We start from the raw sequence: 57,671 nt of genomic DNA on the forward strand, positions 1-57,671 counted from the left end.
GCAAGAATAGAATAGCCAGTAAGCATAGCCGCCGAGGCGATAACCTGCCCCAGTGTTGTTTGTGGCGTTATATCACCGTAGCCCACGGTGGTAATGGTAACAATCGTCCAGTAGATGCTTCTAGGAATACTGGTAAACCCATGCTCCGGCCCCTCTACCACAAACATTAAGGCACCAAATACGGTTGATAGTACAAGCACGGTTATAAAGAATACGAAGATTTTACGCCTTGCCATTGCCATAGAGCGAATTAGCACGTTTGCCTCAGACAAATAACGCACCAGCTTTAGTATGCGAAATACACGCAACACACGCAGCAACCGAACAATAAGTAAGAAGTTCGCACCGGGAATAAACAAACTTAAATAACTAGGCAGCACCGAGATTAAATCGATAATGCCGTAAAAACTGGTGAGATAACGGCGAATATTAGGCGTGCAGTAAATACGAACAAGGTACTCAAGAGTGAAAATTACCGTAAACATCCACTCCAAACCGAATAACAACCATTTAAACTGACTTCTTATCGCCTCTACTGAATCGAGCATTAGCACCAGCACGCTTAGCAAAATCATATAGATAAGCACTAAATCAAACCCTTTACCTGCGGGTGTATCTGTGCCAAAAATCACTTCGTAAAGGTATTCACGATTAATTAGCTTTTTAAAGCCTGTAAGTGTATTTGGGCTGTTCTCAGGTGATTTATCCGACATTCAGGGTCCTTACACTCGTTCGCACTATTGTTATGGTGGTATTGGCATTAAAATGACCGCCGCAGTATATCAATTCAAACACCAACACGCTTGGAGCAACTATGGCATCTAACAGCAAACTCGTCTATTCCACCGACAGCGGCAGAATAAAAGAGGATAAGCCACAGCAAGCAGCGCCGACAGGGGACGGCATTGTAAGAATTAAACGCGAAACCAAAGGCCGCAAGGGCAAGGGCGTAACCCTTGTAGAAGGCTTAATGCTGCCAGAAGCCGAGCTGAAAGCCCTCTCTAAAAAACTTAAACAGCTATGTGGCACAGGCGGCACACTAAAAAACTTTACTGTGGAAATCCAGGGTGACCACCGCGAAAAACTACAGACCTATTTAAAAGAGCAAGGCTTTACAGTGAAATTAGCAGGAGGCTAATGAAGCCGTCAAAAAATGGCCCATTTGTTGCAATTTCTATTACATCAGAAAAAACCAACCCAATTTAGCCAATTTTTTGACCTTTAGAGGCTTCATCTATGGACGCTAGTTACCTTTGGACACTGCTCGATACCGCCATAAAGCTAGCTTTAGGCGCATCTATCGCAATATCCTGCGTTTACGTCAATAAAAAACTGCGAGACAAGTCAACCAAGCGCAACCCCATTCAACACCGCGTCAATTTACTGGAGGATATCTCCTCGAGTGTGGGGCATGTAAACCATAGTTTCGCCAAATATTCGTCACTGGTTATCGAATCAACCCGTTTTGGCAAACGCTGGCCCCCCGCCCGCAAACAAGAGCTTGACCGTATTAACGCTGAGCTTGTTAAGGAGTTTGAAAAACTATCCGACGCCGAAGCCAAATTACTCATGCTTGGAGAAAAGAGTATGGAGCGCACCCTGCGCCTTTACGCTGCGCGTATCGCACTCTTTCGCAAGCAGGTATACATTGGCAGACAAGACATTAGCGAACAGGAAATTGCAGATTTAAAATCTGGCATTATGCAGCTGCGCGAGCAGTTTTATGAGCTGCTTAGCAAACGCTACGACAAGCTACTTGCCGCTTAATTCGACGCGTCGCGTAGAGTGAACACAAAAAAACCTACTCTTTAGTAGGTTTTTTTGTAATTTTTGCAAATGGATAACATCACTAATACACAGAACACATTCTCATGCATCAGCTTGGGAAATCCGCCGCGAACTTTTCAACCCACTCTTTTGCAGCTTCTTCGCTGGTTAAATCGCGGTTTTCTACCCGTAACACTTCTGCACGATAATGCTCGATATGGCAAATCTGCTCAACCATGCGCACTGAAAACTGCGTAGTAGAATCGGTAAACTGTACACCTACTGAGTACTTCTGCCCTTCAGGTCGGCACCAAGCGATGATACCATCAGCGCCAAAGCCCTGATTTTCGACTGGAATTTCAATGTGTATTGGCATGCCCGTTTTAAGTGGACAATCGGCGCTAAAACATAGCCCGCCTAAGCTTACATCTTTCAGCCTAGGGCGCGGGCTAGCCTCTGCATCAAACGTTTCAACAGAGAATGCAATCGGAATATCGGACGGATGACGTATATATCGACGCATCAGCGAATCCTCATCACCCAATAAATTTGTTACCCATGAGTTATAAACTTTCAACCAAGGGTCAACAAACAACCCAAGGGTAGAAATTGCTGGGTTGGCCAGAGAATCAAAAGTGGTTACTCGTGATTTTGCGTCCATATCGCACCTCTTTAAAGAGTTATGTGCCAATACCATTGCCTCATCATGAGAACACACTTCACCTCATGCTCTAAGAGCGTATAAAAAATTGCCCTTAAATTAGGTATAGCACAACTTTCACATTGTGTTTTACGTGTCAAACATTCCTGCCGATGACTTTGCGAGTAAAAGTTAAGAAATATGACACATCACACACTACATATATAAGTAATGCAAAACGCATTCCGACAAAATATGAACAGGACGTACAGAAAAATTAAAAAAGATTCATCTGCTCGATGGCCGCACGAACCGGTGCGAAAGATTTGCGATGAATGATTGTTGGCCCTAGGCGTTTAAGTGCATCCATATGTACTTTAGTGGGGTAGCCTTTATGCCCCGCCAGCCCGTAACCTGGGTATTTTTCGTCAAGTGCCACCATTTCTCTATCTCGCGTTACTTTCGCTAAAATAGATGCAGCGCTAATTTCCTCTACGAGACTATCCCCTTTTACGACGGCTTCGGCGGAATATGTCCACTTTGGCAATTTATTGCCATCCACATAAATATACTGCGGTTGAATGTTTAATCCCTCAACAGCGCGCTTCATGGCAAGCAAACTCGCATGCAAAATATTCAGCTCGTCAATTTCCTCGACACTCGCGCGGGCAATACAAAAACTTACCGCCCGCTCTTGAATAACATCAAATAACGCATCGCGTTTTTTCTCGGTTATTTTTTTTGAATCGGCCAAGCCCTCTATGCCGTGGTCTTCCCCTAAAATAACCGCAGCGGCAACTACATCCCCAGCCAAGGGGCCGCGCCCTACTTCATCGACGCCAGCAACAAACTGACGCGCCATACAATATTCAAACATAAAGACCTTATTTAATGATAACGGGGAATATTAACGCGCTATATCGCGCTTAGCCGCAAGCATGTCTACAATACCTTGCGCTGCGGTTTCGCTTGCATCTCGGCGCAATTGCAGGTGAATAGCATTAAACTGCTCGATGAGTTGCTGCGTTGTTTTTTCGCTGTCTAAATATACGTTTAGGGCCGCACTTAACTGGCTCGGCGTAGCATTATGCTGCAGTAACTCTGGTACCAACTCTTTATCAGCCAGTAAGTTTGGCAACCCTACAAACTTACTTTTCACTAATTTACTCAGCAGCCAATATGAGAAAGCTGCCATATGGTAAGCAATTACCATAGGGCGCTTAAGCAACATAGCCTCTAAAGTGGCAGTGCCAGATGCAATTAAAATAGCATCTGCCGCGAGCATAGCATCGTGACTTTGCCCGTGCAGTAAAGTAACCGGCAATTCTGAGTAGCGCTTTAGCACTTCTGAGATTTGAGAATGGCGTGCATCGTTAGCGGCAGGAATAATAATACGTAAATTAGGCCGACCAGCAAAAGATTGCTGAGCGGCCAACAGGAAACGCTCACACAAGTGCTCAACTTCACCACCGCGACTACCTGGCAATAGCGCCACCCAGCGTTCGTTATTTTCGGCACTTAAGCCCAATCGCTCTCTTGCGCCTGTTTTTTCATTTTCGAGTGGAATAGTATCGGCGAGCGGGTGACCAACAAACAGGTTGGGAATGTTTTGCTCATTAAAAAAGGACGACTCGAATGGAAAGAGCGTTAGCATCAAATCCACGGCTTTCGCGATCTTTTTTAACCTCCCCCTGCGCCATGCCCACACCGAAGGCGAAACATAATGTACAACTGGCACACCAGCTTCGCGCAAATTCACTTCTAAATTTAAATTAAAATCTGGCGCATCAATGCCAATAAACACATCAGGCGGGTTGGTTAAATAGCGCTGGCGTAAAGACTTACGAATACCAAGTAACTCGGGCAGCCGTTTTAATGGCTCAACAAAGCCCATTACAGCGAGACGATCCATTTGGTACAGGGAATTAAAACCGAGGGCGAGCATTTTGGGGCCGCCAATACCTTCGAATTCACAATCGGGGTAGCGTTTTTTTAGAGCAGCCATTAAGCCTGCCCCCAAAATATCGCCGGAAGCCTCACCGACAACAATGGCAACTCGTTTTAGTGAGGACATAACAATGCCTGTATAAAGATGTTAGCGCACTATCCCGCGCTTAGAGGCACGCAAAGAAGCAATAAGCGTTACGATTGCCGCACAGTCTTGCGCTAATGGGGTAAGTTCTTCTATTGCAGCCTCAAGGGTAAGGCCACGGCGGTAAATCAATTTAAACGATTTATTAAGCTTGGCAATATCATCTTTGCTGAAGCCTCGACGCTTCAGCCCTTCCATATTAATACTGCGTGCAGCTGCAGGCGCGCCAGCTACCATCATAAATGCAGGAATATCTTTGCCTACGGCGCTACCCATACCGGTAAAGCTGTAAGCACCAATGCGGCTAAATTGATGTACTAGGGTAAAACCGCCCAAAATCGCGTAGTCGTCGACAATAACGTGGCCGGCAAGGGCTGCGTTGTTCACCAAAATACAGTGGTTGCCAACAACACTATCGTGCCCCACGTGCACATAGGCCATAAGTAAGTTGTTATTACCTATGCGTGTCTCGCCGCGATCTTGCACCGTGCCTCGATGCAGCGTAACGCCCTCACGAATAATATTGTTATCGCCAATAATTAGTTTGGTTGGTTCGCCCTTATACTTTAGATCTGGTGTCGCTTCACCAACAGATGAAAACTGATAGATGTGGTTATTACAGCCTATTTGAGTAGGCCCTTTCAAAACCACATGGGATTCAATTACCGAGCCTGCGCCAATTTCCACCCCTTCGCCAATGTAAGTCCAAGGGCCAACTTTTACATCGTCAGCTAATTTAGCTGCCGGATCAACAATAGCGGTAGGATGGATGAAGGTCATAAAATTAATTACACACTAACGTAAATTAAATACTGCGGTCGGCACACATGATAGTAGCGCTAGTTACCAGTTGATCATCAACAGTAGCAACACACTCGAACTTCCAAATACCACGCTTATCGGATATTTTTTTGCAGTTAAAAAACACGCGATCGCCAGGAATGACTTGGCGCTTAAAGCGCACGTTATCAATACCAGCAAACAAATAGATAGAACCATCATCAGGGGTTTTATCCATGGTTTTGAAACCCAACACGCCACAGGCCTGTGCCATGGCTTCTATTAGCATCACCCCAGGAAACACGGGGTAATTGGGGAAGTGGCCCTGAAAAACCTCTTCGTTAATAGTAATGTTTTTATAGGCCAAGATGTAATCACCTTCTACCAGCTCAACAACTCGATCTATTAACAAGAACGGGTAACGGTGTGGAAGGTATTTACGAATTTGTACTGAATCCATCATGTAATGACGCCCCAAAAATAATAAAAGTAATCAGTCTTTTTGCGCTTTTTGTAGCGCTTTAATTTTTTCTACCCATTCATCTAGCTGTCCATAACGCACAGCATTGCGACGCCATTTACTCACCTCTTGCATAGGAGGTGCAGATGCATAAGCACCAGACTCTTTAACACCTTTAGTTACAATGGTGCCGCCGTGAAAGTGTGTGTTATCTGCGATGGTTATATGGCCATTAATGGCGACCATTCCCGCTACTGTACAGTTTTTGCCTATAACGGCACTGCCAGCAATACCCACACAACCGGCGATTGCAGAGCCTGCGCCAATTTTTACATTGTGAGCAATATGAACGAGGTTATCGATAATAACCCCATCTTCAATAATCGTGTCGTCTAGCGCACCGCGATCAATTGAGGTGTTTGAGCCAATCTCCACGTTGTTACCAATAACAACGCCACCCAATTGGTGAATTTTAACCCAGCCCTCGGCGCTTGGCGCAAAACCAAACCCATCAGACCCGATAACAGTGCCACTATGAATTAATACTTTGTTACCTAGCTCTACGCCAGCATAGAGCGTTACGTTTGCATGCAGTAAACAATTGTTACCCAGTTTTGTATCGGCACCCACAAAACACCCTGCACCTAATTGCGTGCCACCACCAATAACAGCGCCTGCTTCAATTACACAGTTGGGGCCAATATAAGCATCGGCAGCTACCGTTGCGTCAGCATCGACTGTAGCAGATGGATGTACACCTTGCTTTTTAGCGAGCCTAAAATTAAATAGCTCGCTCAACTTTGCGTAACAAAGGTAAGGGTTTTTAACAATTAGCTTGTTGCCGTTAAACTTTTCGGCAGAATCCTGCGCCAGCAGCATAATACCTGCTTGGCTAGTGGCTAACGCTTTTTCATATTTACTGTTCGCCAAAAAGGAAAGCGCGTTTTTACCCGCGCTTTCCAAAGGAGCAATACACTCAACAGTATAATTTGCATCGCCAACCATTTGCGCATCCAAGTGGTCGGCAAGCTGAGCCAAGGTAAACTTACAATTGCTCACATTTATCCTCTATGTAAATAGAAGCTAATTATTTAGCTTTGTTTAAAGCATCTACAACCTTACGGGTGATATCTGCATTTTCACTCGCGTAAAAAGCCGCTTGCTTGCTAAGAATAATATCAATACCTTCAGACTCGATAAGCTTGTTTAGCACGCCTTCAAGCTTAGGTTGCAATTCACGAATAATACTTTCGTTAGCCGCTTTGCGCTCTGCCTGTATTTTTTGATAAGCCAACTGCAAATCTGCTTTTATGTACTCTTCTTTTTTGCGGTGATTAGCAACTTGCTCTGCGCCCCAAGTCATACCTTTTGTTTCTGCTTCTTTACCAAGCGCTGTTAAGTCGGCACTTAGTGTTTCGTATTGTGCAACCACTTTAGAAAACTCTGGGTTAGCTTGTAATGCTTCAAAACGGCTTTTTGCAAAGTCGGTAGCAAGCATAGCTATTTGATGATCCAACACAACAACCTTGCCAGCAGCTGCAAAAGGAGCCACTACGGTTAAACATAATGCGATTACAATCTTGCCAAACTTCATAATTAAATCTCTCAACGTTTGTTTATTTATGTATTTGATACGTTATTAAAATTAAAACCCGCTACCAAAAGAGAACTGAAACACTTCTCTCGAATCGAATTCATTTTCATGCAGCGCCTTAGCCACGCTGAATGTCATTGGCCCAAAACCCGATATCCACGTAAAGCCAATACCAGCTGACGAGCTCAGTTTTTCAAAATCGACGTTGCTACAACCAATTTGCTCAGATCCACAATCCGTTGAAAATACGTTACCTGCGTCAACAAACGCTACTAACTGCATAGAGCGAGTATCTTCAATAAATGGGATTGGCAACAATAACTCAGTTGTAAACTCGGTAAGTACATTACCACCAATTGCGTTTTCTCTGGTGTTAATAAACCCGCCAGAAGTGGAGCTGTACATTAATTTGCCTGGCTCACAGTAGGTGGCATTGTCACACAAAATATAGGTGCTGTTATAGCCCACGTATTCATTAAAGAATTCATCTTCGTCGTAAATACCGTTGCCGTTGGTATCTACATAAGTGGGGTCATCCTTTTGGCCATTACGATTTAAATCGATCCAACCACTGTGCGTGGTGGAGTAGCCTCTTGGCGGTGTACCTTTAGGACCAAGTGTGGAGCGTTCGAAACCGCGTACTGAACCAAAACCACCCGCGTAGAAGTTCTCGAAAAACGGGAGATGCTCCATCTTGCCATAACCATCCCCGTAACCCAAGGTGGTCTTAAAGCGCAAAGTAAAGAAGCGTGACAGAGGTACAAACGCTTGAGCCTCGTAGTTAAACTTATAGTATTGCAGGTCGCTACCAGGAATGGTTGCCTCTACCGAGAAGCGCTGCGAACTACCACGTGTTGCAAGCACACCGCGGTTAAGGGTCATACGAGTCCAGTTAAAATTAACCGTACCACTCAAGAATTGATCGCCGTATTTATTGATAAAGCCCTCGTCTACATCGAGTAGCATATCTTGCTCTACAGGCCTGCTATCTAGCAAATATTCAACAGGTATACCGTTTTCATCCAATAAACCTGAAGCAATATATTGGCTGTAATCGGTTTGTGTAATATACGAGGCATCACTACCAGAGCGCAGCACAGGGCTGGTTAGAATCTCTGCTGCTGCACGACTACCCGCAGTAACCGACTGGTGATCGATACCCACGCCAAAGCCAATACGCTCAATTTCAGAAATAGGATAACCAAAGTTTAAATTACCGCCGAACGAATCCGTGGCGTATTCTGCAACCCGTAAGCGGCTGTAATCTCGCGTGCGATAGAATGCCGAGAAACCACGGCTCACACCGTCTGGGGTAAAGTACGGGTCGTTATAACCAAAGTTATAGATCGTTTGGTAAGTGTTTTTATTAATACCAAAGTTAACTTGTTTACCTGTACCCAACCAGTTGTTTTCTTGAATATTTAACGCAAGGTTTAAACCGGTGTACTGCGCATAGCCGATACTCGCTTGAATTTGACCTGAAGGTTGCTCCTCCACAGTAAACTCAACATCGATTAAATCGTCGGTGCCTGGCACATCTTTGTTTTCTACGGTTACTTCTTTAAAGAAGCCCAAACGCTCTAAACGAACTTTTGACTGTTCAATGCGCGCGTTAGAAGCCGATGCACCTTCGTGTTGACGCATTTCGCGGCGCAACACTTCGTCGCTCGATTTGGTGTTACCGCGGAACTCTACACGACGCACATACACGCGCTTGCCGGGGTCGATCAAGAAGTTAACAACAACGGTATTATCTTCTGGGTTCTTTTCTGGAATACCTTCTACTGTAGCGTTGGTATAACCGGCGTTACCAAGTAGGGTTTTTATGTACTCTGCGGTATCCGTCATTAAAATTTGCGAGAAGGTTTCACCTTTGCGCAACAAGATTAATCGGCGCACACGCTCTTCTGGCAATATTGGGTCACCAGCAATATCGAGATCTTTAACGGTATATACACCACCCTCTTTAATATTTAGGGTGATATACACTGACTCTTTATCTGGGCTTACAGACACTTGGCTCGACAGCACTTTAAAATCTAAGTAACCGCGATCTAAGTAAAAGGATTCTAATTTCTCAATGTCGCCGCTTAGCTTTTCGCGCGAATATTGATCGGCCTTAGAGAAGAACTTCCACCAAACACTTTCACGCAACTCGAAAGCATTAAAAAGCTCCTCATCACTAAATATTTCGTTACCAACGATATTAAAGTGAAGAATGCTGGCCGCTTTGCCCTCATCGACTTCAACTTTAATGGCCACCATATTGTTGGCTAAATCTTCAACTACTGCTTCTACATTGGCACTGTAACGCGATTGACCAATGTATTGACGCTCTAGCTCGCGAGTAATTTGCTGCAACATGTGGCGCTGCAAAATTTCGCCTTCGGCAATACCGTTTTCGGTCATTACCTCTTCGAGCTGCTCGGTTTTAATTGCTTTGTTACCGTCGAACTCTATCGACTTAATCGCTGGGCGTTCTTGCAAAATAACAACAAGGTCGTTGCCGTCGCGTGCTACTTGCACGTTGGTAAAATAGCCCGTAGCAAATATAGAGCGGATAACTTCGCGCACATCTTCGGAATCGATGCTATCGCCCACCCTAACAGGCATAGCGGCAAACACGGGGCTAGCGGATACGCGCTGTAACCCCTCTAATCGGATATCGGTAACGGTGAAATTCACCGCATAAGACGACACTGACAAAGTTAACAATGTCAAAACTACAAGAATCTGCTTCATATTATATTTGGAGTTCAACCAGAAAATCCGCTTGTTGTTGTTCTATTAATTGCGCTTGTTAGTAACTACAAACGCACCAAATCATTATAAAAGGCCACCACCATCAAACACAGAACCATAGCCAGCCCTGCCTGATAGCCTAATGCCTGAACTCGTTCAGATAACGGGCTACCTTTCACCCACTCGATAAGCCCGAACAAGATATGCCCACCATCTAATACTGGAACGGGCAATAAATTGAGTACACCAAGGTAAACGCTAATCATTGCGAGGAAGCTAACAAATGCCCAGCTACCCGCCTTCGCGGAATCGCCGGCAACTTTAGCAATGCCTATCGGTCCACTCAAGTTTTTAGTGGAGATTTCACCTAAAATGAGCTTCTTTATGGAAAGCAAGACAAAATCGACTGTTTCCCATGTTTTTTGCACGCCTCGAACAAATGCTTCACCGGGGCCGTATTCTATTCTGCGGTAAGAGCCTTTGTAGTTAGTGGTTACTCCAACACCTATGCGCCCCACCGTTTTACCATCTTCGCTGGTTTCTTGTGCCGGGGTGACTTTTAGCGCAATGATTTCACCAGCACGCTCTACTTCAACCTCAAGCTCCTGATTAGGGCGCTCGGATATATAAGTGGTCCACTTGCGGCTGCTTCCCATAGGAATGCCATCGGTAGCGACAACAATATCACCCGCTTCGAAGCCCGCATCAAATGCAGGCTTACCCTCTGTCACCTCGCTAATGACAGCAGGCGGCTGATAAAAAACAATACCTATACCTTCAATTGGGTCCGGCTGTTCCGCATCGCGCAGCCATTCATGAAGCTGCCCTTGAGATTCGTATTGCAAGGTGGAATCTGGGTAGCTTACGGTAAAAGTAATTGGCCCAGTTTCACCTAAGCGCGAAATAAGATGATGCAAAACCGCTTCTGTTGAAGGTGTGGGCTCGCCATCTATCGCAAGAATTTCTTGCCCTGCCTCCAAGCCTGCCAGCGCTGCGACAGAATTGGGCTTCACTTCACCAACCACGGGAAACATCTGAAACTCGCCGCGCACAGCTACGATTAGCCAGAACAGCAGTATGGCGAAAATAAAATTGGCGAGGGGGCCAGCAAAAGCAATTAAAATACGCTGCCACGGCTTTTTACTTGAAAACGCGTAGGGGCGCTCGGCTTCATCTACTTCGCCTTCACGCTCATCGAGCATTTTTACGTAGCCACCCAATGGGATGGCAGACAAGGCAAACTCGGTACCTTTTTTATCGGTCCAGGTTAACAGTCTCGGCCCAAACCCAATAGAGAATCGTAGAACCTTTACGCCACAACGTCTGGCCACGTAGAAATGGCCGTATTCATGGATAGCAACCAAAATACTAATTGCTATTAAGAACCACAGAAGCGTACTCAAACTAGATACCACGTAATTGTTCCAAATACATTCCAAAGTAAGCACATACTGTACAAGAATCACTCATCCTTACACGCATGGCGTTAACACAAACTTAATAACCAAATTTCGCGGCTACACTATAAGCCAGCTTGCGCGCTATTGCGTCGGCTTCTTTGACCGCAGCGATTGTATCAGGTTCACAAGTTTCCCAATCTTCTAATACTGCAGCAATAATTGCCGCAATATCTGTAAATTTGATTTTTTCTTCTAAAAACAAGGCTACCGCCACTTCATTGGCAGCATTCAATGCTACAGGGTACGTTCCACCACTTTTAATGGCGCTAGTGGCCAAGGCAAGCGCGGGAAAGCGCTGGTAATCGGGGCGGCAAAAATCTAACCCCTGTAACGCAAAGAAATCTAACGACGCCACCCCAGAATCTATTCTGCGAGGCCAATCTAAACAATGCGCAATGGGCGTGCGCATATCGGGGTTCCCCATCTGCGCAAGCACCGACCCATCTACATATTGCACCATCGAATGGATAATACTTTGCGGGTGAACAACTATCTCTATTTGCTCTGGGGTTGCGTCGAATAACCAGCAGGCTTCTATAAACTCCAACCCTTTATTCATCATGGTGGCAGAGTCGACAGATATCTTTCGCCCCATAGACCAATTAGGGTGTGCGCATGCTTGGTCTGGCGTTTTAGCACTTAAATCGGCAAGTGGCGTGTCGCGAAACGGACCGCCGGAGCCGGTGAGTAATATTTTTTGCACGCCCGCATCCGCTAACGACGTATACGGCTGCGGTAAGCACTGAAAAATCGCGTTGTGCTCGCTATCTATTGGTAAAACCAATGCGGAAGCGGCCTTAGCTGCTTGCATAAACAGCTTGCCGCTCATCACTAAACTTTCTTTATTGGCCAGCAGCACACGCTTACCCGCCTCTACAGCAGCCAAGGTTGGCGCCAAACCCGCGGCGCCTACTATGGCGGCCATCACGGAATCTACTTGGACTGCGGAGGCTACATCGCACAGCGCCTGCTCACCAGCAAGCACTTCCGTTGTACAATTTAGCGACTCGATACGCTGCTTCAACGGTAAATACAGCGCTTCATCCCGAATAACAGCATATTGCGGCGAAAACTTTAGGCACTGCTCTACCAGCAAGTCGATACTGGAATTCGCTGTAAGCGCATACACAGAAAATTTGTCTGGATGGGAAGCGAGCACATCAAGTGTGCTTATACCTATAGAGCCGGTTGAGCCGAGAACACAAATCTGCTGCATGGACTTATAAGCCCCAGCCGGCCGAGAGATAGGCAAGAGTGAAAACAGGTACTGCGGCCACCAAGCCATCGATGCGATCCAACACACCGCCGTGGCCGGGTAACAACTGGCTGCTGTCCTTGATACCAGTGTGGCGCTTTAGCATGCTTTCGAGCAAATCACCCACGACAGAGATCATGGCCGATGGCAAGATGACTACAATAGGAACCCACCAATAAGGTGCGCCAGCAACAAAGAAAACGATTAACGCAAAAACCACAGATGCGCACAAACCACCCCAAACGCCCTCCCAGGATTTACCAGGGCTAACATTCACAGCCAGCTTGCGCTTACCAAAGGCTCGACCACTAAAATAAGCGCCAATATCGGCGGCGGCAACAGCCAGCACGACAATCAAAATTAGCCATGCGCCAGAAGTTTGCGAGCGCAGGTATAAACAGCCTAACCACGCAGGCACTATGACCAACCACCCCATAAGCATACGCAGAGGCGGAGCACGCCATAACACTGCGCTCGACGGGTAACCCTGAATCCACAGCAGCGCTACCGCCCACCATACACACGCCCCAACTAGCAGCGTTTGCAGCAGCTCGGTATCGCCCTGCCAATGGGTGAAATAAGACAGTACGGCACCTAATATTCCCGTACTTAATGCGTAAGCAACTCTTCCTAACGCAGAGGTCACTCCCGCCAGTGGAGCCCATTCCCACGCGCCCACCAAAAACACGCCAGCCGCCAACACTGCAAATGCCTGCCAAGGAAGAAACACTAAAACGGAAGCAAAGACAGACACCATAATGATGGCGGTAATAACGCGTTGTTTAAGCACGAGCAGCCTCTTGTTTTAATTGATCGGAGGTTTTGCCGAATCGGCGCTGGCGACGATGAAAGTCTGCTACAGCTTCATCTAGCGCATCTTTGCCGAAATCTGGCCATAGCAAATCGCTAAAATACAACTCGGCGTAGGCTGCTTGCCACAGTAAAAAGTTACTAATACGCAACTCGCCACCGGTGCGAATAAGCAAATCTAAAGGGGGGAGGCCCGCGGTTTGAATATGATTAGACAGCGCATGCTCATCAATTTGCTCGGGGGTGATATCACCGCGAACAGCCGCCTCAGCCAACTGACGAGCGGAGTTGGCGATATCCCAGCAACCACCGTAATCGGCCGCAATAACCAATGTTGCATCACCGTCTGAGGCTGTCGACTCTGCCTCTTCTATAGCGCGCAACAAACTTTTAGAGAAACGGCTGCGATTGCCGATAACCCGCAACGCTACGCCTTCTTCGGCCAGTTTGCGCGCTTCTTTTTTAAGGTAGCTATAAAACAAACCCATTAAGGCTTCAACCTCAATGGGTGGACGGCGCCAGTTCTCGCTACTAAAAGCAAACAGTGTGAGAACTTCGACGCCCTGAGCACGACACGCGGCTAGTACATCGCGAATGCGCTCCACCCCAGCCTTATGACCGGCAATGCCTTGCTTACCTTCACGTTTTGCCCAGCGATTGTTGCCATCCATAATGATGGCAACATGGCGCAAACGACTTTCTTCTATATCACTGTTATCCATGTAATTTCTCTAGGATCAAATCTCCATTAGATCCTTTTCTTTGGCGCTAAGCGCTTTATCTACTTCAGCTACGTACTTATTAGTAATTTGTTGAATCTCGTCCGCTGCTCTGCGCTCGTCGTCTTCGCTAATTTCTTTGTCTTTCACTAGCGCCTTCACTTCTGCCAAGGCATCGCGACGAACATTTCGAATAGAAACACGGGCAGATTCTGCTTCTGCACGAGCACGCTTGATGTAGCCTTTGCGCGTTTCTTCAGTAAGCATAGGCATTGGCACACGTATCAAATCGCCTGTGGTTACTGGGTTTAAGCCTAGGTCAGACTTCATAATTGCCTTTTCAATTTCAGGCACTATGTTTTTTTCCCAAGGGCTAATAGACAAAGTACGCGCATCCAATACCGTCACGTTAGCAACCTGGCTTAAAGGCGTGGCGCTTCCGTAGTAGGACACCATCACCCCATCTAAAATGCTTGGGTGCGCACGGCCAGTACGAATTTTGTTAAAGTGAGTGCCTAGCGCCTCAATGGCACGAGACATACGTTCTTCTGAATCACTTTTAATATCATCTATCATTGTCATTAAGCCTCTTCAGTTTCTTTACCCTGAATCAAAGTGCCTTCATCACCGCCAACAACGATGTTTAGAAGCGCACCCTGTTTATCCATTTGGAATACACGCACTGGCATATTGTGATCTTGACACAAACAAATTGCCGTCAAGTCCATTACGCCCAACTGTTCGGTTAGCACTTTCTCGTAGGTGAGTTTTGAGTAACGAACGGCGGTGGGATCTTTCATAGGGTCGGCGGAATAAACGCCGTCTACTTTGGTCGCCTTCAAAACCAATTCCGCATTCACTTCTATGCCACGCAGGCACGCGGCAGAATCGGTAGTAAAGAATGGATTGCCGGTACCGGCAGAAAAAATAACAACTTCGCCGTTGTCTAGCAGGCGAAGCGCCTTGCGGCGGTCGTACTGATCGGTAACGCCGTGCATCGGAATAGCAGACATTACCGTAGAAGAAATGTTAGAGCGCTCAAGCGCATCGCGCATTGCCAGCGCATTCATTACCGTAGCCAGCATACCCATATGGTCACCGGTCACGCGATCTAGCCCTGCTCGACTTAGCGCAGCACCTCTAAACAGGTTACCACCACCTATAACCAAGCCTACCTGAACCCCAATCCCTACTAACTGCCCAATTTCTAGGGCCATTTTATCTAATACTTTAGGGTCTATACCGAACCCTTCATCGCCCATTAACTGCTCGCCACTGAGCTTGAGGAGAATACGTTTATACTTTCGATCGGGGGTGTTTGGCATCGACTAACTCCATTGTGAGGCAAGTTGGTAAAAATTCGCGAAAGTGTAACAGCAAAAAGGCGGGAGATGTATCCCGCCTTTTTGCAAGGTGCGTCAATTAAGACGCTGAAACTAGCGTAACTTACGCCTTAGAAGCAGCAACTTGAGCAGCAACTTCTGCCGCGAAGTCTTCTTCTACTTTTTCAATGCCTTCACCTACTTCAAAACGCACGAAGCCAACAACTTCAGCGCCAGCGTCTTTCGCTAGCTTGCCAACAGTTACTTCAGGGTTTTTAACGAAAGGCTGATCTACCAAGCTGTTCTCTTTCAAGAACTTGTTGATACGGCCTACCATCATTTTATCAACGATCTCAGCAGGCTTGCCTTCCATATCTGGTTGAGCCTTGATGATTTCTTTCTCTTTCTCTACAACTTCTGCAGGCATGTCGGCAGAGTTAACCACTTGAGGGTTAACAGCAGCAACGTGCATAGCGATGTCGCGAGCCAACTCAACATCACCAGCAGTCAACTGAGTTAACACTGCAATGCGGTTGTTAGAGTGAAGATAAGCACCAACAACGCCTGAACCAGCTTCGATAAGCTGAACGCGACGAACGCCAATGTTCTCACCAATTTTTTGAACCAATGCTTGACGAGTTGATTCAATTTCATCGCCAGCCAAAGCCGCTACATCAGTAGCTTTAGTGTCGAAAGCTTTGTTTACAACGGTATCAACAAACGCCAAGAAACCCGCGTCGCGTGCAACGAAGTCAGTCTCCGAGTTAACTTCAACCATTACGCCGTAGCTGCCATCTTCTGCAACCTTAACCGCAACAACACCTTCAGCAGCAGTACGATCTGCTTTTTTAGCTGCTTTAAGGCCAGAAGCTTTACGCAAATTCTCAATCGCAACGTCGATATCACCATCGGTTTCAACCAATGCTTTTTTACATTCCATCATGCCCAAGCCAGTACGCTCGCGCAGTTCTTTTACCAAAGAAGCAGACACTGCCATTTTGTTTGCCCTCTATTCAAGGTTAAATTTTAGAAACTGAAAAAGGGGCATGGCCCCTTTTTGAAATACTGTTTACCCAACTTAAGTTACAACTAATCAAGCCGCATTAAACTGGGCTTTGCTAAACCCCGGAGCTATAAACAGCCACGGAGTTTGGCGCTACCGGCATTACTCGGCGTCAGCAGCTTTTTCTTCTACGAATTCGTCTTTATTAGGAACAGATGCAGAGTCCGCAGCGCCTTCAATACACGCGTCTGCAACTGCAGTAGCGTATAGCTTGATAGCACGGATAGCATCGTCGTTACCTGGGATTACGTAGTCAACACCAGCGGGATCACTGTTAGTATCAACAACACCAATAACTGGGATACCCAATTTATTAGCTTCTTGAATAGCAATACGCTCGTGCTCAACATCGATGATAAACAAAGCGTCTGGTAGACCGCCCATGTCTTTAATACCACCGATAGACTTCTCTAGCTTCTCCATGATACGAGTACGAACTAAAGCTTCTTTTTTAGTTAGCTTTTCGAAAGTACCGTCTTGGCTTTGAGTTTCAAGTTCGCGGTAACGGCGAATAGAAGCGCGGATAGTTTTGTAGTTGGTCAACATACCACCTAACCAGCGATGGCTAACGAAAGGCATGTTTGAACGTTCTGCTTGCTCTTTAATAGACTTTTGCGCAGCGCGCTTAGTGCCAACAAACAAAACTTTTTTCTTTTGGCTGCCCAATTGCTTAACAATGGCCAACGCTTCATTAAACGCAGGAACAGTGTGCTCCAAGTTAATGATATGAATTTTGTTACGAGCGCCGAAGATGTATTTACCCATCTTAGGGTTCCAGTAACGAGTTTGGTGACCAAAGTGGACACCGGCTTGCAGCATATCGCGCATGCTTACAGTAGGCATATTAGTATTCCTGTTTTACGGGTTAGGCCTCCATATATCCCACAAGCCAACCCCGCTTTAACAGCTAGGGCACCCAGACAAGTGTGCCGATATATGTGTGACGTATAGTTTAAGAAATTTACCCAACTAAACGCTCAAACAACACAAGGTTGCTCGACGCAGTTGTAGCTGGGCGCGCTTTATACCACATAAGCACAAAAACTTAAAGAATTTGAGCACTTTCTTGGCCAATATTTGCCTAAAGGCGAGAATCTGCCAACTGGCCTGCCGCGAAGACCGGCAAAAGCCACCCGCCGCCGCAAATCAATACAAATACACAGCGCCAGCTGCATTCAGCGCATTACTTGTTTGCAGGTTGGAAAATAGCGTGGAACTGCTTCGCTCTTCTGGCGCACCTACTGCCAACACATCGCCTGACGCATCCAGCGAGACATATGAGCCAAACCCGTCGGCCGCCTCCGCATTCGAGGCTTTAACATACTTTAACTGACTCCAAGCCCCCGCGCTCAGTTCAAACACGTAAGCGGCACCCGCATCTGTAGCGCTGTTATCAGGCTGAGTTCCGCTTACCCCCTCGGCAGCGCTTGACTCACCCGGCGCACCCACCACCAATAACGACCCAGCGGCATTCAAAGCAATGGCCGACCCAAAAAGGTCGCCAATATCGCCATTAGAGGCCTTTATATAGCTGTGCTGCACCCATGCATCGCCCTCTAAATTAAACACATAGGCCGCACCCGATTCTGCATTTGAGCGATCTAACTGGTTGCCATTTACACCTATTGCAATACTCGCTTCACCCGCAGAACCCACTGCCACTGTGGCGCCATCATTTGCTATAGCTACGGCCGAGCCAAATCGACCATCAGACTGGGCGTTCGATGCCTTTAAATAGGCTTTAAACGACCAGCTGCCGGATGCGCGACCATAAACATAGGCTGCACCGGCATTTGCCGCACTATTATCTGCAGGCTGACCAGCAAACAACGATTGCTCGTAAGGGGCCCCAACAACTAAAGAATTACCATTAGCACTTAGCGCAACGCGACCACCAAAACCGTCGCCAGCGCCGGTGTTAGATGCTTTGATAAAAGCCTGCTGCTGCCAGTTATCTGCATTTAAGCTAAACACGTAAACCGCGCCCGAGTCGGCCGCAAGCTGATCGACTTCATCACCCCCAACCAAAACGGCGGAGCTATCCTGCCCAGGCGCCGCCACTGCCAGCGTGCCACCATAATCACTTAGCGCTAATGCCGAGCCAAAGTTGTCGTTAACCGCAGGGTTTGAAGCTTTTATATAGTTTTGTTGCGACCAAGCATCTCCCGCCCGACGAAATACATACACGGCACCACTATCCTGCAGAGCATCACTTAAGCCATCGCCATCAATGCCTGCGCTGGCGCCATCTTCGAAAGGCGCGCCAACCGCAAGCGTGTTGCCATCGTCACTTAAGGCCAGTGCGCGTCCGAAAGCATCCGCCTCGCCAGTGTTTGACGCCTTGATATAAGCCTGAAAACGCCATTCACCATCATCGCGCACATACACATAAACTGCGCCACTGCCACTTACCGAGTTATCACCATCATCGCCATCTATACCCTTTGCAGCACTGTCGTCGCCAGGCGCGGCTACAGCCAAGGTTTTGCCGTCGGCGCTTAACGCCACACGCCCAAACCTATCGTAGCTTTCGGGGTTACTCGCTTTAAAGTAACCAATCGAACGCTTCATATAGCTGTAAACAGAAATAGCATCGGACTCTGAACATTCGGCATTGGTACAGGTTTGCAGCTTGTATTCGGCATTAAGCCAATCTAAACGATGGATAGGCACATCTAGCGTCAAACCAATTGAGGTAGACTCCAAATCCCGCCCTACCTGCTCAAACTCTTCACCTGCATGAGCTTTTTCAAGCAGGCGATAATAATCGGCACCGTCGACGCTATCCCAACTGAACGTTAATTTTTTAAATGCATCTTTCGCTCGCAACACAACCTCAGCCGTGCGAACAGTAAAAGTATCGTCTTCATCACCAATGGTTAGCGTGAGCTCGGTTTCGGTATCAATTGTGTCTGCGGTAAAAACGCGCACAATAATTATATCGCCCTCGTATACTGAACCGTCTTCATCGGTAAAGTCACCATAATTTATCGAATACTCACCACCCACAATACTAATTGGCGTTTCGGCGTTAACTCCCTCCACTTCAATTTCGTCAGAGAGATACCACTGCGCCAGTGGCGCATCTATTTCATCATCAAACGCAAAAGAATCTGGGCTTGTATCTTCGCCATCGCCACTGCTGCCGCCACAACCCCCAAGCAGCACACCACACAATATAAATAGCGCTGCTCGACTTTTAAAATTAATTTTATTAAACATTATTACTACCTTTGCCTTATTAGGTTCTGCCATTAGTTAGCCAAACAGACCCAGCGGCAAAGCACAAAGTTCAACACAAAACGCGATACAACCGAATTTAATATAAAATTCACATTTTCTGCATATTCGTGCGAAATAAAGTAAACAAACGTTAAGGAATGTGAAGATTTGTAAACCCTACAAATAGTTCGGAACTAATCTAAAACCGCCCACCCTAAGCCAGCAACTTTAACTTGATTGCACTCTTCCGATGAACAAATTAAAACCCCCAAAAAACGCCTTACCGAAAACTAAATACCTGCTTATCCTCATAGCTTTAACCTGTATTACAGCTTGCTCTGGCGGCAGCAACGAATTCAATTACGATACCAGCGCACAACGCCTAACCAGCCTTACAATTGATGAATACTCCTTAGATTTCAACAGCGAAAAAACTGGGCCCTACAAAATAGAAACCAGCAATAGCGAAAAAACATTGAGCGTCCATTTCGAGTCGAGCGGCGACTACAGTTTTAGCTACAGCATTCAAAACAGCAACGGCACTTATCAGAAAACACTTGATGACGAAAAACATTTCGTCGCCAACATTGCAGAAGGAGCCAACTTAATATCCATTCAGCTTTACGATAGCGAAAAAGACGTTTTTGTAACCTACACGATATACGCCTACAGGCTTTCTTCTGCCGCGCGCATCACAAGCTTTAACCTTTACGACTTTGCCAGCGGCAGCGGCAGCGGCACATCACTAGGCCTTGCACCTTCTTTTAGCGAGGCTGTATTTGATTATTCAACAACGGTGCCATACAGCTCCTGCGCCATTGCATATCAAATTACAGCAAAAAACAGTGGTGTAAGCATGCAAACCAACGGCAGCACATCCTACGAACGCAATGTGTACTATCACAACTTAAGCCCTGGGGTGAATTATTTAGATACCACGGTTGTTGCAGAAGATTTCTCTACCAGCGAGCGCTACACCATTGCCATAACCCGAACACCCCCAACTACCGATCAAATAGAAAGCAACGCGCAACTTTTAAAGCTTGATACCGACGGCGATTATTTTCAATATGTTTGCGGAATAACCGACTACACATTTTTTATAGACAACAACACCGATACCATTAACCTAGACATCACCCCAGAAATAGAAGGTGCAAAAGTATTTATTAACAACAACGAAATAAACCCAAGCGAAACCCAAACCCTTCAAGTAAACGAGAGCGCTGGTACAGCGACAATTACGGTAATTTCTGCCAATGGAGGCAACAGCCAAACCTATACCCTTACCTATATTCGCCGCAGCCACAACATAGTGAATGTAGAAACAACGGAAGAACTTATTACAGCAATACGTACAGCCGAGCCTAACGATGAGATTAGAGTTAGCACGGGCGAATACCTGCTAACCACAAAAGAAACAGGCATGCTCTTTTCCGATCGCTCGGGTACAGCAATTGAACCTATCTACCTTACTGGCGAGCAAAGCTTTACCGACGATGTAATTATTAAAGGCACGGGAAGCGAAACACTCATAACGCTTACTGGCAGCCATTGGAATATTTCTGGCATCACCCTGCAAAACGCCGGCACTGCAGTACTCTTAAATGGTGCAAATAACATCACACTAAAAGAATTGCTTATTGAAGATTTTTACAGCACTGCAATAAGCCTAACCAACGGTGCCAACAACAACACCATTAAACTGAACAGCTTTTCACAACTAAGCGGCGACGACGCAACCGCAGCCATTCACATTGGTGACGCCAATTTACGCAATATAAACGCCAACCAATTAACCAACGGCGAAATCAGTAACGGCAATACAATTAGCCACAACATTTTTATTAATATGGCTGATAGCCGCGCTATTAACTTGGATGCGGGCGCATCGAACACAAACATTTCATTTAATAGTTTTATAGAGAATACCCAAGCGCTCGATACCACTTCGCGCGCGCCGTTAATCCAAAACTTTGGTATCAACAGTGTTATTAGCCACAATAGTTTTGAATTTGATGACCCACGAGAAACAACCAGCCTTATTCAACTGGGGGCGGCAGATCTTCACGTCAGTTGGGCGACGGGCGTGCAACTTATTCAAAACCTCTTTGATTTAAATAATCGCACCGTCGATGCCATTGCAAACTTAAGTACGCATACCGCCATGCTGACAGAAAACCTTCGCAGTGATGATTTAACTATCACCTATGGTGGCAGTAATTATAATTTTGACAACCTTACCTCCCCCATTTACACCATACAAACAAACAGCACCAACACGCGTTGCTTGGGGATTGAGGAATACGAAATAGACAACAAAAACTATTGGTTAGTTGAATTAGAAGCGTGCGACACAACAGACACATCACAGCACTGGAAAATAGTCACCGACAAGGGCATTTACGCTGCCCTTGTAAACCAGAGCCAAACCGATGGCCACATGCGCACTGCAACAGAGTTTGAAGGGCTCTGCTCTACCAGCGAAGGCATATACCAAAGCAACGTTTACCTCACCGAAGATGAAGGCGGCTATGTAGAGCGCTGGCTGTTAGACACCCAAGGTGACACAACTTATATACGTAATAAAAAGGACACCGACTACGGCCTAACCATACCCGGCGAGTTTGCCAGTGAAGGCACTCCGCTTATGACCTGTGCCATAACAAATAGCGAATCACAGCAATTTACATTAGTCCCCGTGGCGCAATAGCGCCACCACGAGAGAACAATGCACAGTAAACCCACGGTATTAATAGCAGCGCCAAACTTAGCCACTTGCTTACAGCTTGAGCGGGCTTTCAAACAAAGTAATTACCATGCTGTAACTACTCATCACGAAGCAGAGCTAAGTAAGCAGATACAACATTGCGTGCAGCGAGCATGCGTGTTTATTTTACACTACCAGTATTACCAAAATCTTGCCCAACCACTTAGGCACTCTCAGCCATTGCTTTTGCTTGTCGATTCGGCAAGCGCGGAGCTTATTGATATCCTGCCAAACCCAACCAGCGACTTTGTACTTAGCCAAGCGGCACCCATCGAAATTATCACGCGGCTAGAGATTCTTTTGCGACGCTGTAGTCAGGCGGCGCCCTCAAATTTAGTCCAACCAAATAGCCCAATGACAGCCTCCTACCAAGCGCTAGCCCTAACCGGCGCAGAGCACGCACTGCTAGAGCTGCTTGCGCAACACCCCAATACGGTTTTATCTAAAGAATACCTGTGCAGCCATGGCCTGCAACGCACCTACACTCCCGGCGAACGCAGCATAGACGTACACATAAGTCGTATACGCCAAAAGCTGACAGATGCACTTGGGCAAACTAGCCCTATAAAGTCGGTGCGCAATCGCGGCTATATCTACTCCCCGCCACACGAGCCTATTAACAAGCCCACTCACAAATAGCTCCTCGCACACGCCCCGTGCCCTAGCGCTCGGTTTACGGTAGAATAGCCGCCTTTCTAGCTGAGCGCGCATATAGGCCACGCTGTACCGCCGTTGCGCTTGGGGGCCAAACCCTACGTATCAGCAAAACCAATGCATTCAAATTAAGCTAAAAACGCTAGTAGATGACTATGGCCGTATCGATTAAAACCCCAGAAGAAATAGAAAAAATGCGCATTGCAGGCCGAATGGCCGCAGAAGTGCTCGAAATGATTGGCGAGCACGTGCAACCCGGTGTAACCACCGCAGAACTAGACAAAATTTGCCACGATTACATCACACAAGTTCAAAAAGCTATACCGGCACCACTTAATTACAAAGGGTTTCCCAAATCCATTTGTACCTCGGTAAACCAAGTGGTGTGCCACGGCATACCCTCCGAGAAAAAAGTGCTGAAGTCTGGCGACACCATCAACATTGATGTAACCGTCATATTCGACGGCTACCACGGCGACACCAGTAAAATGTTTTTTGTGGGCACCGTGGCACCCCACGCCCACCGCTTGGTTAAAGTCACTCAGGAATGCCTATATAAAGGTATCGAGTTGGTAAAACCCGGCTGCCGCTTGGGCGACATTGGCCACGTGATACAAACTCATGCGCAAAAAAATCACTACACCGTTGTACGCGAATACTGTGGCCACGGCATAGGTGCGGTATTCCACGAAGACCCGCAGGTATTGCACTACGGCACCCCCGGCACAGGCATGACCTTAAAAGAAGGCATGACCTTCACTATCGAGCCAATGATTAATGCCGGCAAACCGCACACCAAACTTAAAAAAGACGGCTGGACAGTAGAAACCCGAGACGGCCGCCTATCTGCGCAATGGGAGCACACGCTCGCAGTGACCGCAACGGGCGTAGAAGTACTTACTGCTCGCAAAGAGGAATCATTCTAATTATGTCGCAACCCGCTGCTCGTCAGTTCCCTCAGGTAGCCACCCAACCTATCTTTTTTAATCAGGCTCGTTTTCGTGAAAACCTCGCAAACAAGCCGCCAGTGGTGGTATTTAAAGATGCAATAGCGGGTGTGAACCAACAGTTTGACCAACGCTTTTTAGAGGGCGAAGATATTCGCCACCTTATTCACGAGCGCGCACAATTTATAGATTTAATACTGCATTACGCGTGGCACCATTTTGACTGGGGCGATGATATATCACTCATCGCCGTTGGCGGATACGGCCGCGGCGAGCTGCACCCCCATTCAGATATCGACATACTCATATTACTCGATAACAAGGTTGGTACCGAGTACAACGAAACGCTGCAATCTTTTGTCACCATGCTGTGGGATATAGGCCTAGACATAGGCTCCAGCGTGCGCACCTTGCAAGAATGCATAGATATAGCCCGCGAAGACATTACCGTAGCAACCAACCTTATAGAAGCGCGCCGCATTGCCGGCAACGACAGCCTGCGCGACCAATTACAAATACTTACCGATGCTAAACACATGTGGCCCATTCGCGATTTTTATCAAGCGAAATGGGAAGAGCAAGAAAAGCGCCACGAAAAACACAACAATACCGAGTACAACCTAGAACCCAACATTAAAAACGCGCCGGGCGGCCTGCGCGATATACAAATGATTAACTGGGTTGCCAAACGCTACTTCCAAGTGCAAACCCTTTTGCAACTGCAAGGGCAAGACTTTTTTACCGAACACGAATTCGGTATTTTGCGTCGCGGCGAAGAGTTTTTATGGCGCGTGCGCTACGGTGTACATATGCTCGCAGGCCGCGCCGAAGAGCGCCTACTGTTTGAATACCAGCGCGAACTCGCCACTATTTTTGGCTTTCAAGAAAACGACAAACGTTTAGCCGTCGAACAATTTATGCACCAATACTATAAAACGGTATTGGCACTGCGCGAATTAAACGATGTGCTGCTGCAGTATTTGCAAGAAACTATCGAAGAAAAAGTGGCACCAACTATTGTGCCCATCAATGAACGCTTTCAGCTTTGCGATGGCTTTATCGAGGTTATCCACCGCGATGTATTTGACCAAACCCCCAATGCATTGTTGGAAATATTTGTGCTTATGGGGCAAGACCCAAGCATAAAAGGTGTACGCGCAGAAACCATTCGCCTTATTCGCGAGCGCCGCTGGTTAATAGATGAATCATTTAGAAAAGATCCAGAAAACAACCGCATGTTTATGCAATTGTTTCAGCTGGATTACGGCCTAATATCGCAATTAAAGCGCATGAAGCGCTACGGTATACTCGGTCGCTACCTACCCGAGTTTGGCAAAATTACCGGCCAAATGCAGCACGACCTATTCCACCGCTACACAGTGGATGCGCACACACTGCTAGTCATTAAAAATATTCGCCGCTTTCGCTACCCGGATGAGAAAAAGCAGTTCCCTATTGCCGCCCACATTATGAAGCGCATGGAAAAACCAGAGCTTTTGTATATTGCCGGCCTGTACCACGATATAGGCAAAGGCCGCGGCGGCGACCACTCTCAGCTTGGCGCTGTAGACGCCGCAGCATTTTGCCAGCAACACGGTTTTAGCGCGCGCGAAACACGTTTAGTAGTGTGGCTGGTAGAAAAGCATTTGCTCATGTCTTATGTATCGCAAAAGCAGGATATTTCAGACCCAGAAGTCATTCATAACTTCGCACTGCAAGTGGGTGATCGCCTGCACTTAGACTACCTCTACGCGCTAACCGTTGCCGATATGTGCGGCACCAACCCAGAGGTGTGGAACACTTGGCGCGCAAGTTTAATGCGTCAACTTTACTTAGAAACCAAACGCGCACTGCGCCGCGGCTTAGAAAACACCATCGATCAAAACGAGCTAATTGAAGAAACTCAACAGCTTGCTCTGGCCAAACTTGCAGATAAAAACATTTGCGAAAATCAGGCGCGCGCAATTTGGTCGGTAATGGGCGATGAGTATTTCGTGCGCGAAGGGCACATTGATATTGCCTGGCAAACCGAAGCGATTGTTACCAACCCAAGCGACGAAAACCTCGTGCTTATTCGTGAAACCACCAGCCACGAATTTGAAGGCGCCACCCAAATTTTTGTTCGCGTTAAAGATGCGCCCCACGTATTTACCGCCGTAGCCAATGCCCTAGCTCAACAAAACCTAAACATTCAAGATGCCAGAGTTTACAGCGCCGCCAACGGCTACACCGCCGACACCTTCTATGTGCTAGACGACAACTTCCAACCGATTGGGGACGACCCCGCCCGCAGTGAAAAAATTCGCGAATCGGTTTTAGAAGAGTTGCGCCTAGTAAGCGGTTATCGCGATGTAGTAAGTCGCCGCACTCCAAGGCAGTTAAAACAGTTTGCCGTACCCACGCGTACTTACATTAGCAACGACATAGTATCTGGCCATACCGTACTAGAAGTAATTAGCCCAGACCGCCCCGGCCTACTCGCCACCATTGGTCGAGTATTTATGGATATGGACATCCAATTGCAAAACGCAAAAATTTCCACCTTGGGCGAGCGCGTAGAAGATATATTTTTCATATCAGACATAGAGGGCAACCCGCTAAGCGACCCCAACCTATGCGCAGAATTGCAAAAAGAAATATGTAAGCAGCTCGACCTTAGAGTAGAAAAAGATTTGGCTCGATAAGCCTAAGCTAGCAAACAACTAACATAAGATTACACGCCCAATGAACCCAGATTTAAGCAAACTGCAGCCCTACCCGTTTGAAAAACTAAACGCATTAAAAGCGACGGTATCGGCACCGGCAGACAAAAGCCATATTGCACTTTCTATTGGCGAACCCAAACACCAACCACCTGCATTTGCACTTAAAGCGCTAACCGATAACTTGGCGCGCTTCGCCAACTACCCCAGCACCAAAGGCCTGCCTGAGCTGCGCACTGCCATTGCCAACTGGGCCAATACTCGCTTTAACTTACAGCGCGCAACGCTAGATGCAGAAGCAAACGTATTACCCGTAAACGGTACCCGCGAAGCGCTTTTCGCTTTCGCCCAAGCCTGCATAGATAGCAGCAAAGCAGATGCAAAAGTACTAATGCCCAACCCCTTTTACCAAATTTACGAAGGGGCCGCCTTTTTAGCTGGCGCGGAACCAGTATTTTTAAACTGCTTGCCCGAAAACGGTTTTATCCCCGATTTTGATGCAATTAGCGAACAAACATGGCAAGCGTGCCAGCTATTGTTTATTTGTACCCCAGGCAACCCCACCGGCGCGGTTATGTCGCGCGAGCTGTTAGAAAAACTTATTGGCCTCGCCGATAAACACAATTTCATTATCGCCAGCGATGAATGCTATTCCGAACTGTATTTCGATGAAGCCAACCCTCCAACAGGGCTATTGGAAGCGTGCGAATCGCTGGGTAAAACCGATTTTAAAAACTGCGTGGTGTTCCACAGCTTATCTAAACGCTCGAACCTGCCCGGCTTGCGCTCGGGTTTTGTTGCGGGCGATGCGCACATTATCGACCAGTTTTTTCAGTATCGCACTTACCACGGTTGCGCCATGTCTGTGCCCTGCCAACTGGCCAGCATTGCCGCATGGCAAGATGAAGCCCACGTGCTAGAGAACCGAAATTTATATCGCCAAAAATTTGATGCGGTAATAGAAATACTTAAAGATGTTTTGCCGGTAAGCACACCAGATGCCAGCTTTTATCTATGGCCAAAAACCCCCATTGCAGATACAGACTTTGCCCAACAACTATTTGCCCAACAAAACGTAACTGTGCTGCCCGGCCGCTTTTTAGCGCGCGATTGCGACGGCGTAAACCCAGGCGAAAACTATGTGCGTTTAGCGCTAGTGGCAGAGCTTGAAGAATGCATAGAAGCCGCACACCGAATAAAAGCCTTTGTACAAAGTTTAAACCAAACTCTATATACCAATAGCTAATCGCGAGTTAATCACCACTAGCGATTAGCGTTTATCGGTTAACACTTACGATTGCTATGACAAACACAAGTAAAGCCCCAGTAAACATGCTAAAAGCCGAGCGAGTTGAGTACATATTAAACGAACTCGAACGGCTTTACCCCGAAACACCGGTACCGTTAGACCACAAAGACCCATACACCTTACTGGTTGCGGTTTTACTTTCGGCGCAGTGTACCGATGAGCGTGTAAACCAAATCACCCCCGCGCTATGGCAGCTGGCAGATAACCCATTCGATATGGCGAAGCAGTCGGTAGAAGATATAAAAGCCATTATTCGCCCCTGTGGCCTGTCGCCGCAAAAATCGAAAGCCATTCAGGGGTTATCGCAAATACTGGTGGATAAATACAACGGTGAAGTACCGCAAGACATGGCTCTGCTGGAAGAGCTACCTGGTGTAGGTCATAAAACAGCCAGCGTGGTGGTGGCACAATCGTTTGGTATACCCGCTTTTCCGGTGGATACGCATATACACAGGCTGGCGCAGCGCTGGGGTTTAACATCTGGCAAAAACGTTACCCAAACAGAAAAAGACTTAAAACGCCTGTTTCCTAAAGAAAAATGGAACAAACTACACTTGCAGATTATATTTTATGGGCGCGAATACTGCACAGCGAGAGGCTGCCAAGGCACAACCTGCCCCATTTGCACCACTTGCTACCCCGCGCGTAAACACCCCAAGAAGATTGCAAAGGCCTAATAACCGCGTTTAAGGCCAATTAGGCCTGAAAAAAAACCGGCTTTTTGGTATCCTCTGCACCCTTGATTTACGTCATCCACTTGCAACAAAGAAGTACCTATTATGGCTAACACGTCCACGCCCCCCGTTTTGTATGGCATAAAAAACTGTGACACCGTAAAAAAAGCCCGCAAATGGTTGGACGCCAACAATATCGAATACGTCTTCCACGATTTTCGCAGCGATGGCTTACACGCAAACCAGCTAAAAAAATGGTTTAGCCAAGCAGACATAACCACGGTGGTAAACAAGCGCAGCACCACGTGGAAACAACTGGACCACGCCGACCAGCAAGCACTGGAAGCCGGCCACGGGCAGGCCATTATTATGGCCAACCCCACGCTAATAAAACGTCCAGTGCTAGAGCTAAACGGCGAAGTAACGTTCGGCTTTAAGCCCGAACACTACCAAACAATTTTTGATCAATAAGCTTAGGGTAAAACTATGACTCAACTATACGGCCTTGGATTAGGCGTAGGCACTCAAAACAAAAAAGGTGAATGGCTTGAGGTGTTTTTCCCCCAGCCAACGCTAAACCCAGAAGCCACCTTGGCACAAACACTTGCCACCGCAGTGGGTTACGAAGGTGGCAACCAAGCCATTACCCTAGATGCAGATAAACTAAACGCAATAGAAGCAGCCGCAACCGAGCAAGGCTTTAGCGAATTAGCAGCACTTGCAGCACAGTTCAAAACCAGCTCGCGCCCATTGGTGGCAGTATTGCTAGCAGAAGATGCGGCCCCAACCTCTGTTGCTGAGGGCTACTTCAAATTACAACTTTTATCGCACCGCTTAGTTAAACCACACAACACCAACCTAACCGGTGTGTTCGGTGTGTTGCCCAACGTAGCGTGGACAAACGTTGGCGCTATCGACTTAGAAGAATTACCTGCGCGCCAACTAGAAGCGCGTTTAAACGGCGAAACTATTTCGGTAGATTGCGTAGATAAATTCCCAAAAATGACCAACTACGTTGTACCTAAAGGCGTACGTATTGCCCACACCGCGCGCGTGCGCTTAGGCGCTTACGTTGGCGAAGGCACCACGGTTATGCACGAAGGCTTTATTAACTTTAATGCGGGCACACTTGGCACCAGCATGGTAGAAGGCCGTATTTCTGCAGGTGTAGTTGTAGGCAACGGTTCCGACCTAGGTGGTGGCTGCTCTACCATGGGTACCCTATCTGGCGGTGGCAACATTATTATTTCGGTTGGCGAAGAGTGTTTGCTCGGCGCTAACGCAGGTATTGGCATTCCATTGGGTGACCGCTGCACCGTTGAGTCGGGCTTATACATTACCGCCGGCACTAAAGTTGCGGTACTCGACGATAAAAACCAACTAGCAGAAACCGTTAAAGCCCGTGACCTAGCAGGTAAGTCAGACCTGCTGTTCCGTCGCAACTCAGTAAACGGCGCCGTAGAATGCAAAACCAATAAAACAGCCATTGCATTAAACGAAGAACTACACGCAAATAACTAATTGCCATACAGGGGCGTTAGCTAGCTACTTATAACTGAGTTTTTAAATTTTGTTTTTAAGTGGGCTATAGCGCCCCAGCAGCGCGCAAAAATTTGCAAACACTCGCCGACCGCAATCCGCTGCCGGCGTATTTTTAGCCTCTACACAATCGGCCCACCATGACAAACGAATCCGCACACAACACCCCAACCGTAAAATTAGCCTGCGACCTCATTGCACAGCCTTCTGTTACCCCAGAAGATGCTCACTGCCAACGCATGATGATTGAGCGCTTAGAAGCCATTGGTTTTAAAGTAGAAAACCTGCGGTTTGGTGACGTAGATAACTTTTGGGCGATTCGCGGCGAAAGTGGGCCGATACTCGCCTTTGCTGGCCACACAGATGTAGTGCCTACAGGCGACTTGGGCAAATGGGCCACAGACCCATTCACCCCAACCATTAAAGACGGCATGCTCTACGGGCGCGGCGCCGCCGACATGAAAGGCAGCCTGGCCGCCATGATTACCGCATGCGAAAGTTTTATTGCGGCCCACCCGAACCACACAGGGCGCATTGCGTTTTTAATTACCAGTGATGAAGAAGGCCCAGCCATTAACGGCACCGTTAAAGTGGTTGAGTGGCTAGAAGCGCGCAACGAAAAAATAAAATGGTGTTTGGTTGGCGAGCCATCAAGCACTACCTTAGTGGGCGACGTAATCAAAAATGGTCGCCGCGGTTCACTAGGTGCCGAACTTATCGTTAAAGGCGTGCAGGGCCATGTGGCGTACCCTCACCTTGCGGTAAACCCCATTCACATGATTGCACCGGCACTTGCAGAAATGGCGAGTGAAACCTGGGATAACGGCAACGAATTTTTTCCGCCTACCAGCTTTCAGGTTTCTAATTTTAACAGCGGTACCGGCGCAACCAATGTGGTACCGGGCGAAGCCAATGTGGTGTTTAATTTCCGCTTCTCTACCGAGCTAACCGCAGACATTTTAAAACAGCGCACCCACGCCATATTAGATAAGCACAACGTAAACTACGATTTAAAATGGAATTTATCTGGCGAGCCGTTTTTAACGGCCGAAGGCGAGCTTGTTGCTGCATCCGTTGCCGCCATTAAAAAAATTACCGGCCGCGACACAGAGCTGTCTACCGCTGGCGGCACATCCGACGGGCGCTTTATTGCCCCTACCGGCGCACAGGTATTAGAGCTAGGCCCAGTTAACGCCACTATTCATCAAATAAACGAATGTGTAAGCGTAGATGACCTAAATACCTTAAGCGACATCTACTGCACTATGCTTACAGAGTTACTCGCTTAATATTTGCAGCCATTACACAGCACTGACAGGCCTTTGTTTTTATGACATCTAACCTTACTCACTTAAACGAAAAAGGCGAAGCCCACATGGTAGATGTGGGCGGCAAAGCGGTAACCAAACGCACAGCCCGCGCGCGCAGCTATGTAAACATGACAGCCGAAACACTGGCTGTTGTTGCCAATGGCGATGTAGCTAAAGGCGATGTATTTGCCACCGCGCGTATTGCAGGTATACAAGCAGCAAAAAAATGCGCCGACCTGATTCCATTGTGCCACCCACTAATGCTTACCCGCGTAACCGTAGATATAACCATAGAAGCTAACGCCAACCGCTTGTGCATAGAAGCTCAATGTGAATTAGACGGTAAAACAGGCGTTGAAATGGAAGCCCTCACAGCTTGCTCTGTAGCGGCACTCACGGTATACGATATGTGTAAAGCGCTAGATAAAGGCATAGTTATTTCCGACACGCGCCTTATTTCCAAAACCGGCGGCAAATCTGGCGATTGGTTTTATAGCGAGTAAATACGATGACGGCCTCAGAAAAAACACTGTCTATTCTCTACTTTGCCAGCCTAGGCGAAACACTGCGCACCAACAGCGAAACACTGGCGGTAGATAACTCGGTAATTAGCGTAAGCGACTTAATTGCACTGCTTGCGCAGCGCGGTGAAAATTGGCAACTGCTACAAGACAAAACCACCAAATGTGCCGTTAACCAAACCATTGCGAGTAAAGACCAGCCTTTAAGCCATAACGATGAAGTAGCGTTTTTCCCTCCGGTAACAGGCGGCTAATATGATTCGAGTACAAACCGAAGACTTTCACCTGCAAACAGAATATGAGCAGTTACAAAAGCATGGCCACAGTGGCGCCATTGTAACGTTTGTGGGCAGTGTGCGAGATTTTGGTGGCGAGGGAAGTTTTAGGCTAGACCACTACCCAGGCATGACCGAAAAGGTACTTGAAAAAATAGAGCAACAAGCCAACCAACGCTGGGACTTAATTAGCACCACCATTATACACCGCGTAGGTAACTTGGCTGCAGGTGACCAAATTGTGTTTGTGGGGGTGAGCAGTCGCCACCGTAAAAATGCCTTCGCCGCGTGCGAATACATGATAGACATACTAAAAACCCAAGCACCATTTTGGAAAAAAGAAGGCGACACATGGGTAGATGCCAAAGAATCTGATAGCGAGGCAGCCGACAAATGGCTAAGCCACTCGCAACCATAAAACATTTTTTTTCGCTCTCCGCATGGCGCGCTGGGTTAAAAGCCCACTACAGCGTGCCCCTCGAAGTTCCATTCAAACAATTCCGCAACGGTTCTATCTATTTTGGCGTAGGCTGCATTATTATTTTTATGGCCAACCAACAGCTACCCCACGGGCTTAAGCAAGAGCTAATAGTACTGGCAGGCTTAATTCTGGCGGGTTTGGGGTTTATTATGGCCATGCTCGCACAAATACGAATGATTATTTCACGCTTTGTACGCTTTAAAACCGGCGAGCCCGAAACAAAACCCACCGGAACAAAAAAAAAGTAAGCGACCTAAAGCCAATTAAAACCAACTGAAGCCAAAGTAATTACTCTGGTAATTTCTTTTTCGCGTACACATCAAATCGCGAAGATTTACCCACCAGCTGCACACTTGGCTCTTGCCCGTTAAGTAGCGGTGCAATTTTTGGACGTTTCACCACCACGCGATATTTCGCTAGTGCAAATGCAGGTTCGAACAGCTTATCGGCATCTTCATCGCCGCCAACCACTTCTTGGAAGATCTGCATCTCTTTTTTAGCCAATGCCTTTTTACTTTTTTCTGGAAACATTGGGTCGAGATAAACCACATCTGGCTGCTCGCTGTCAGAGCTGGCCAGTTGATCACGCATCCAATCGCTGCCGTCGTTGGGCACCAGTGTCATTCGCTGCAAAATGGCCAATAGCTCGTCATCGCCAGCCTCCTCTGCTTGCAGCAAACCTCGCTTTAGCCCATCGGCCAGCAATGCATAGGCCACGGGCGAGCGCTCAATCATTGTTACGCGGCTACCCAAGCAGGCCAATACAAAGGCGTCGCCACCCAAGCCTGCGGTTGCATCTAAAACATGTAGTGTTCTATTGCCCTTAACGCCCACCGCCTTTGCCACGGCTTGCCCCGCCCCGCCGCCAAACTTGCGACGGTGGTCGCGGCTGCCTGTAACAAAATCGACCATTAAAGTTAAGGGCTTTTTAGCGCGACAATCGAGTAGGTGAACATTTTGATGATCAAAAATTAACTGAAACACTTCTTGGTTATGCTTAGCCTGCATATCCAGCAAAGGCAAAGAAAACTGGCGGCAAAAACGCTCCGCTGATTCCCAGGACGAAATTGTAGATCGCACAACAAAACCAGATTTCAAACTCGCACCCCTTTTAGTCACGCACTAAGGTAAATTTAGGCCAAACAACGCACGCGTTATGTTTTATATCCACAATGCAAATAAAGCTAAGTAAATCAAATATTTATAAAGCTTAAATGGTTAAACATTGTTGCATAAATTTTTAACCGAAATAAGTCGCTACCGTAACATTACTGTAACAATTCACTTATAACGTGTGCGCCTGCATTCACGAGGTAACCTTACATGCTATTAAAAACTTTCGTTTCTTTTTTATTCGCCGCATGTTTAACACTCACTGCAACCGGCGCGTACTCACAGGACGAAGGAATGGAAGCCTTCTCAAACCAAACAGCAGGAAAGCTCTTTACCATAAAAGGCTCTAACACCATTGGCGCCAAACTTGCGCCAGCTTGGGTAAAAAATTACCTAGAAGCAAAGGGCCTAACTAACGTTAGCATTAAAACCACCAACATAGAAAATGAATACCGCATAGAGGGCTATAACGGCGACTTACCCGTTTTTGTCGACATCCAAGCACATGGCTCTGGCACCGGCTACAGCGGCTTAGCAGACGGCACAGGCAATATAGCTATGTCTTCTCGCCCAATTAAAGAAAGCGAAGCAACATTACTGCAATCACTTGGCAATATGCGCGACTTTGCTGCCGAAAAGGTGGTGGCAATTGATGGGCTTGCGGTAATTGTTAATCGCTTCAACCCTGTTTCAAGCCTTACAGTCGACCAAATTGCCAAAGTGTTTGCTGGTGAAATATCAAACTGGTCGCAACTGGGCGGCGGTGATATACCCATTCGAGTTTACGCTAGGGATGATAAATCGGGCACCTGGGATACCTTTAAAAGCCTAGTGCTGGGTAAGAGCTACTCGCTTACTGCTTCAGCTGAACGCTTTGAATCAAACGATCAATTATCAGACCGTGTAAGCACTGCCCCAGGCGGCATTGGGTTTGTAGGGCTAGCGTCTGTCCGCCGAGCAAAGGCACTGGGTATTTCAGAAGACTCTACCGACCCGCTAAAGCCTGAGCCTTTATATGTTGCAACGGAAGATTACCCGTTAGCGCGCCGTTTATTTATGTATGTGTCACCTAAGCAAAATAACCCACTACTAAATGAATTTATCCACTTTGTACAAAGTACTAAAGGGCAAGAAATCGTAAACCAAATTGGCTTTATTTCGCAAAACCCGCTTAGCTTACAGTCTGAGCTATACGCAGATGCGCCGCAAACCTATAAAGTACTTACCGAAAATGCCATGCGCTTATCGGTTAACTTTCGCTTTAAAGATGGCAGCGCCGAACTCGACAATAAAGCAAAGCAAGATATTCTGCGCATTGTTCGCTATATGCAAATGCCGGAGAACGCCGATAAACGCATTCAACTTGTAGGCTTTGGCGATAGCAAAGAAACTGCAGCTCGGTCTACTGTACTTTCCAAATTGCGTGCAGTTGCGGTTAAGTCTGCCTTATACAGCTACGGCATTTCTAGCGAATCGGTTTTAGGCTTAGGGTCAGATCTACCCGTGGCTTCTAACGCGGGTAGCGCGCGATTAAAAAATCAACGTGTCGAAGTTTGGGTATTTGATTCACAGCTGCGCTCTATGATAACCAAAACGAAAAAAGACGCCTCCCGAGAGAAGCGCCAAGCGGCTACAATTGATTACGCAGGCTCTCATTAGAGTGTTTTAACGGGCGGCTATTTAGCCGCCCTTTTTGTTTTACAAATAGAAATCTACAAACCTCAATTCCTATCTGCAGCACACATCTAAAGCCAGCACCTAGTTACTTTTGCATTTCAAAGCGCACGCGCTTAACCATGCCTTCAAACCTTACGGGTTTTCCATCTATCATTTTGGGTTGAAACTTCCATTTCGCGGCGGCACGGGTAGCGGCGCGGTTAAATATTGTTGAAGGCTCGTAACCCACTACTTGAATATTTTCAGTGGCCCCGGAAGCGGCAACATCAAACTGCACATCGACATAACCTTCTATACCCCTTGCCGCGGCCGTTGATGGGTATTGCGCCCCAACCATTACGCGCGCTATTGGGTAGCTGTTATTAGTTGAGTTGGGGTTAAATGTTAATTCAAATGTTCCTGCCCCCGTGGTGGGAATAGTCACGTCCAATCCATCATCCACTGGGCCTTCGTTAGGCAAGATAACTGGGGGCATTTCAACAGCTTCATTTAATTCGGGTTTAGATTTATCAAGTATCGTTTCAACTACCGGCTCCTCCCAGGTTACTTCGGGAATTATTAGCTCAGGCTTGTCTTTTGGGGCAACAAAGTTTGTTACCACTAATTTGTACATAAACATTACCAACACAGCAGTTGTAAACGCTGCGAGGGGTGCAACTAAAAGAATGCGTATTGAAGAACCGTCGTTTATTGGGGTAGTAAGTACTGTTGTCATAGCAAATCCTCTATTCATTTTATTGTCGTCAACACAGGTGTGCGACGCTTCATCCTTGAGTTAACTTCCTGCTATGTAGCCCGCTAAATTCCAATCTGATTAATTTTACTGGTTGGAAGCTAGCGTAAATAAAAACGTTTCGTTGACGTTTTTTGTAATAATTGGATGGCCATTTACACGTATTGGCTGAAATTGCGACTGCTCCAACGCTTTTAGCACTGCCTTATCAAATATGCCGCGTGCGGTTGATTGCACAATTTTTACGTTAACAGCCTTACCCTTGGTATCTATATCAAACTGCACTGTAACTCTGCCTTCTACACCCCGCTCTAACGCGCGCGATGGGTAGCTGGGCGACACCAAATTTACGGGCAAAAAACCTTCTAACTTAACTTGTGGGCGCTGCTCTAACCCGTGCACTAACGCTTGTTCAAGCGCTGCAGGGTTTTGCGGAACATCTACACCACTGTTTGACGCTGTAAGAGCATCAGCACGGCTTGCCGTTATTCGCATTGTTTCGTTAGTACGATAAGTAGTTGGCACCGACGAAAAATGTGTTTGTAAATCGGTTAACGTTAATACCTTAGGTTGCTCCGCAGTAAAAATGGCAGACTTACTCTTGCGCGACTTTTCACTGCTACCTGTCGGCAACCATACGGGAAAATATTCCACGGGTTGCACATACTGGCTACTCGCCTTAGGTAAGGCTTGCGCCACCGACATAGGCAGCAGCAAGCCAACCCACACAATTAACAACCATAATTTTTCTTTAGTATTTATCGCGCTGCGCTGTTTAGCACCATCTAATACAGCGTTTATGCGTAAGTAAAGCTCGGACTTTTTCATAAAACCAAGGGTAGCTATAGACGCCTGGTTTTCGTGGGTAGCAAAATTCAACAAATCGTTGGCATACTCGGCGCGACAATGCAAAGCGTTAACCACCATATCGTCACATGCTAACTCTGCAAACCACTCGTGCTTTTTAGCTAGCCACCAAACAGGTGGTATAAACCAAAACAAGCAGCACAATATATGCACACTCATTTTTACTGGCCAGTCTGCGCGCTTAATGTGCGCTAGCTCGTGGGCCAATACACGCTGCAGCACGCCTTCTTGCCACTGCTCACTTTTTGCTGGTAATAAAATTGTGGGGTTAACTACGCCCCACATTACTGGTGCGTTAATACCTTCACTTAGCTTTAGCTCTACCCGCCCAGTTATTTGCAGTGCGGCTTTACTTTGGTTTAAGCAGCTTAATATTTTTTTATTCGTACACTGGCTCGCATTGCGAGTAAGCCTGTGTATTTCGGCTATTCCGTTAAGCAGGTAGCTTATGCCCCACACAATACCCAACATAAATACAGCAACCGCGCTAACAAGTAAGTAAAACCCAATACTTTCCTGTTGAAATAAACTGGCAATATCGATTGTGCCTTGCTGCATCCATTCACTTGGTACTAGCGGTACACCTACACTGGGCAATAGGCCATAACTCACAACCACTAACATCGGCGACAATACCCCAAGAAATACCAACCAATTATTTTTTGCTGCAGATCGCACGGGGTTAGATCGCAACAGATACACACACAACCCAATGGCGCATAAGGGCTTTATGCACAACAAAGTAATTAGGTTGAAGGTATCTACGGTAAGTATCATTATTTTTTTCCGCTATTTTGTACGGCTTTAATGCGAGCTATTGTTCGTTCTAACTCTTCTATTTCTCTTGTACTCAATTTATCCGCATCGGTTTCTAGCAGCGCGTTTACCGCTTTAACTCGCGAACCGCGAAAGAATGTTTTTATTAAACGTTGCAGTGCGGAAAGCTGCGCGTCTTCTTCTTTGCCCATTGGCGAGTAAATATATTTGCCGCCTTCGTTGTGAAACTGCACGAGTTTTTTATCTACCATACGCGCAAGCATTGCACGCACTGCGGAGTAGCTTGGTGGCTCGGGTAAGCGGTCTAACACATCCTGCGCAGAGGCTTGATTAAGCTCATACAAAATATCCACTATTTGTCTTTCGCGTCGGCTTAGCTTACTTAATTCACTTGGCGGCATAGCAATCTCGAGTATTTCGTTGTTGGCTGCTTTATAGCGCTTTAATTAAAGCTTTCTTGTTAGTGCTACTTTTTTAGCACCATGCTACAAAAGTAGCACCTACATATTTGGGAGGCAAGTATTTTTTTACAAAAAGGTTATTTAAGTGAAAGGGAAGAAGCGCAAAATGGTTACGCAAGACACAAAAAAGCCGGCGTAAATAGCCGGCTTTAGGAGGAAACGTGGCAAATAGGAATCTATGTAGTTACTGACTAGCTAGCTACGAACCGATTAACCAAGCGGTAAATGTTATTCAATAGGCTCTAGCTTAAGTTCTACACGGCGGTTTTGCTCTCTGCCAGCTGCGCTATCGTTAGAGGCCACTGGGTAGCGGTAACCATAGCCCACAGAGTTAACACGACCTGCCGCAACACCTTTTTGCATTAGGTAGGCTTTTACGCTGCCTGCACGTTGCTCGCTTAGGGTTTGGTTGTAATCTGAGCTGCCGCGGTTATCGGTGTGACCCGACACTAAAATAGCGGTTTTATCATATTTCTTAAGCACAACCGCCACAGAATCTAATACTTCGTAGAATTGGCTGCGAATGCTGTACTGAGCAGTATCGAAAGTAATGTTGCCAGGCATTACCAAAAATAAGTTATTACCTTCGCGGCGCACCTGTACACCAGTGCCCTGCAATTGGTGACGAAGCTCTGCTTCTTGTTTGTCCATGTAGTAACCAACACCACCACCTATGGCCGCGCCTGCTACAGCACCGGTAATAATTCCGCGGTCGCGATCTTTATCGCTTGATGTAGCAGCACCAATAATTGCGCCGGTTACCGCGCCAATACCTGCGCCTTTAGTCGCGTTACTGGTTTTTTCTTCACCAGTGTAAGGATCGTAAGTCATACAGCCAGTAAGCAATACGCCAGCTACAGTGGCCACCGATGATATTTTGGTCAGGCTGTAAAGTAATTCCTTCATAGTTACCCCTAAGTTACACTTCGTGAAAGTACTGACCTCATGGAGATGAAGCCAATGGTTAATAAAATTTTGTGCGCAGCAATTTTAGCTAATTTGCTAACAGGTTGCGCGAAATATTCTGTCGCCGTTAACGACAATACAGTTTACACCCCGCCGCCTATCTTTACCGCGTTTTCTACGCCAGATAGGAACCTACAGCGCTGTATTGACGCTACTATCAAGGAAAACCACTTAACCCAAGCTGAACAGCTAAAGCGCTTATTTTGCCCTAATAGTGAGATTAAGAACCTGAACGGGATTGAAATTTTTAAAGGTATTGTCGTTTTGGATCTTTCGAATAATCAGATAGTGGATATTACACCAATTAAGGCCCTGCAAAATGTTAAACAGGTTAACTTAGCGGGGAATGCGATTGAAACACTCGCGCCGCTAGCTAACAATAAGAAGCTTGAGCAGGTACTGGCAGCCAAAAACGCGAAACTTGAATGCGATAGCACTGTACCGCTTAAACATATTAAAGAGTTATCCCTACCTGCACACTGCAATAACTAACTGCGAACACTCGCTTACGCGGCTTATTGAACCATAAGACTAACTAATGGGTTACGCCATTAGTTAGCTATCGACTATTTAGCTATTTTTTTAGCTATTTTTTTAGCTATCTTTTTAGCTATCTAATAGCTACCTGTTAGCTCCCTACGAACATTAACCCTAACACGTTGCGATAAGTGTGCATTACACGCATAGGTACCGGAGTTTCGTTTATTCGGCCCACCAGCTTTTTAAATTTCACATCGACAATGGTGCCTACTGGGGGCACAGTGGGCAGGTTTTCCACCGTAACCTGTGCGCCACCGTCGGATACATCTTTAGCTGAGCCAATTATGTAGCCGAATGCAGGGTGGGATATTTCAACCCGTATACTGGTAGGCGTGCGTTCGTATTTTCTGCGCTCCTCCACTCATTTATCTCCTTTTGGTAGACCGCTCACGCGGATTATTACGTTGAATCTCCTTTGAGTATAAACCACCAGTGCGAAATTACACGAAAGGTGCGCCAATTAACATTTGTACAGGTTTTGAACAATTTAGTTACCCACAGTATCTGTGGATAACTCTGTGAAGATATTCTTTACAGATTGATGAAAGTAACGGTTTCTCTACCTATCCAGCATTTTGCTGGGAATTTAAACAAATTTAATTTTTCCTTTAATATCAACAACTTAGAATATAAAGTCTAACAAAAATGCAAATTGTGCAATTTTTGACGGTATCGTGTGAAGATTGGTTACACAGTGTGGAAAACATTCAGCGAGGGGGCTTTGTCAAGAGAAGATTATTGAAAGTAGACACTTACTTGAAGTAACAAAAAGCGACCACACTGGCGCCAAACACATCAAAACAGTTACTTTTTAGGCGATATTGCCAGCCAATCAAACCCTTCATCTTGGCAGGCGTAATGAATGCGGTTTAACACGGGTTCGGGAAGAATGTTATCAATAGATTTGGCAGCCAACTCAACAGTATTATTTTTTTGACTGATATGACCTACAACTAAATGCTGCAGATTGAGCAAAGGTAACTGGCTAAGTAAGTTAGCCGTTTGCTGATTATTAAGGTGACCCCAATTACTCGCTACACGTTGGCGCAGTGAATAAGGGTAAGGCCCGCGCGCGAGCATATCCAAATCGTGGTTTGCCTCAACCAGTAGTGCATCGCAAGTTAAATAAGCCTCCACGACGTGCGGCGTTATATAACCCAAATCAGTTAGCACGCCCAATACGCCATAATCTGGCGAGGTGATGGTGTATTGCGCAGGCTCTCGCGCATCGTGCGGCACGGCTACAGGGGTAACCGTTAAGTGGGCAATGCTAAAGGGTTGATAATTTTCGATTAAGTGCAGAGAGGGTATGTTGCCGTATTCGCGTGCTAAAAATGTACCACGCGTCATATACACCGGCATTTTGTATTTACGGGCAAGAGGCGCCACACCTTTAATATGGTCGGAGTGCTCGTGGGTGACCACAATAGCCGAGATATCTTTGGCTTCTAGACCCAGGCGTGCCAATCGCCGCTCGGTATCTTTAATACCAAAACCGCAGTCCACCAGTAGCACAACATCGCCGCAGGCTATAACAGTGGCGTTACCAGAACTACCACTGCCTAGGGACGCAAACTTCAAAATTGATACCTCGTTGCCTTTACATTGCTTACCAGCAATTAGATGAGGCGGTTGCGTAATACTCTAAGAATATTTTTCGCTTCTTCTGGCGCTAAGCGCACGCCGCGATGATCGCGAATACGCACAATCACTAAGCCATCTTTTTGCTCTAATGCAACAAGGTAACCTTGAGCCAGAGGTAATTCTTTACCAAACGCGGCGCCAGGCACCGAGGCAAACGCTGCGCGGGCATCTTTACTATCGCTTAAGTGCGCGAGAATGTCAGTAAGCGCATAGCGCGATGTTTCTGGCGCGCGTTTATCTTCACCCCAAAACGCCAAGCTGCCCCAAAACCCGGGCTTATCGTCGGCAAAATATGGGAACCCGATATACACCAAACCCAAGTCGCTGTTAGTTTCGTACTCTACAAAGCCATCGGCCTCGGTAGCATGCGACACCGACGCCCAAGCACGCGCATAAGGTAGGCGCAGAGTAACAACCGGCTCACCATTAACACGTGCGTATTGCGCCTTGGTGTTGCCCCCCACATTTTGGCCCATAAGGGAGGCCGCGCTGTTATCTACGCTTTCGGCCAACACCATGGCCAGTTCGTCCATTAGCCACGCTTCGCGTTCGCTGCTGCTTGACTGCTCAGGCCAAACAAAGCTTTCATCTAAGGCAATATTGGCATCTACAGGGAACTGAGCATGTAAAACATGAATTTCGGTGGTATCTGGGTGGATGCCTTTTTCTATAAGAATACGGTAGCGCGATTTGGTACTGGTATCGTCGCGAAAGTGCACCCAATCGGATTCGATTAAGCCTTTCTCTGGCACGCTTTTTAAAGGCAGAACATTGTATTCAGACAAAAAGCTTTGTGTTTGTGGCCACACCTGCGCGGTGGAAGCGTTTAGGAATATCCAACGCTCGCCACCCAGTTTTTGAATTTTTACCCCAACGGCATCGTCTTCGTTGGCTAAAGGCACAGGGCGTGGCACGCGGTATTCAGACAGGTCTACTGCATCGCCAAACTCATCTTTCGAGTTAATAGGCGGAATAATATGCAATGGGTCTAGCGGAGCAGACTCCATGCCCGCAGGTAAAGTAATTGGCTGTATATCCCCCGCGTGAACGTAATCTTTTTCGCGCGCACGGAACATGCCTTTGTCGCCCCACAAGGAAGAACAACCAGATAAAAGCGCGAGGGTGGAAAGTAAAGCTACCGAAGAACAACGAATTACATTCATAAATTTTTTATTGTGTCGTGTCAGTTTTATAGGGGTGCAGGCACAGTGCTCGCACCTTGTATTTTGCCTAAGCACACTTGTACCTAGGCAAACAAAATCATTACAGTAAGTTAGCCGCGCGCAGTGCTTGCTCTACTTGCAAGTGATACTTTGCGTCTAACGGGGTAAGAGGCAAGCGAATACCATTAGGCATTAAGCCCATTTTTGCCAGAGCCCATTTTACCGGTATAGGGTTAGACTCTAAAAACATGGCCGTATGCACATCGGCTAGGCGCGCATTAATAGCACGCGCTTCTTCGACCTTACCTTGCGCTGCAAGTTCGCACATTTGCGCAACTAATTTAGGCGCCACGTTGGCGGTTACAGAGATTTCCCCCACACCACCAGCGGCAATAAAGTCCACCGCGGTATCATCATCGCCAGATATCAACAAAAAGCCTGCTTTGGCGCTTTCAAGTATTTGCCCTACCCGCGCTATATCGCCCGTGGCTTCTTTCACGCCAACAATATTATCGACATGGGATAAACGCACAATGGTCTCGGGCAGCATATCTACCGCTGTGCGGCCAGGTACGTTATATAGAAGCTGAGGAATGGCCACGCTTGCAGCAATTTTTTGATGGTGAAGGAACAAGCCCTCTTGGGTGGGCTTGTTGTAATAAGGGGCAACCAGCAGGCAAGCATCTACACCGCCATCTTTGGCCGCTTGAGTAAGCTCAATGGCTTCGCTGGTAGAGTTGGCGCCAGTACCAGCAATAACAGGCACCCTGCCGTTTACTTGATCGACAACAGCCCGAATAACGGCGATATGCTCTTTAACATCGAGAGTTGCGCTTTCGCCGGTGGTGCCCACTGCAACAATTGCATCGGTACCTTCCTGCAAATGCCAGTCAACCAGCTTATGGAGAGCCTCCCAATCTAGCGAACCATCCGCCTGCATTGGGGTAACTAGGGCAACCATACTGCCACGAAGCATATTTTACTCTCCAAAATTCTGTTTATACGGGTATAAAAGGCGGCATCAGTAGTGATACCCACCAAAATTCAAGGGCGTAATGGTACTGGGGTGTCGGCTTAGGCTCAACCAATATCTATGTATGCTGCAGCTTTTGACAGGTTATATTGAGCGAAACACCCAGAAATGAGCAATTACTTGCGCTTACGTTGCTGCTCTTGTTTAAGCCTGCGCTGCTTCCAGGGCATATGCTCTACGCGATAAAAATCTTTCTCGCCGTCTGGGCGGGTTTTAAAACGGCGGTGCGACCAAAGGTATTGCCCTGGGTTGCGGCGCACTTCGCGCTCCACAAACGCGTTTATTAGCTCTGCGTCGGCCTGCTCATCGCCCTGCCCCAGCTCGTCCATAGGCGGGTAAAAACGAATGTAGTAGCCTGAATCGTCTGAGTGCCGGCCTGTTACATAAGGGATGGCTTTCGCTTTACCCACGCGAATTAACTGGCTAGGGGCAGTGACTGTTGCCGCGGGAATACCAAAAAAAGGCGCAAACACACTGTGCTTTTTGCCGTAATCTTGGTCTGGTGCATAATTAATTGCGCGTTTATTGCGCAGGTTGCGAATAATACCGCGCACATCGCTGCGTGGAATAGTATGGCTATAGGGGTTGTGGCGCACCCGCCCCCAGCGCTGCACATATTCATACACGGGGTTTTTATGGGGCCTATAAAAACCATCGATAGAGTAGGATTGGTTAATAAACGCTGCGCAAATTTCGATGGTAGTAAAGTGAATACCTAGCAATAACACGCCCTTACCTTCATCGTGCGCGGCCTGCAAATGCTCTAAACCTTCTATGGTGTACCAGCGGCGCAAGCGCCACTGCGGTCCAAACCAAGCCATACCCGATTCAAAGAAACCCTTGCCTGCCGACTCCATCGATTCCCAAAACAAGGCTTCGCGCTCTTGCTCGTTTTTTTCGGGAAAGCACAATTCTAAATTTTTACGCGTAATACGTGCGCGCCGCTCACTTAGCTTTGCAGCCAACCGCCCTAACTTGCCCCCCAACCACATTTGTATTGGCAAAGGCAAAAGCACAACCAGCAGCCACCACAAACCAAACACACACCAAGTGGGCCAATATTTAGGGTGGAGCGGCGCTTTTAAGCTATCGGCTTCAGACTGCGACATAAATAAAAAGACTACTTTTGCGTCGTGAATGTAAGGCGGCGATTATAAGGCGCACGCCGCCATTTGTCGTGTAACAACTAGGGGGACGGATTGGGATAGCGTGCGTGAATATCGGCAATGGCTGCGAGCATATCTTCGCTAAGCGCTACGTCTACGCTGTTAATATTCGCCTGCAGCTGTTCGAGGTTGGTCGCACCAATAATATTACTGCCCGTAAAATCACGCGTATTTACGAAAGCTAAAGCAAAGTCTGCCGGTGATATTCCGTGCTCGTTCGCCAACGCAACGTAGGCGGTAATGGCCTCTTCGGCATTGACTTTATCGTAGCGAGCAAAGCGGCTGTATAACGTTAGTCGCGCGCCTTCAGGCTGTGCGCCATTTAAATACTTACCGGTAAGCTTGCCAAATGCGAGCGGCGAATAGGCTAAAAAGCTTATTTGCTCGCGTATACACATTTCGGTTAAACCTATTTCTGCGGTGCGATTCAACAGGTTGTAGGGGTTTTGAATACTTTGAATGCGGGCCAAATTTTTTTCGCGCGCCAATCGCATATACTCCATTACACCCCACGGCGTTTCGTTAGATAACCCGATATGGCGAATCTTACCCTGCTGTACAAGCTCAGTTAATGCCGACAGGGTTTCTTCAATGCTTACACCATCATCTTGTTGATGCTCGTAGCCTAAACGGCCAAAAAAGTTGGTTGCTCGCTCTGGCCAATGTACTTGATACAAATCGATATAATCGGTTTGCAAACGCTTAAGGGATGAGTCGACAGCTTTAAATACATGTTCTCGGTTTAAGCGCGCCCCGCCGCGAATATGCGATAAACCTGCGTTGCGACCTTCGCGCCCAGTAATTTTGGTGGCCAGAAATATTTTTTCTCTACAACCGCGCGCGGCCAACCAATTGCCGAGTATCGCTTCGGTTTGCCCCTGTGTTTCTGGCTTGGGAGGTATAGGGTACATTTCGGCCGCATCAAAAAAATTAACGCCATTTGCCAACGCCATATCCATTTGCTGGAAAGCCTCAGCCTGCGTGTTTTGCTCGCCCCATGTCATGGTGCCTAAACCGATTAAGCTTAACTCTTCATCGGTGTTACCTAATTTACGGTATTGCACGTTACCCCCTAAAAATCACTTACCCATTACAACTTTAATTAAAACAAAAAAGGCCGGAAGACCGGCCTTTAAATTACAGCAATTTAAATGCTATGTTTTGCGCGCAATTACTCTAGATCGAGTGCAACATCTGGCGCAACGTCTTTTTCGTAGTCTATGCCATCTACACCAAAACCAAATAGCTTCAAAAACTCTGCGTTGTAACCTTTGTAGTCGGTTTCTTCAAACAGATTTTCTTCGGTAACGTTTGGCCAAATGGCTTCCACTTTAGCTTGCAGCTCTGCCGCTAGCTCTTTTTCATCCATACGGAAGCGGTTAGCATCGTCTAAACGTGGGGTGTCGGTGTATACGCCTTCGGTGAACAAACGATACAACTGTTCGATACAACCTTCGTGCGTGCCTTCCTCTTTCATCACCTTGTAAAGAATAGAAATATACAAAGGCATAATAGGAATAGCAGAGCTAGATTGGGTTACCAATGCTTTTAATACAGCTACGTTGGCGCTGCCGCCTAAATCGGCTAACTTTTGGTTAATGGCTGTTGCCGCGCGATCTAAATCTTCTTTTGCTCGGCCAATGGTTGCTTTGCCATAAATTGGCCAAGTCAACTTATCGCCAATGTAGGTGTAGGCAACAGTTTTAGCGTTTTCAGCCAATACATCAGCTTCTTTTAGGGCTTCTACCCACAATTCCCAATCTTCACCGCCCATTACTTTTACGGTGTTGGCAATTTCTTCTTCATTCGCCGCTTCAATAGTCATATCGGCAATTTTTAGGGTATCGGTGTTTAAGTTTTTAGCCGTGTAAGACTGACCAATTGGCTTTAATACCGAAGAGTACAACTCGCCGGTTTTTGGATCTGTGCGACGCGGTGACGCTAAGCTGTAAACAACTAAATCTACTTTGCCCAAATCGCGCTTAATAACATCAATGGCTTTCGCTTTAATTTCATCAGAAAACGCATCGCCATTAATGCTTTTAGCGTATAGGCCTGCTTTTTCGGCCTCTGCATGGAAACCAACAGAGTTGTAAAAACCTGCAGAGCCGGTTTTGCGTTCGGTGCCAGGCTTTTCGAAGAAAACACCTAAAGTAGCGGCGCCACAACCAAATGCTGCAGTTATGCGCGAAGCCAAACCGTAGCCGGTAGACGCACCAATAACTAATACCTTTTTAGGGCCGTCGGCTATCTCACCCTGAGACTTAACAAAGTCAATTTGCTCACGAACATTAGCCGCACACCCTTCTGGGTGGGCGTTGGTACAAATAAAACCACGAACTTTGGGCTTAATAATCATTTTTATATCCTGTGCAATTACTGTGCATTCTTACGAAATTCAGGTACTTAGGCGGCACTAAACAACACTTTGGCCGGCCTATATTGGTATACTCGCGCGCATTATATACCAATGCGCTAACTATTGGGGTTACACATGTTTGAACTACGATTCGCGACACCCGCAAGCTGGGTAGAGGCCGTGCTGGCTGATTTTGATGCTTTTTTAATCGATCACGCCGCTGCAGAGAAAAAGGCCTCGGGCATGGCTGTTTCTATGCTATCGCACTACCCAGATAGACCTGAGCTAGTGTCTGCCATGATTGATTTGGCAATTGAAGAGCTCGCTCACTTTAGAGAAGTAATAAAAGTAATGGCCAAGCGCGGTATTCACCAGGGGCCAGACTCTAAAGACGCCTATGTAAACAATTTGCGCAAACTACACCGCAGAGGTACCGACGTATATATGCTCGACCGGCTGCTAATAGCAGGTATTATTGAGGCGCGCGGCTGCGAACGCTTTGGTTTGGTTGCACAAGCGCTACCAGAGGGTGAACTAAAAAGCTTTTACAAAGCTATTACCGAATCGGAAGCTCGCCACAGTGACTTGTTTACCGACCTTGCGGCAAAATATTTTAGTCAAGATGTAATTAAAGCACGCCTTGATGAATTGCTAGATGCCGAAGCAGAAATTGTAAAAGCGCTACCTATTGTTGCGGCTTTACACTAGTTGAATTTAGCTAGCACCCCGCAGTTTTGCTGTTAACTATAAGCTTGAGATACCCTTGAACGCTCAACGTTTTTCCAATAAAGGCGATAGCCAAGCGAAATACCTGCTTAAGTACGCAGAACCTGAGTGTGCATCTATTTTAGACGCAGGTGCTAACCTGCCTAGGCTTGGCAAAACATATTGCGTGGTCATTCCCGCCTACAAAGAAACACCACAATGTGTAGCGCGCCTGCTTACGCACCCGCACGCGAGCGAGCTGTTAATTGTATTAGTCGTTAATCAGCCTCCATCGGCACCTGCAACAGCTTCCTCAACTAATACTCACCTATGGCGCTGGTTACTCGAACAAGGTCGCACAAGTTGGGCTACAAATACTTGTGCACAAACAGATGCCCCCGCCTCAACAGCTAAGCTCGCGTTAATAGAAACAACAAGCGCCGCAATATTATGTGTGGATAGGTTTACACAGGGGCGAACCATAGCCGAAGACCAAGGTGTAGGCTTAGCGCGCAAACTGGGCGCCGACTTGGCAGTTGCACTGTTCGCACAACAGGCTTTTTCGCACCCAGTTATATTCTCTACCGATGCCGACGCCCATTTGCCCGCTAACTACTTTGCAGCGCAACAACAAAGCTTTGCGTGTAACAGCGCCAGTAGCGCGTGGGTGTACGACTATACCCATAACAGCACGGGTAACAGCGCTGAAGATACTGAAATTTGCCAAGCAACCCAAAGCTATGAGCAAGCCATTAAATATTACCGCAATGGTTTAGCGTGGGCGGGGTCGGCTTACGGTTTTCATACGCTGGGCAGTACACTTGCCGTGTCAATTGCCCACTACTGTCAAGTGCGTGGGTTTCCTAAACGCGCGGCGGGTGAAGATTTTTACCTGTTAAACAAGCTCGCTAAAGTGGGCACAATAAAAAACATTAATAACAGTATTATTGAAATAGACGCGCGCACATCCGACAGAGTGCCTTTTGGCACAGGCCCCGCCGCACAAAAAATAATTAGCCAATGGCATAACGAGAAGCAATACCACTATTACCACCCGCAGTGTTTTACATTGCTAAAGTCGCTAATCGATAATCAGGTTACTATTTGGCAAGCAATACAAACAGGTCGCACCCCACTGTTCATAGATAACGAGCTAGATACCGAAAACCAAACGCTTATAAACAACGCCTTAACTGCGTTAAACATACAACGCTTTGTTAACCATGCAAGCAAACAAACGCGCAACGAAAAACAATTTAGCAGGCAATTTCACGACTGGTTTGATGCCTTTTTAACACTTAAATTTATCCGGTTTATTGCCGCCAACAAATATTCCGACTTACCGCTACAGCAGTGCCTTGCTCGCGCGCCCTTCAACCAAGGCTAAATATGCTAGAACACGTATTATTATTTTTTATTTCGCTTGTTGCCAATATGTTGTCTGCTATGGCGGGCGGCGGCGCGGGCCTGCTGCAACTGCCAGCATTAATATTTTTAGGGCTACCATTTTCGGTAGCTTTGGCTACCCATAAAATAGCAACCGTCGCGCTGGGCGTGGGGGCCACGTTAAAGCATTCGCAACAAAACCACACCCGCTGGCCCGTTGCGCTAATTATGCTCGGCTTTGGCTTGCCCGGTGTATTTGTGGGCGCAAAAGCCGTGTTGAGTATTCCCGAGCCTGTGGCCAAGGTGTCGTTGGGTATACTTACCGCTGGCTTGGGCGTGTACTCCATTTTCAAAAAGCAATTAGGCCAACACTACACCCCCAAAAACGCCAATGCCCTAGGGCATTTTCTAGGTGGCTTAGGGCTTTTTGTTTTGGGGTTTTTAAACGGGGCGCTTAGTTCTGGCACAGGGTTATTTGTTACATTGTGGCTAGTTACTTGGTATGGGTTCGACTATAAACGCGCAACGGCTTACACAATGATATTAGTGGGAATGTTTTGGAACGGTACAGGTGCGCTCACCTTTGCCTTGCTCGCCGAAGTGCAGTGGGCGTGGCTGCCCATGCTGTTACTTGGCTCTTTGCTAGGCGGCTATTTTGGCGCTGCGGTTGCAATTAAGCACGGCAACCCGCTAATTAAAAAAGTATTTGAAGTTGTAACTATTTTAGTTGGCCTTTCACTCATTTATAACGGGCTTATCGCATGATTAATCTCGGGTTTTTATCTCCTTCACGTATTTTTACCGTTTTGGAACAAATAGATCGCGCAGCCCCCTCTTATTCGTTGCCGCGCGAGCAAGGCGTACGCCGAGTAACTATAGTAATGGCAACCGTCGGTATTTGCTTATTGCTTATTCACTATATGAAGTACTCTTCTACCTTGCTCGCCACACTGCAAATGGCATCTAGTTGGCTGGGCGAGAAACCCGATTATGTACGGGCGAAATTACAAGCGACGGGGTTTATTAATTTAATAAGCTACAGCTGGTGGACCTTTTGGCATATTGTTGGCTACTTAATCATTCCGGCTATTATTATTCGCTATGCACTCAAAGAAAAATTAGTAGACTTTGGTTGGCGCTGGAACGAAACGCATCACCACTGGCGCGGATACGCTCTACTAATTACGCCCATTTTATTTTTTATCTTTTTAGTAAGTTTTCGCGACGACTTTTTAAACCACTACCCATTTTACAAACTTGCCGGGCGCAGCTGGTTTGACTTCCTCGCGTGGGAGGCGCTGTATTTAATTCAATTTATTACGCTAGAATTTTTCTTTCGTGGCTTTTTTGTGCAAGCACTGCGCCCCACCATGGGGGCAAATGCTATTTGGGTAATGTGTATACCCTACCTGATGATTCACTTCCCTAAACTGTGGCCTGAAGCCTTTGGTGCGCTATTATTTGGTTTGTTTTTAGGCATTCTCGCGCTAAGGTCACGTTCTATTTGGGGTGGTTTTTTAGTGCACGCGGGTATTGCCATCTCTATGGATGTTGCCTCACTCATTAGGCAAAACGTGCTACCCAGTATTTGGTGGCCTTTTTAAGTTTTGTTTACCCATCGCTAAAACATGAGGTTTTGGTGATAGCTATTAGGGCAATCGAACCAGATCGCCCCAATATACGCCTAAGGTCATTAGTGCTGTTTCCATTGCCTGTATAGAAGCCGGCTTAACAATGTAACCTGCGGCCCCATTGGTATAACACCAACGAATATCCGCTTTTGCATCCGAGGTGGAATATATTACAACTGGAATATGGCAGTATTTGGCATTAGCTTTTAGCGCTAGCAATACATCCTTACCACTTATAATGGGCATATTTAAATCTAAAATTATTAATTTAGGTTCGAGCAGTGAGCTTTCTGCATAGGCACCTTGCCCCATTAAATAATCCAACACTTCTTGGCCATCTTCAACAAAGTGCATACGGCTAAGCGAAAACACTCGCTCGAATACATGTTGCATTAACAATCTATCATCATCGTCATCTTCTGCAATTAATATGGGTATAGGCCCTGCTGAAGGTTGTGTTACATCTGGAATAGTGTACATCTAATACAAACCACCTTATTTATGAATCATTACCTGTTACTCCTAAGCCACTAGCTTTCAGGCCCGGCCTTGGGCAAAGCTACTACAAAGCGGGAACCACCCGCTGGGTTGTCATCGACAAATATAATTCCACCCATGCCCTCTACAATTTTCTTGCAAATTGCCAGCCCAATTCCGTTGCCTTGGTATTGACTACGCCCATGTAGCCGTTCAAACGCCACAAATATTTTTTCGCGAAATTCAGGCGCTATTCCTATTCCGTTGTCTTGCACAAAAAAAGCCACTGGGTACCGCTCCAACTCTAAAGCGAACTCATTACCCACATCCATTGGGCAATACATCCCCACCTCCACCACGGGGCGAACATTTACTTTTACATACTTAAGCGCATTACCTATTAAGTTTTGCATAAGTCTGCGCATTTGCACTGGCTCGCCCCATACATGCGGTAAGGGGCCGATGCTAACCTCGGCGTTTTTCTCCGTAATTAGCTTTTCTAGGTCGTCGGTTATCTCGCGACACTGCAACTCTACATCTACCCATTCGCATTGATTTTGCTCTTTACCGACGCGAGAAAGCTCCAATAACGAGCTGATTAAGCTGCGCATTCTTTCCGCTGCAGACACCATACGGCTAAGATACAGTTGACCATTTTCGGAAAGGTTTGCTTTTTCTTCGCGCTCTAACAGCTCGCCAAACGACTGTATTTTTCTAACCGGCTCTTGCAAATCGTGCGAGGCCACATAGGCAAAACTTTGTAATTCTTTGTTGCTCGCTTCCAACTTTTTAGCGTACTTATCTAGACTTAACTGTATGCTTTTTCGCTCACTAATATCTTCTATTGCGGCCACATAAAAAGTTTTGCCATCGAGAGTGAACCTAGCAACACTTAGCTGTACAGGAAACGGGCCAGTATGACGAAGACCGATTACCTCAAAATGAAATGGCTGCGTTGCCTCCTGCTGCAACGCGAAATAAGCCTGAAACACATTAGAATTAAGACTGCTTTCGCTTTTTAGGTAGTCACCTATAAATTTCCCCTCCATTGCTTGAGGCTCGCTTGTTAGCAAGTGGGCTCCAAACTGGTTTACTTCTTCGATATAGCCGTCTTCATTTGTGGTTATTAGCCCACTGTTTACTGCATCGAAGATTGCTTGTATTTTTACTTTTTCTAAGTGTAGAAGCTTTTCTCTACCATCGATTTGATCCACCATGGATTGAAACGCTTTTGCTACGTGGTCGACCTCATCGCCGCGATCTTCAGGTAGTTTTAAGTCTCGCCCCCCTGCAGCAACACAATTAGAAAGCTCGCCTAACATATAAACGCGTTTAACCATTATGCGATTAAAAAACCACGCTAATGCAATACACACAGCTAACAATAGGGCCACAGCGAATATCTGACGCTGCAGCGCCTGTATGGTTTGCGCAGAAAAATGGCTAGAAGGCGCCATTTGAATAATGGAAATATACTTAGGTGTGGTGCCTTTGTGGTAGCTTACTTTTCTAGCATTTACTACATAGTTATCTAGATTTAAGCTACTCGTCGCTAAGTTAAATGCATCCTTTTCAAATGCTACTAACAACGACTTTGCTATTTCAGGCCACTGCTTGGCAAATGTGTAATCGGTGCCGCGCTGCTCAGAAAAGGTGTACTCATTTTGAGGGTGATAAATAAAATGGCCGCGTGCATTTAATACGAATACATCACCTACACTGCTATTAGTTACCGTTGCACGAACGAAGCTGCCCACATTTTTATTGATTACAAACACACCCAACAGCTTGCCATTACCATCAAATATAGGCGCAGCAGCGCGCAACGTGGTTACTTCTGGTTGCGCAATGGCGCCGTACTCCTCATTAAGGTTTATGTCGCTTAAATACACTTCGCCAGCGCTAAGAGTTTTGGCCGCCTCAAAATACTCTGTTTCCGATTTATCTTGTAATTGCTTGGCCGCTACCACCTTAACAGCACCGTTCTGGCGCTCTACACGAATCAACTCGTCACCAGAAATGGAAAGAATGCGGGCCTGAAAGTAATCGGGCCGGCGAGTGAGCAGATTATTAAATGATTGCTCTATAAGTGAACTGTAGGCATTTGAGGGCAGAGAGGTATTGGTACTAATTTGGTCGTTAGCATCATCGATAACATTAATGCTTTGCTTAAACCATTCGACAATAAATGGGGATTCACTAATAAGCAGCGCATCAGACCGCAACTGCTCTATGCCGCTATTAAAGTGTTGTACACGTAAATCGAGCTGTGCTTGCTGGTTGCGCACTTCACCGTCGACCAGTGCCTGCTTCATCTCCCGCGCGAAGTAGGCACTAAGCAACGCAACAGTGAATACCACTGCTGCGAGCGTGTGAAGAGTCATTCTGCTGGAAATGCGCATCCTTTTGTACCAAGCCTGAAGTTAAAAGGTAGATTTTAATCCTCAAACTGCAGCATAGGTACGCCTTATCCCCAACTATTGTTAATATTTGGGCTAGTTTGAAGATTCTTCCTTCTTACTATAGTACGCGTTCAGCAAGTACCATGCTTTTTTACGTATACCTTGTTCAGAAAGTAGCCCTTTTCTATTCCAAAAATCTTGGATATCGGGCAACGGCCTTCTAGGGGAGCGGAAATCCTTTAGAATCCATGGCGTCACGCCACGCAGCGCAGTCATTTTTTCTAGCATGGCAATATTATGCTCATATACCGACGCTTGATACTCTTCGGTCCAGCGTTCATCCTTGTCGCCGTGTAAGCCCTGTAATGCACCCGCCCCAAATTCGCTCACAATAACCGGCTTATTGTATTTCGATTCCCACAGTATGTTGCCGCAGCTTTCGGGGGTGCCGCCGTACCAACCGCAATAGCTATTTACCCCAATTACATCCATTGCAGCTACTAGAGGGTCGTCAATTATTTTGCCATTAGCGGTATTGCCTTGTGTGTCCATTGCAGCGGTAATTAAGCGTGTGTCATCCAAAGAGCGGGCTTTTTTAGCGAGCTTGGTAATAAACGTTAAGCGTGCCTTATGGCTGGGGGTTTCATTAGCCATAGACCACAAAATAATAGAGGCGCGGTTTTTGTCGTGGGTAATCATTTCGGTTAATTGTTTTTCTGCTTTGGCGTAAACAGCTTTGTCTTCAAACATCACCGTCCAATAAACCGGTATTTCTGACCAAACCAACAGCCCCATTTCATCGGCCATTTTGACCATGGTTTCGTTGTGCGGGTAATGGGCCAAGCGCACAAAATTGCAGCCTAGCTCTTTGGCCCAGCGCAACAAGGTACGCGCATCGTCTTCGTTCCACGCGCGACCATCGTGCAAGGGGGATTCTTCGTGAATGCTAATACCGCGTAAAAATACAGATTTACCATTAAGCAATATATCTTCGCCATCCACCGCAATAGTTCTAAAACCTATGCGGTCGCGGATTAGTTCACCGTTAAAGGCAATGGTTACGTCGTAGAGTTTGGGAGCTTCGGGCGTCCACAATTGAGGGTTTGCCTTAGCTGTTATCTGCCCTTCACCCTTTTTGTTTAGGGTGATGACTTCTTGAATGTTTAGTTCGGGGATAGAAACCTTAACACTGCCGCCCTGCTTTACATTGGAGCCAGCAAGAGCAACCTTAGCCACAATTGCAGTTGCATCGCTACCGCTAAGCTGCACGGTGTAATCTTCTACATAGGTGGCTGGCAGCTCTAAAATGGCAACAGAACGAGTAATACCACCGTAATTCCACCAATCGGTATTTACTGTAGGTATTTGGTTGCGTTCGCGACGGTTATCGGCTTTAACAACAATTGAGTTTTCACCCCGTTTAACATAATCGGTAATATCAAACTGAAACGAGGTAAAACCGCCCTCGTGGCTACCCACTTTTACACCGTTTATGTACACCATAGCTTGATAGTTAACTGCGCCAAAGTGAACGATATAGCGCTTATCCGCTTGTTTAGTAAGGGCGAAATCTTTTTGATACCACACTGTGCCCTCGTATAAAAACAACTGCTCTTCTTGCGTGTTCCAATCACCGGGCACCCGGATTTTCTCGGCGGTAGCAAAGTTGTATTCAATAAGGTCCGAAGGGGTTTTCATTTTGGCGTTTTTGAAATAGCCCTCGGTAGTGTGGGGCTGGTAACGGTGATTGTAATAGCCGTTTTCGTAGGGGTCGATAATGCGGTTCCACTGGCCATTTAAGCTAATATTTTCGCGGGCAAGCGCATTTTGTACATAGTCAATTGCAAACCCGTTTGCAGACGCAAATAGTGCAGTACAAACCAAGCTAGCGGTGGATAAAAAGCGTTTAAAACTCATCGAGCACCTCCTTATTATTAATTATTGCGACGGAGTATATAGTCAAGCAGGTGAAGGTTCGAGCTAGGTGCGACCAGTCGAACCCTACACAAGATGAAAGCGCTTTCATTTTGTTGTGAAAAGGCAGTGATCTGCAGAGAAATGTTGAGATCACGACGCTAAATTTTTTATATAAATTTTACAACTTGAGGGCCACTAAGGCGTTATAAGCAGGCTTTGGTTTCAAATTACGATCGAATAACAAAGGGTAATTGGTTCGCCCTGGTACCGGAAAGTTATTTTTCCACGAGTCACCGTCACCGACGCCCCAGAACGTAACACGTCCAATATGTTGCTGATGCTTAATGAACAGCTTGAATAGCTCTACATAACGCGCACTAAGCTGCTGGTTCACCGCGTCAGGCAAACCATCAACGTACGGGTTTAAGCTTTTGTCGTACTCGAATTTAGTACTTATATCTGCGCTAGCTAGTTGCCATGGCGCGGGTAATACATCTACATCCAATTCTGTAATGTGTACTTTTAGACCTAAATCGGCCATGGCCACGATGGTTTTTTCCAACTCGTCCAGCGAGGGGTAGTCTAAGCCCACATGCCCCTGCAACCCTACGCCGTGAATAGGCACGCCGCGCTTAATGTAGTCTTTGAATAACTTAACCAAAAATTCGCGCTTTTGCGGCAAGTGCATATTGTAATCGTTGTAACATAAGTGTGCTTTTGGGTCCGCTGCGTGAGCTAAGCGAAAGGCTCGTTCCATAAACTCTGGCCCACAAATGTTATACCAGTGGCTCTTGCGCCAGCCTTTACCCTCATCTTCTGCTTCATTCACCACATCCCACGAGTGTACCCGCCCTTTATAGCGCCCAACTACGGCATTGATATACTCCTCTTGCCTGCGGTATAGGGTTGCTTTGTCTGCCGGTTCGCCCTGCTTGTTTTGGAAGAACCAATCTGGCGTTTGCGAATGCCACACAAGGGTGTGACCATGCATTAGCATCTGATGCTGCTCGGCAAATCTCACAATGGCATCGGCATCCTGCCAGCGCCACTCCCCCATTTGTGGTTGAAGTAAGGCGGGCTTCATGGCGTTTTCAGCGGTTAGTGCATTGAATTGATGCGCGACAGTGGCTGCAAACGCGCCGCTGGGCGTATTAAGTGAGCGCGCACTAACCGCAGTGCCCACGTAAAACTGATCGCGAAATTTCGTGGCCAATCCAGGCAGCGCGCGCGCCACGGCAGGCAGGGCGACGAATGCCGAGCCAAGAAGGCCTGCTTTTACTATATTCCTACGCGTACAATTCACTGGGTTACCTCTCTTTAGATTCAATATTAAACATAAAAACCATTATAGTCATATTAACCATATTAAGATAATATACCCCATAAGGTAATAGCTTAGGCAAATATCCGTGCACTCGCTGGTATGTAATACACCTAAATTCGCGCCCCGCCCTGGAAGGCTTATTGGCTTGTGATGAGGTAGAAGAGTGTTTAATATCGAACGCGCATTGGGCCAATAACAGACCGACGAGTTTTAATACCCATA

At 46.8% G+C, this 57,671-nt stretch carries 55 protein-coding genes (1 of these 55 only partly in view); 21 read left to right on the plus strand and 34 right to left on the minus strand.

The window, feature by feature from the left end:
* On the minus strand, positions 1-713 hold the 5' portion of the coding sequence (locus tag SDE_RS13515) for an ion transporter (RefSeq protein WP_011469056.1). 184 nt of this gene lie to the left of the window's left edge; 713 of the gene's 897 nt are visible here — the first part of the coding sequence; it begins with the start codon at positions 711-713; its stop codon lies beyond the left edge, outside the window.
* Positions 714-814: 101 nt separating this feature from the next.
* Between SDE_RS13515 and yciH the strand changes: the two genes are divergently transcribed.
* Together yciH and SDE_RS13525 are read left to right on the plus strand one after the other, a co-directional pair.
* On the plus strand, positions 815-1,138 hold the full coding sequence (gene yciH / locus SDE_RS13520) for a stress response translation initiation inhibitor YciH (RefSeq protein ID WP_011469057.1): 324 nt from the start codon (positions 815-817) through the stop codon (positions 1,136-1,138).
* Between the two features lie 98 nt (positions 1,139-1,236).
* Entirely contained in the window at positions 1,237-1,767 is a 531-nt protein-coding gene (locus SDE_RS13525; RefSeq protein ID WP_011469058.1) for a hypothetical protein, read from the plus strand.
* Positions 1,768-1,876: 109 nt separating this feature from the next.
* On the opposite strand, the gene SDE_RS13530 is transcribed toward SDE_RS13525, so the two are convergent.
* The 17 genes from SDE_RS13530 to SDE_RS13610 form a co-directional block, all read right to left on the minus strand.
* Positions 1,877-2,428, minus strand: a complete 552-nt coding sequence (locus SDE_RS13530) for a PilZ domain-containing protein (RefSeq protein WP_011469059.1) — start codon at positions 2,426-2,428, stop codon at positions 1,877-1,879.
* 256 nt (positions 2,429-2,684) lie between these two features.
* Positions 2,685-3,284 (minus strand): ribonuclease HII, encoded by a 600-nt coding sequence (rnhB, locus tag SDE_RS13535; protein ID WP_011469060.1) that lies wholly within the window; start codon positions 3,282-3,284, stop codon positions 2,685-2,687.
* Positions 3,285-3,314: 30 nt separating this feature from the next.
* On the minus strand, positions 3,315-4,481 hold the full coding sequence (lpxB, locus tag SDE_RS13540; RefSeq protein ID WP_011469061.1) for a lipid-A-disaccharide synthase: 1,167 nt from the start codon (positions 4,479-4,481) through the stop codon (positions 3,315-3,317).
* Positions 4,482-4,502: 21 nt separating this feature from the next.
* Positions 4,503-5,279: an acyl-ACP--UDP-N-acetylglucosamine O-acyltransferase gene (gene lpxA / locus SDE_RS13545; protein WP_011469062.1), complete on the minus strand. Its 777-nt coding sequence runs from the start codon at positions 5,277-5,279 to the stop codon at positions 4,503-4,505.
* Positions 5,280-5,304: 25 nt separating this feature from the next.
* Complete coding sequence (gene fabZ, locus SDE_RS13550) at positions 5,305-5,742, minus strand: 3-hydroxyacyl-ACP dehydratase FabZ (RefSeq protein WP_011469063.1); 438 nt, start codon at positions 5,740-5,742, stop codon at positions 5,305-5,307.
* 30 nt (positions 5,743-5,772) lie between these two features.
* Positions 5,773-6,798: a UDP-3-O-(3-hydroxymyristoyl)glucosamine N-acyltransferase gene (gene lpxD / locus SDE_RS13555; protein ID WP_011469064.1), complete on the minus strand. Its 1,026-nt coding sequence runs from the start codon at positions 6,796-6,798 to the stop codon at positions 5,773-5,775.
* Positions 6,799-6,826: 28 nt separating this feature from the next.
* The gene (locus SDE_RS13560; RefSeq protein WP_011469065.1) at positions 6,827-7,333 is read right to left on the minus strand and encodes an OmpH family outer membrane protein; all 507 of its coding nucleotides are present in this window, start codon (positions 7,331-7,333) and stop codon (positions 6,827-6,829) included.
* Between the two features lie 51 nt (positions 7,334-7,384).
* On the minus strand, positions 7,385-10,075 hold the full coding sequence (gene bamA, locus SDE_RS13565) for an outer membrane protein assembly factor BamA (RefSeq protein ID WP_011469066.1): 2,691 nt from the start codon (positions 10,073-10,075) through the stop codon (positions 7,385-7,387).
* A gap of 65 nt (positions 10,076-10,140) precedes the next feature.
* Complete coding sequence (gene rseP / locus SDE_RS13570; RefSeq protein ID WP_011469067.1) at positions 10,141-11,541, minus strand: RIP metalloprotease RseP; 1,401 nt, start codon at positions 11,539-11,541, stop codon at positions 10,141-10,143.
* Positions 11,542-11,572: 31 nt separating this feature from the next.
* Positions 11,573-12,751 carry a 1-deoxy-D-xylulose-5-phosphate reductoisomerase gene (gene ispC / locus SDE_RS13575; protein WP_011469068.1) on the minus strand — a complete coding sequence of 393 codons (1,179 nt, stop codon included), beginning with the start codon at positions 12,749-12,751 and terminating at the stop codon, positions 11,573-11,575.
* Between the two features lie 4 nt (positions 12,752-12,755).
* Positions 12,756-13,580, minus strand: coding sequence for a phosphatidate cytidylyltransferase (locus SDE_RS13580; RefSeq protein WP_011469069.1), 825 nt, complete (start codon positions 13,578-13,580; stop codon positions 12,756-12,758).
* Entirely contained in the window at positions 13,573-14,322 is a 750-nt protein-coding gene (gene uppS, locus SDE_RS13585; RefSeq protein WP_011469070.1) for a polyprenyl diphosphate synthase, read from the minus strand. Before uppS ends, SDE_RS13580 begins: the two co-directional genes overlap by 8 nt.
* Positions 14,323-14,337: 15 nt before the next feature.
* On the minus strand, positions 14,338-14,895 hold the full coding sequence (gene frr, locus SDE_RS13590) for a ribosome recycling factor (RefSeq protein WP_041325775.1): 558 nt from the start codon (positions 14,893-14,895) through the stop codon (positions 14,338-14,340).
* Between the two features lie 5 nt (positions 14,896-14,900).
* Entirely contained in the window at positions 14,901-15,644 is a 744-nt protein-coding gene (pyrH, locus tag SDE_RS13595; RefSeq protein ID WP_011469072.1) for a UMP kinase, read from the minus strand.
* A 121-nt stretch (positions 15,645-15,765) separates the two neighbouring features.
* Positions 15,766-16,638 (minus strand): translation elongation factor Ts, encoded by an 873-nt coding sequence (gene tsf / locus SDE_RS13600; RefSeq protein ID WP_011469073.1) that lies wholly within the window; start codon positions 16,636-16,638, stop codon positions 15,766-15,768.
* Positions 16,639-16,806: 168 nt separating this feature from the next.
* Positions 16,807-17,547, minus strand: a complete 741-nt coding sequence (rpsB, locus tag SDE_RS13605; protein WP_011469074.1) for a 30S ribosomal protein S2 — start codon at positions 17,545-17,547, stop codon at positions 16,807-16,809.
* Between the two features lie 303 nt (positions 17,548-17,850).
* Positions 17,851-19,926 (minus strand): histidine kinase, encoded by a 2,076-nt coding sequence (locus tag SDE_RS13610; protein ID WP_011469075.1) that lies wholly within the window; start codon positions 19,924-19,926, stop codon positions 17,851-17,853.
* 250 nt (positions 19,927-20,176) lie between these two features.
* Here SDE_RS13610 and SDE_RS13615 point away from each other — a divergent pair, with 250 nt between their 5' ends.
* From SDE_RS13615 to SDE_RS13675, 13 genes are all read left to right on the plus strand, one after another.
* Positions 20,177-22,639: a cadherin-like beta sandwich domain-containing protein gene (locus SDE_RS13615; RefSeq protein ID WP_011469076.1), complete on the plus strand. Its 2,463-nt coding sequence runs from the start codon at positions 20,177-20,179 to the stop codon at positions 22,637-22,639.
* Between the two features lie 18 nt (positions 22,640-22,657).
* Positions 22,658-23,335, plus strand: coding sequence for a winged helix-turn-helix domain-containing protein (locus SDE_RS21375; RefSeq protein ID WP_011469077.1), 678 nt, complete (start codon positions 22,658-22,660; stop codon positions 23,333-23,335).
* A 170-nt stretch (positions 23,336-23,505) separates the two neighbouring features.
* On the plus strand, positions 23,506-24,276 hold the full coding sequence (gene map / locus SDE_RS13625) for a type I methionyl aminopeptidase (protein ID WP_041324706.1): 771 nt from the start codon (positions 23,506-23,508) through the stop codon (positions 24,274-24,276).
* A 2-nt stretch (positions 24,277-24,278) separates the two neighbouring features.
* Entirely contained in the window at positions 24,279-26,981 is a 2,703-nt protein-coding gene (locus tag SDE_RS13630; protein ID WP_011469079.1) for a [protein-PII] uridylyltransferase, read from the plus strand.
* 40 nt (positions 26,982-27,021) lie between these two features.
* Positions 27,022-28,245: a succinyldiaminopimelate transaminase gene (gene dapC / locus SDE_RS13635; protein ID WP_011469080.1), complete on the plus strand. Its 1,224-nt coding sequence runs from the start codon at positions 27,022-27,024 to the stop codon at positions 28,243-28,245.
* 86 nt (positions 28,246-28,331) lie between these two features.
* On the plus strand, positions 28,332-28,985 hold the full coding sequence (gene nth / locus SDE_RS13640) for an endonuclease III (RefSeq protein ID WP_041325777.1): 654 nt from the start codon (positions 28,332-28,334) through the stop codon (positions 28,983-28,985).
* A 102-nt stretch (positions 28,986-29,087) separates the two neighbouring features.
* Positions 29,088-29,453: an ArsC family reductase gene (locus SDE_RS13645; protein ID WP_011469082.1), complete on the plus strand. Its 366-nt coding sequence runs from the start codon at positions 29,088-29,090 to the stop codon at positions 29,451-29,453.
* Between the two features lie 15 nt (positions 29,454-29,468).
* Positions 29,469-30,503, plus strand: a complete 1,035-nt coding sequence (gene dapD / locus SDE_RS13650; RefSeq protein WP_011469083.1) for a 2,3,4,5-tetrahydropyridine-2,6-dicarboxylate N-succinyltransferase — start codon at positions 29,469-29,471, stop codon at positions 30,501-30,503.
* 158 nt (positions 30,504-30,661) lie between these two features.
* Positions 30,662-31,810 carry a succinyl-diaminopimelate desuccinylase gene (dapE, locus tag SDE_RS13655; protein WP_011469084.1) on the plus strand — a complete coding sequence of 383 codons (1,149 nt, stop codon included), beginning with the start codon at positions 30,662-30,664 and terminating at the stop codon, positions 31,808-31,810.
* Positions 31,811-31,851: 41 nt separating this feature from the next.
* Complete coding sequence (gene moaC / locus SDE_RS13660; protein WP_011469085.1) at positions 31,852-32,334, plus strand: cyclic pyranopterin monophosphate synthase MoaC; 483 nt, start codon at positions 31,852-31,854, stop codon at positions 32,332-32,334.
* Positions 32,335-32,339: 5 nt separating this feature from the next.
* Positions 32,340-32,606 (plus strand): molybdopterin converting factor subunit 1, encoded by a 267-nt coding sequence (gene moaD, locus SDE_RS13665; protein WP_011469086.1) that lies wholly within the window; start codon positions 32,340-32,342, stop codon positions 32,604-32,606.
* 1 nt (position 32,607) lies between these two features.
* Entirely contained in the window at positions 32,608-33,045 is a 438-nt protein-coding gene (locus SDE_RS13670) for a molybdenum cofactor biosynthesis protein MoaE (RefSeq protein WP_011469087.1), read from the plus strand.
* Entirely contained in the window at positions 33,021-33,356 is a 336-nt protein-coding gene (locus tag SDE_RS13675) for a hypothetical protein (RefSeq protein WP_226986428.1), read from the plus strand. The genes SDE_RS13670 and SDE_RS13675 overlap by 25 nt, the downstream gene beginning before the upstream one ends.
* A 40-nt stretch (positions 33,357-33,396) precedes the next feature.
* Here SDE_RS13675 and SDE_RS13680 read toward each other — a convergent pair whose 3' ends face one another.
* Entirely contained in the window at positions 33,397-34,206 is an 810-nt protein-coding gene (locus SDE_RS13680) for a class I SAM-dependent methyltransferase (RefSeq protein ID WP_011469089.1), read from the minus strand.
* Positions 34,207-34,431: 225 nt separating this feature from the next.
* Here SDE_RS13680 and SDE_RS13685 point away from each other — a divergent pair, with 225 nt between their 5' ends.
* Positions 34,432-35,880 carry a substrate-binding domain-containing protein gene (locus tag SDE_RS13685; protein ID WP_011469090.1) on the plus strand — a complete coding sequence of 483 codons (1,449 nt, stop codon included), beginning with the start codon at positions 34,432-34,434 and terminating at the stop codon, positions 35,878-35,880.
* 103 nt (positions 35,881-35,983) lie between these two features.
* Here SDE_RS13685 and SDE_RS21380 read toward each other — a convergent pair whose 3' ends face one another.
* The 4 genes from SDE_RS21380 to SDE_RS13705 all read right to left on the minus strand — a co-directional run bounded on the left by SDE_RS21380 (position 35,984) and on the right by SDE_RS13705 (position 39,642).
* Positions 35,984-36,613 carry an energy transducer TonB gene (locus tag SDE_RS21380; RefSeq protein ID WP_011469091.1) on the minus strand — a complete coding sequence of 210 codons (630 nt, stop codon included), beginning with the start codon at positions 36,611-36,613 and terminating at the stop codon, positions 35,984-35,986.
* A gap of 105 nt (positions 36,614-36,718) precedes the next feature.
* Positions 36,719-38,275 (minus strand): M56 family metallopeptidase, encoded by a 1,557-nt coding sequence (locus SDE_RS13695; protein WP_041324709.1) that lies wholly within the window; start codon positions 38,273-38,275, stop codon positions 36,719-36,721.
* Positions 38,275-38,676, minus strand: coding sequence for a BlaI/MecI/CopY family transcriptional regulator (locus SDE_RS13700; RefSeq protein WP_011469093.1), 402 nt, complete (start codon positions 38,674-38,676; stop codon positions 38,275-38,277). The genes SDE_RS13695 and SDE_RS13700 overlap by 1 nt, the downstream gene beginning before the upstream one ends.
* Before the next feature lie 288 nt (positions 38,677-38,964).
* Complete coding sequence (locus SDE_RS13705; protein WP_011469094.1) at positions 38,965-39,642, minus strand: OmpA family protein; 678 nt, start codon at positions 39,640-39,642, stop codon at positions 38,965-38,967.
* Positions 39,643-39,696: 54 nt separating this feature from the next.
* Here SDE_RS13705 and SDE_RS13710 point away from each other — a divergent pair, with 54 nt between their 5' ends.
* A complete protein-coding gene (locus tag SDE_RS13710; protein WP_011469095.1) occupies positions 39,697-40,194 on the plus strand; it encodes a leucine-rich repeat domain-containing protein in 498 nt (165 codons plus the stop codon).
* A gap of 136 nt (positions 40,195-40,330) precedes the next feature.
* Here the strand turns inward: SDE_RS13710 and SDE_RS13715 are convergent, their stop codons facing one another.
* From SDE_RS13715 to fabV, 7 genes are all read right to left on the minus strand, one after another.
* Positions 40,331-40,603, minus strand: coding sequence for a PilZ domain-containing protein (locus SDE_RS13715; protein ID WP_011469096.1), 273 nt, complete (start codon positions 40,601-40,603; stop codon positions 40,331-40,333).
* Between the two features lie 443 nt (positions 40,604-41,046).
* Positions 41,047-41,823, minus strand: coding sequence for an MBL fold metallo-hydrolase (locus tag SDE_RS13720; protein ID WP_011469097.1), 777 nt, complete (start codon positions 41,821-41,823; stop codon positions 41,047-41,049).
* 38 nt (positions 41,824-41,861) lie between these two features.
* Positions 41,862-43,049, minus strand: coding sequence for an outer membrane protein assembly factor BamC (bamC, locus tag SDE_RS13725; RefSeq protein ID WP_011469098.1), 1,188 nt, complete (start codon positions 43,047-43,049; stop codon positions 41,862-41,864).
* 100 nt (positions 43,050-43,149) lie between these two features.
* Positions 43,150-44,025, minus strand: a complete 876-nt coding sequence (dapA, locus tag SDE_RS13730; protein WP_011469099.1) for a 4-hydroxy-tetrahydrodipicolinate synthase — start codon at positions 44,023-44,025, stop codon at positions 43,150-43,152.
* Between the two features lie 173 nt (positions 44,026-44,198).
* Positions 44,199-45,191 (minus strand): LpxL/LpxP family Kdo(2)-lipid IV(A) lauroyl/palmitoleoyl acyltransferase, encoded by a 993-nt coding sequence (gene lpxL, locus SDE_RS13735; protein ID WP_011469100.1) that lies wholly within the window; start codon positions 45,189-45,191, stop codon positions 44,199-44,201.
* Positions 45,192-45,268: 77 nt separating this feature from the next.
* A complete protein-coding gene (locus SDE_RS13740) occupies positions 45,269-46,312 on the minus strand; it encodes an NADP(H)-dependent aldo-keto reductase (RefSeq protein WP_011469101.1) in 1,044 nt (347 codons plus the stop codon).
* 107 nt (positions 46,313-46,419) lie between these two features.
* Entirely contained in the window at positions 46,420-47,607 is a 1,188-nt protein-coding gene (fabV, locus tag SDE_RS13745) for an enoyl-ACP reductase FabV (RefSeq protein WP_011469102.1), read from the minus strand.
* Between the two features lie 135 nt (positions 47,608-47,742).
* On the opposite strand from fabV, the gene SDE_RS13750 reads away from it, so the two are divergent.
* The 4 genes from SDE_RS13750 to SDE_RS13765 are packed head-to-tail and all read left to right on the plus strand — an operon-like array spanning position 47,743 to position 51,302.
* Positions 47,743-48,315: a tRNA-(ms[2]io[6]A)-hydroxylase gene (locus SDE_RS13750; protein ID WP_011469103.1), complete on the plus strand. Its 573-nt coding sequence runs from the start codon at positions 47,743-47,745 to the stop codon at positions 48,313-48,315.
* Positions 48,316-48,370: 55 nt separating this feature from the next.
* The gene (locus SDE_RS13755) at positions 48,371-49,699 is read left to right on the plus strand and encodes a hypothetical protein (RefSeq protein WP_011469104.1); all 1,329 of its coding nucleotides are present in this window, start codon (positions 48,371-48,373) and stop codon (positions 49,697-49,699) included.
* 2 nt (positions 49,700-49,701) lie between these two features.
* Complete coding sequence (locus SDE_RS13760) at positions 49,702-50,463, plus strand: sulfite exporter TauE/SafE family protein (protein ID WP_011469105.1); 762 nt, start codon at positions 49,702-49,704, stop codon at positions 50,461-50,463.
* A complete protein-coding gene (locus SDE_RS13765; protein WP_011469106.1) occupies positions 50,460-51,302 on the plus strand; it encodes a CPBP family glutamic-type intramembrane protease in 843 nt (280 codons plus the stop codon). The genes SDE_RS13760 and SDE_RS13765 overlap by 4 nt, the downstream gene beginning before the upstream one ends.
* Before the next feature lie 45 nt (positions 51,303-51,347).
* Here SDE_RS13765 and SDE_RS13770 read toward each other — a convergent pair whose 3' ends face one another.
* The 4 genes from SDE_RS13770 to SDE_RS13785 form a co-directional block, all read right to left on the minus strand.
* Positions 51,348-51,809, minus strand: a complete 462-nt coding sequence (locus SDE_RS13770) for a response regulator (protein WP_011469107.1) — start codon at positions 51,807-51,809, stop codon at positions 51,348-51,350.
* Positions 51,810-51,859: 50 nt separating this feature from the next.
* Positions 51,860-54,208 (minus strand): sensor histidine kinase, encoded by a 2,349-nt coding sequence (locus tag SDE_RS21385; RefSeq protein WP_011469108.1) that lies wholly within the window; start codon positions 54,206-54,208, stop codon positions 51,860-51,862.
* 93 nt (positions 54,209-54,301) lie between these two features.
* The gene (locus tag SDE_RS13780) at positions 54,302-56,125 is read right to left on the minus strand and encodes a glycoside hydrolase family 2 protein (RefSeq protein ID WP_011469109.1); all 1,824 of its coding nucleotides are present in this window, start codon (positions 56,123-56,125) and stop codon (positions 54,302-54,304) included.
* Between the two features lie 178 nt (positions 56,126-56,303).
* Positions 56,304-57,428, minus strand: a complete 1,125-nt coding sequence (locus SDE_RS13785; protein ID WP_011469110.1) for an endo-1,4-beta-xylanase — start codon at positions 57,426-57,428, stop codon at positions 56,304-56,306.
* Between the last annotated feature and the right edge of the window lie 243 nt (positions 57,429-57,671).

It is taken from the genome of Saccharophagus degradans 2-40, assembly GCF_000013665.1.
GTDB classification, from domain to species: domain Bacteria; phylum Pseudomonadota; class Gammaproteobacteria; order Pseudomonadales; family Cellvibrionaceae; genus Saccharophagus; species Saccharophagus degradans.

Excerpts from the sequence above, each read along its gene's own strand:
- yciH (WP_011469057.1), top strand. The coding sequence starts at position 815 with ATGGCATCTAACAGCAAACTCGTCTATTCCACCGACAGCGGCAGAATA.
- SDE_RS13525 (WP_011469058.1), top strand. The coding sequence starts at position 1,237 with ATGGACGCTAGTTACCTTTGGACACTGCTCGATACCGCCATAAAGCTA.
- SDE_RS13530 (WP_011469059.1), bottom strand. The coding sequence starts at position 2,428 with ATGGACGCAAAATCACGAGTAACCACTTTTGATTCTCTGGCCAACCCA.
- rnhB (WP_011469060.1), bottom strand. The coding sequence starts at position 3,284 with ATGTTTGAATATTGTATGGCGCGTCAGTTTGTTGCTGGCGTCGATGAA.
- lpxB (WP_011469061.1), bottom strand. The coding sequence starts at position 4,481 with ATGTCCTCACTAAAACGAGTTGCCATTGTTGTCGGTGAGGCTTCCGGC.
- lpxA (WP_011469062.1), bottom strand. The coding sequence starts at position 5,279 with ATGACCTTCATCCATCCTACCGCTATTGTTGATCCGGCAGCTAAATTA.
- fabZ (WP_011469063.1), bottom strand. The coding sequence starts at position 5,742 with ATGATGGATTCAGTACAAATTCGTAAATACCTTCCACACCGTTACCCG.
- SDE_RS13560 (WP_011469065.1), bottom strand. The coding sequence starts at position 7,333 with ATGAAGTTTGGCAAGATTGTAATCGCATTATGTTTAACCGTAGTGGCT.
- bamA (WP_011469066.1), bottom strand. The coding sequence starts at position 10,075 with ATGAAGCAGATTCTTGTAGTTTTGACATTGTTAACTTTGTCAGTGTCG.
- ispC (WP_011469068.1), bottom strand. The coding sequence starts at position 12,751 with ATGCAGCAGATTTGTGTTCTCGGCTCAACCGGCTCTATAGGTATAAGC.
- uppS (WP_011469070.1), bottom strand. The coding sequence starts at position 14,322 with ATGGATAACAGTGATATAGAAGAAAGTCGTTTGCGCCATGTTGCCATC.
- frr (WP_041325775.1), bottom strand. The coding sequence starts at position 14,895 with ATGATAGATGATATTAAAAGTGATTCAGAAGAACGTATGTCTCGTGCC.
- pyrH (WP_011469072.1), bottom strand. The coding sequence starts at position 15,644 with ATGCCAAACACCCCCGATCGAAAGTATAAACGTATTCTCCTCAAGCTC.
- tsf (WP_011469073.1), bottom strand. The coding sequence starts at position 16,638 with ATGGCAGTGTCTGCTTCTTTGGTAAAAGAACTGCGCGAGCGTACTGGC.
- rpsB (WP_011469074.1), bottom strand. The coding sequence starts at position 17,547 with ATGCCTACTGTAAGCATGCGCGATATGCTGCAAGCCGGTGTCCACTTT.
- SDE_RS13610 (WP_011469075.1), bottom strand. The coding sequence starts at position 19,926 with ATGTTTAATAAAATTAATTTTAAAAGTCGAGCAGCGCTATTTATATTG.
- SDE_RS13615 (WP_011469076.1), top strand. The coding sequence starts at position 20,177 with ATGAACAAATTAAAACCCCCAAAAAACGCCTTACCGAAAACTAAATAC.
- SDE_RS21375 (WP_011469077.1), top strand. The coding sequence starts at position 22,658 with ATGCACAGTAAACCCACGGTATTAATAGCAGCGCCAAACTTAGCCACT.
- map (WP_041324706.1), top strand. The coding sequence starts at position 23,506 with ATGGCCGTATCGATTAAAACCCCAGAAGAAATAGAAAAAATGCGCATT.
- SDE_RS13630 (WP_011469079.1), top strand. The coding sequence starts at position 24,279 with ATGTCGCAACCCGCTGCTCGTCAGTTCCCTCAGGTAGCCACCCAACCT.
- dapC (WP_011469080.1), top strand. The coding sequence starts at position 27,022 with ATGAACCCAGATTTAAGCAAACTGCAGCCCTACCCGTTTGAAAAACTA.
- nth (WP_041325777.1), top strand. The coding sequence starts at position 28,332 with ATGCTAAAAGCCGAGCGAGTTGAGTACATATTAAACGAACTCGAACGG.
- SDE_RS13645 (WP_011469082.1), top strand. The coding sequence starts at position 29,088 with ATGGCTAACACGTCCACGCCCCCCGTTTTGTATGGCATAAAAAACTGT.
- dapD (WP_011469083.1), top strand. The coding sequence starts at position 29,469 with ATGACTCAACTATACGGCCTTGGATTAGGCGTAGGCACTCAAAACAAA.
- dapE (WP_011469084.1), top strand. The coding sequence starts at position 30,662 with ATGACAAACGAATCCGCACACAACACCCCAACCGTAAAATTAGCCTGC.
- moaC (WP_011469085.1), top strand. The coding sequence starts at position 31,852 with ATGACATCTAACCTTACTCACTTAAACGAAAAAGGCGAAGCCCACATG.
- moaD (WP_011469086.1), top strand. The coding sequence starts at position 32,340 with ATGACGGCCTCAGAAAAAACACTGTCTATTCTCTACTTTGCCAGCCTA.
- SDE_RS13670 (WP_011469087.1), top strand. The coding sequence starts at position 32,608 with ATGATTCGAGTACAAACCGAAGACTTTCACCTGCAAACAGAATATGAG.
- SDE_RS13675 (WP_226986428.1), top strand. The coding sequence starts at position 33,021 with ATGGCTAAGCCACTCGCAACCATAAAACATTTTTTTTCGCTCTCCGCA.
- SDE_RS13685 (WP_011469090.1), top strand. The coding sequence starts at position 34,432 with ATGCTATTAAAAACTTTCGTTTCTTTTTTATTCGCCGCATGTTTAACA.
- SDE_RS21380 (WP_011469091.1), bottom strand. The coding sequence starts at position 36,613 with ATGACAACAGTACTTACTACCCCAATAAACGACGGTTCTTCAATACGC.
- SDE_RS13695 (WP_041324709.1), bottom strand. The coding sequence starts at position 38,275 with ATGATACTTACCGTAGATACCTTCAACCTAATTACTTTGTTGTGCATA.
- SDE_RS13700 (WP_011469093.1), bottom strand. The coding sequence starts at position 38,676 with ATGCCGCCAAGTGAATTAAGTAAGCTAAGCCGACGCGAAAGACAAATA.
- SDE_RS13705 (WP_011469094.1), bottom strand. The coding sequence starts at position 39,642 with ATGAAGGAATTACTTTACAGCCTGACCAAAATATCATCGGTGGCCACT.
- SDE_RS13710 (WP_011469095.1), top strand. The coding sequence starts at position 39,697 with ATGGTTAATAAAATTTTGTGCGCAGCAATTTTAGCTAATTTGCTAACA.
- bamC (WP_011469098.1), bottom strand. The coding sequence starts at position 43,049 with ATGAATGTAATTCGTTGTTCTTCGGTAGCTTTACTTTCCACCCTCGCG.
- dapA (WP_011469099.1), bottom strand. The coding sequence starts at position 44,025 with ATGCTTCGTGGCAGTATGGTTGCCCTAGTTACCCCAATGCAGGCGGAT.
- lpxL (WP_011469100.1), bottom strand. The coding sequence starts at position 45,191 with ATGTCGCAGTCTGAAGCCGATAGCTTAAAAGCGCCGCTCCACCCTAAA.
- fabV (WP_011469102.1), bottom strand. The coding sequence starts at position 47,607 with ATGATTATTAAGCCCAAAGTTCGTGGTTTTATTTGTACCAACGCCCAC.
- SDE_RS13750 (WP_011469103.1), top strand. The coding sequence starts at position 47,743 with ATGTTTGAACTACGATTCGCGACACCCGCAAGCTGGGTAGAGGCCGTG.
- SDE_RS13760 (WP_011469105.1), top strand. The coding sequence starts at position 49,702 with ATGCTAGAACACGTATTATTATTTTTTATTTCGCTTGTTGCCAATATG.
- SDE_RS13765 (WP_011469106.1), top strand. The coding sequence starts at position 50,460 with ATGATTAATCTCGGGTTTTTATCTCCTTCACGTATTTTTACCGTTTTG.
- SDE_RS13770 (WP_011469107.1), bottom strand. The coding sequence starts at position 51,809 with ATGTACACTATTCCAGATGTAACACAACCTTCAGCAGGGCCTATACCC.
- SDE_RS21385 (WP_011469108.1), bottom strand. The coding sequence starts at position 54,208 with ATGCGCATTTCCAGCAGAATGACTCTTCACACGCTCGCAGCAGTGGTA.
- SDE_RS13780 (WP_011469109.1), bottom strand. The coding sequence starts at position 56,125 with ATGAGTTTTAAACGCTTTTTATCCACCGCTAGCTTGGTTTGTACTGCA.